Here is a 44,193-nt window from a genome sequence, read left to right on the forward strand (position 1 = left end):
GTACTGCATATAAATTTTTCTTGTCCTCAGCAATTTTTATAAAAGATGGATTAGGTAACACCGCAGCCAATTTTTTATTCATTAACTCACCAGTATTGGTGTCGAAAGTAAATTTGTAGATGCCTTCGCTATCTCCATCGGTATAGGTTCCAACAAATAAAGTGTGCATTGGCTTTTTTTCAGGTTGTTCAACACAGGTTATTGCCAGAGTGGCTAATAGAGCATAGAAAATATTTTTTTTCATGGACATAGGTGATTAAGCCTCTAAAATACAGAATCCTATCCTTAATATAAGGTCAATTGGATAGTTTAGTCCTTATTTCCTTTACCAAATAGGCCCCTGTTACTAGAGTGGCCAATACATCTGCGACAGGAAATGACAACCACACTCCCAACTCACCCATAAAATTTGGCAATACTAAAATCAGAGGGATAAAAAAGAATCCTTGCCTTGTCAACGTCAAAAGCAAGGCAGGAATTGCTTTTCCAACGGCCTGAAAATAAGCGGCACCTATCAGTTGCAAGGCAATAATGGGTGTCGCTGCGAATACCAAGCGCATGGCATTAGGTGCATGCTCCAAGACAAAGCTATTGGCGGCCAACTCCTCTGCTGGTAAGTTTGGTTTATCACTTAAAAACAAGGCGGTGAAGAAATCGGGAAAAACCATAAGCAAAACAAATACCAGGGTTGCTACAAATGCGGCATATTTTATTGCCGTGTAAATTGATTCCTTAACCCGACTGTATTTGGCCGCTCCGTAATTGAATCCGGCAATGGGCAAAAAACCTTGGGTGACCCCAAAAACTGGAAAAAAAGCGAACATCAACATTCTGCCAATAATCGCATAAACGGCTACCATGGCCTCTCCACCCAGATTGAACAATATATTGTTCATCAACAAATAGGTGATACTGGTCACGGCCTGTCGCGCAAGCGTCACAAAACCAAGTGCACCGATTTCCCTGAGAATAGGTGCGTTCAATCCAAAATGTGGAAGAGCAATTTTAAGTTCCGAGTTTTTGGACAAAAAGAAATAAAGAATATAACCGAAACATAACAAGTAACTTGCTGTGGTCGCCCAAGCTGCCCCGTGCATTCCCCAATCAAAAACGTAGATAAACAAATAATCCAAAAACAGGTTCCCAACCGAAGGGATTATCATGGCCACCATGGCAAATTTGGGTTTGCCCTCTGCACGAATCACTGTATTTCCCATCATACAAAGTGCCAGAAATGGCACTCCGTAAAGTATAATGGTGTAATAGATTTTAGCGGGATCAAAAATATTTCCTTTACCTCCAAAAGCAGGGATTAGGTTATCAACAAAGTAAAGCCCCAAGGCCACCATGGAAATGGTCACCAAAAGCGTCAAAGTTATTTGGTTTCCAAATGTTTTGAGTGCTTTTTCTTTATCTCCAGAACCTAATGCTCGCGAAATGATACTAGATCCACCGATGCCAATAGCCATCCCCAAAGCGGCTATAAAAAATGAAACGGGAAGTACGACATTGATAGCAGCAATGGCAATGGAACCTATCCAGTTTCCAACAAAAATGGAATCCACCAGTACGTTTAAGGACATCACTAGAATACCAATGGATGCTGGCACGGCTTGTTTGATCAGCAATTTGCCGATAGGTTCAATCCCTAATTGTTCTGAAGATACTTTTGCCATTTACACGGGCAAAATTTCCTTGGCTTGCCATTCATTTATCCATTTGGCCATCAAAGACACCCAAGCATCATTATCATTCAAACACGGAATATGGATGTAGTCCCCTCCTCCGGCTTCTTGGAATTGTTCTTTCCCTTCCATCGCGATTTCTTCCAAGGTCTCCAAACAGTCACTGACGAAAGCAGGGGTTATCACCACAAGTTTTTTTATGCCTTCTTTGGCAAGGCGTTCAAATTCAAAATCTGTAAAAGGCTGAAGCCATGGGTCACTGCCCAATCTGGATTGAAAAGACGAACTCACCTTGTCCTCAGAGAGATTCAAATACGCTTTCACCAATTCTGTGGTATCATAACATTGATGTCGATAGCAAGTGTGATGCGCGACGGAATTTGTTTTGCAGCAGTTTCCATCTATTTTACAATGGAATTTTGTTGGGTCGGATTTTCGAATATGCCTTTCAGGAATCCCGTGATATGAAAATAGAATATGGTCATATTCAAAACCTTTTAATCCTTCCGCAATGCTCTCGGAAAGCACTTTTATGTAATCCGCATTGCTGTAAAAAGCAGGCAGCGTAGTGAGTTTCATTTCAGGAAAATGAGCTTGTTGCTCTTCCATAGCCTTTACCACTACAGTTTCGTAGGAGGACATCGCATAATGAGGGTACAGAGGCACCAACAATACCTCATCTACACCTTTATCATTTAGCTCCTGCAACGCATTTTTAATACTCATGGAACCGTAACGCATCCCTAAAGCAATAGGTATGTCCGTATGTTCTTCGACTTTCTTGGTAAACCTTTCGGAAATAACAATCAAAGGGGAACCTTCATCCCACCATATTTTGGAATATGCTTCTGCCGATTTTTTGGGTCGAGTTTGCAAGATGATTCCTCTTACGATGATGTTTCGAAGCCATTTTGGAGTGTCGATAACGCGTTCGTCCATCAGAAATTCATCCAAATAGGGCTTCACATCTTTAGCTGTTGGACTGTCGGGAGAACCTAAATTGACCAATAAAACTCCTTTCATAGCGCTGAGGATAGTTTGTTGTTAGCAGCGGTAAAAATACTACTTGAAGCTGATTTAATGTTTGATTCCCTCAATTTGTTTCTTTATAATTCCATAGATAATCCTAATTTCGAAATACAAACCGACAGTTCGATGTTTTCAAGAATCCTATTTTATTTTTTTCTCGCTTTTTGTGCGGTTGGCAATGCACAAATTACATGCACTCCTTCGGATTCCTCTCTTTTTGTTGTTAAAATTACAGAGCTAAGTGCCGTACACGGTAAAAATTTAGGTGATAGTCTTGTTGCGGTAGGCAAATCTTTTTTGGATACGCCTTATGTTGAAAAGACACTGGAAATAGGAGATACTGAAACTTTGGTCATCAACTTAAGAGGGCTTGATTGTACCACATTTGTAGAGAATGCTTTGGCTTTTACCTGGATGCTAAAAGAGGAAGAAGCAGATTTTAAACACTTTACAAAAAAATTAAAAACCATTCGGTATAGGGATGGTTTGCTGAATGGGTATCCTTCTCGTTTACATTATTTTACAGAATGGATTCGAAACAATAAGAAGAAGGGTTTAGTAGAGGATGTTACAGCTAATATTGGAGGAATTGAGAACAAAAAGGCCATCAATTTCATGGGCACACATAGAGATTTGTATCCTTTTTTAAAACGGGATGAGAACTATAATGCCATTCTTGAAGCAGAGACTGAACTGGCCCAAGAAAGCCTTTGCATTTTGCCACAAAATCAAATAGAAGATAGCGAACATTTGATCCAATCCGGAGATATTATCGCATTGGCCACTTCCATAAAAGGGTTGGATGTAACGCATACAGGCATAGCCATTCGTCAGGAAGATGGAAGAATCCATTTACTTCATGCATCCAGTTTAGGTTCCGTTAGAATTACGCAAGAACCCCTCTTAGATTACCTTAAAAAAATAAAAAGCAATATTGGAATTATCGTGGCACGACCAACTTTACTTTCTCCGTAGGCACCATTCAATGGCCCCAAGTAAATGTTGTTTAAAATCGTCGTCGTCATAAGACGCTTCGGTATGTCCCAGACCCGTATAAAACGCCCTACCGCCATCAAATTCATGATACCAAGCTATAGGGTGATTGTTTCCATTGGTCCCTCCTTTGTAACTGGTTTCATCCAACCTCATCAGCACATGGGCATTCGGGTTTAGGTTTTTGAAGTTATACCACTCATCAAAATGCAACCATTCATTTTTTAAATGTGCAGTTGATGGATGAGATCCATCCACAACATCGATTTTAGCCTGTTGTTGTTCGGGATGACTTTCGAAATATGCTCCCACCAATTTTCCATACCAAGGCCATTCATACTCGGTATCAGCCGCCGCATGAATTCCCATAAAACTACCACCACGTTTAATGTAAAGTTCCATGACTCTTTGTTGTTGGGTGTTGAGAATATCCATAGTGGTGTTCAAAAAAATCACCAATTTGAAATTCCTTAGATTCTGAATATTAAAATCCTCTGCTGTTTCACTTTGGAGTGCAATAAAATCATTGGTTCTTCCCAGTTGTCGTAAGGCACGGGCGCCTTTTTCAATGGCTTTGTGCCTATACCCTTCTGTTTTTGTAAAGACCAAAACTAAATCGGGCATTTTAGCATTTGGAGCCACTTTAATGGCCTCTTGGGCATTAGCAAAAAATGCGAAGCAAAAAAGAATCAAGGAGAATTTTATGGAGCGCATGATGTGGTTTTAAGCGCTTGAAGTTAAATATTTTTTGGGTGTGGTTCCATATTTCTTTTTAAATGAGGCAATAAAATGGCTGGCCGTACTATACCCAACTTTTAAACCCACCTCATTTACATTGTGACTTCCAGTTTCCAACATTTTTCGTGCATATTCCATTTTATACTCGAATAGAAAGCCATAGACGGAGTCCCCATAAATCTGTTTAAATCCTTCCTTTAACTTCTTTAAACTCAGCCCAATTTCTTTGGAAAGTTCGGCAAGTGTGGGAGGTTCGGCCATTCGGGAAATCATAATTTCCTTGGCCATTCTTATACGTCTTACATTATCCTCATCTGCCAAAAAGGGACATTGTTCCAAATCGGCATCCGGAGTTTTATTGAAGTACAAAGAAATCAACTCGTAAATCTTTCCTTTTATATATAGTTCTTTTATGGAATGATGTAAGTTGTAGTTCATAATTTGACTCAACACTACGGCAATGGTGGGAGTCACTACTTCTTGGGAATAATACTTTTTTTCCTTGTTCTCATCACTCAAAAACGGGATATAGCTAGCTTCGGACGAAAAAAGGGAGTGGAATTTTCGAATGGTCATGATTACCGATAACAACCATGTATTGGGTGCAACGCTCAAGTTCATCGGCAAATCTTTTTGCGTATTATAAAGCAACAGAGAGTTTTCTTCCGATACTTCAAGCTGATAGTTTCCTTGATTAAAATGAAATTTGGAACCTCCTATTAAACAAAAGTGAAACTGGATAAAAGAGCTGTCTATTTCCCGTTCAACAACGGCAATTTCTTCACTATCATTCTGAATTTTAAGCACATAGAACCCATCTTCAATCAAAATTTCTTCATAAGAACCTTTGGCGACATTTTTCATACGAACTTTAGATTAAAGAATCAATAATTCTCTATTTATATTAATTCTAAATTAACTCCTTTAATATCAAAAATATCAATAAATGCAATGTTTTTGAAATTTTTCACACAAAATCACATCTAAAAGTATAGGAACTGACATTTATAGTTCCTCTAGCGTTATTTTTTATGTAATAGTGCTGTTATTTTTGTGACCGATTTTAAATCCCCTATGAGGAGTTATCATATTTCAAAACATAGTTCTTTTTATGCCATTGGGCTCAGCTACAAGAAAGCTGATGCCGAAGTTCGCGGAAAGTTCAGCTTGGATGTTCCAGCTATAGATAGAATTATGACCCAAGCCAAAGAGCAGGGTATTGATGGTCTTCTTGCGATTTCTACTTGTAACCGAACCGAATTGTACGGTTTTGCGCAACATCCCTTCCAGTTGATAAAAATGCTTTGTGATCAAACCCAGGGAAGTGTTGAGGAATTTCAAGAAGTTGCGTATGTCTATAAAAACCATGACGCCATTTCCCATATGTTTAAAGTGGGGACTGGACTTGATAGCCAAATTTTAGGTGATTTTGAAATCATCAGTCAGATAAAACAAGGTTTTTATCGCGCCAAAAAACACGAAATGGCGAATCCGTTTCTAGAACGTTTGTGCAATGCAGTAATTCAGGCAAGCAAGCGTATCAAAAATGAAACGGAACTGTCTTCAGGTGCAACTTCGGTTGCTTTTGCCTCAGTGAAATATATTTTGGACCACGTTCAGAATATTTCTGAAAAGAACATTTTGCTTTTTGGTACAGGAAAAATTGGGCGCAACACTTGTGAAAACCTCGTCAAACATTCCAACAATTCCCATATTACCTTAATCAATAGGACTCGAGAAAAGGCCGAGGTCATAGCTGGAAAATTCCATCTCACGGTCAAAAATTATGGAGATCTTCAAACTGAAATTAGAAAGGCCGACATTCTTGTGGTAGCTACAGGGGCACAATTGCCCACAGTTTCCAAAGCTTTGATTTACCCTAAAAAACCATTGTTGATTTTAGACCTTTCAGTTCCCAAAAACGTATCGGACGATGTGATGGAATTGGATAATGTTTCACTGGTACATCTAGATCAACTTTCTAGAATTACGGACGATACTTTGGCAAAAAGAAAGGAATTTGTTCCGAAGGCTGAAGCTATCATCGAGCAGGTTAAAAAAGATTTTCTAAAATGGTTGGAGACACGAAAATTTGCTCCGGTAATCAATGCGCTCAAAGAAAAGTTGAAGACCATGAAAGCCGAGGAAATTGATTTCCACTCAAAAAAACTATCCGATTTCAATCCAGACCAGGCGGAGATAATCTCAGAACGCATCATTCAAAAAATCACCAAGCAATTCGCAAACCACTTAAAGAGCTCAGAAGTCGATACAGAGGATAGTTTGGCACTTATCCAAAAAGTATTTCAATTAGAAATCGATTCCCAATGAGCAAAATCATAAGAATCGGCACTCGCGATAGTGAACTTGCTTTGTGGCAAGCGCACACAGTTCAGGACAAATTAGAAAAACTGGGCTATGATACCACTTTAGTGCCCATAAAATCTACTGGAGACCAGGTCTTGGACAAACCACTTTATGAGCTTGGAATTACAGGAATCTTTACCAAAACCTTGGATATAGCTTTACTGAAGGGTCAAATTGATATTGCCGTGCATTCTATGAAAGATGTGCCCACCCAATTACCTAAAGGTATTGTTCAAGTGGCAGTTTTGGAGCGTGCCATAACCCATGATATTCTTGTGCACAAAGGATTGGATTTTTTAGAATCTGATGAACCTTCAACAATTGCTACAGGAAGCTTGCGGCGTAAGGCGCAGTGGTTGAACAAATTTCCTCACCATAATGTGGTAGATTTAAGGGGAAACGTGAATACTCGCCTTCTAAAACTTATAGAAAACGACTGGAGTGGTGCCATTTTTGCCCAAGCAGGATTACAGCGGATAAAATTACTTCCAAAGGATGCCATGGTGCTCGATTGGATGGTTCCGGCACCGGCTCAAGGAGCAATGGTCGTAGTCGCGCAAGAAAACGATGACTTTTCAAAGGATGCATTGAAAAAATTGAATCATTCTGATTCAGAAATTGCTACAGGCATTGAGCGTGAATTTTTAAGAACGCTTGAGGGAGGTTGTACCGCACCCATTGGAGCTTTAGCGGAAATAAAAGACCAAGTGGTTTATTTCAAAGGAGTATTGTTTTCGCTTGATGGAACGGAAAAAATAGGTATTGAAAAGAACCTTCCACTTTCAAAAGCCAAAGACTTTGGACAAGCTTGTGCCAAAGAAGTTTTGGATAAAGGTGGAGATAAATTGATGGAGGCCCTACGAAATGAAAACAGTGCTCTCCATTAACATAAAGATTGATAGTCCCCTCTCCCCGGGGAGAGGGCTAGGGTGAGGGGAAATGAACAAGAAAATCCAAATAGCGAGGTTATTACGAAAAGAACAGACCAAAGCAGAAAAAAAGCTTTGGGGTTGTCTTCGAAACCGGAATTTTGAAAATCTGAAATTTAGGAGGCAACATCCTTTAAAGGAATATATCCTTGACTTTTTTTGTGAAGAATATGGAATTGTCATCGAATTGGATGGCGAATACCATAATCAACCAAATCAAAAGGAAAAAGATGAATTAAGGGATACTCATCTTAAAAACTTAGGCTATTTGGTATTGCGTTTTGAAAACAAAGTGGTTTTTGAAGAAATTGACACCTTACTACAAACCATAAAAAATGCCAAAGAAAAGCAGTATGGATTTTCAATGGTTAGGAAAAAACAACTGGAAGAAAGAAACAGCATTCGCAAAAAACACCTCACCCCGACCCTCTCCTCAAGGAGAGGGAGCAGTACAATACTCTCCACTAAAATACTAACCCCATCCCAAAAAGAATTATTGCTGAACTCGGGCTTAGGCTTCGTGGAATACAATGCTCTGGAGATTGAATTTTTGGATATTGAAATTCCAACAAACTATTCCAACTATATTTTCACCAGTAAAAATGCGGTTAAAGCTTTTCTTAGCCACTTTGATGACACCAATTTTTTGGAATATCGTGCTTTCTGTGTTGGCGAAAAGACAAAATCTATTTTAGAGGAAAATGGCCTTAATGTGGTTAAAATGGCTCAAAATGCATCGGAATTGGCTGATTTTATCACAAAAAACCACAAAATTAAGGAGTTTCTGTTTTTTAGCGGAAATCGAAGGAGAGATGAATTACCTGAAATTCTTTCAAAAAATAACGTTCAGTATAAAGAAATCCAAACCTATAAAACGCATTTAAAACCCAAAAAATTCAACCGGGCTTTTGACGGTGTTCTTTTCTTTAGCCCTAGTGGGATTCGAAGTTATTTAAAGGAAAACGCTGTTGGCCAAAGTTGGACTTTTTGTATTGGACCAACAACATCTGCTGAGGCTAAAAAACATACAGATCAAATTATAACCGCCAATAAACCCACCGTAGAAAACGTGTTGGTGCAAGCCATAAAATATTTTAAGCAACATGATTAAAAACGACCTATTTCTTAGAGCCTTAAAAGGCGAAACGGTAGACAGACCACCAGTATGGATGATGCGTCAAGCTGGACGCTACCTGCCCGAGTTCATGGCGCTAAGAGAAAAATATGACTTCTTTACCCGTTGTCAAACCCCAGAACTTGCTTCGGAAATTACGGTTCAACCTATTCGACGATATGGCATGGATGCTGCCATTTTGTTCAGTGATATTTTGGTAATCCCACAAGCCATGGATATTGAAGTGCAAATGAAACCAAACTTCGGTCCTTATCTACCTAATCCAATTCGTTCCGCAAAAGATTTGGAAAGCGTAGTTGTTCCTGATATCCAAGAATCGTTGGGCTATGTCATGGATGCCATTACCCAAACCAAAGAAAAATTGGAGGATGAAATTCCATTAATTGGTTTTGCTGGTTCCCCATGGACCATTTTGTGTTATTGTGTGGAAGGGCAAGGAAGTAAAAGTTTTGACAAAGCAAGGGGCTTTTGCTTTACCCAACCTGAGGCAGCCCACCAACTACTGCAAAAAATAACAGATACTACCATTGCTTATTTAAAGGCTAAGGTTAAAGCCGGTGTCAATGCAGTTCAAGTATTTGATTCATGGGGAGGAATGTTGTCTCCTACCGACTACCAAGAGTTTTCATGGAAATACATCCAACAAATTGTTGATGCACTGAAAGAGGAAGCGCCTGTGATTGTCTTCGGAAAGGGCTGTTGGTTTGCGTTAAGGGAAATGGCTCAATCCGGAGCTTCAGCTGTTGGCGTTGATTGGACATGCTCTGCCCAAAATGCACGTTATCTAACGGGGGGAAATATTACGCTTCAAGGAAATTTTGACCCAGCCCGACTATTATCTCCTCCTTCCGAAATCAAAAAAATGGTCACCCAAATGATTCGAGAATTTGGGAAAGACAAATATGTGGTGAATCTGGGGCATGGGATTTTACCCCATATCCCTTTAGAAAATGCCAAGGCATTTATCGATGCAGTAAAAGAATATTCTGAATAGATTTTAAAAATTTTGATGCAGGTCGAATTTGAAAACTACAGCATAAGCCCCATTCGAGAAAAAGATGCTTGGAGCATTTGCGACTTTGTGGTTTCCAACGAAGAACGACTTAAAGATTATTTCCCAAAAACAGTACAAGAAAACCTGAATCCCACATTGTCGCAGTACTTTGTTGTGAAAAAGGTCAAAGCGTTTTTAGCAGAGGAAGAATACCTTTTCACCATAAAAGAAAACAGAAATAGGGCCATTATCGGATTGGTTTATGTGAAAGAACTGGACAAATTGCAAAATCAAGCTGAGTTAGCGTATTGCATTGGCTATCAATATGAGGACAAGGGGATTATGACGGCCAGCATTAAGAATTTGATACTATGGTGTTTCAATGATAAGGGACTCAAAACCCTGCAAATCATTGTTCACAATAGCAACTTGGCGAGTAAAAAAATTGCAGAACGCAATGGATTTCAATGGAAGCAAACATTGTTGAAAGAACATACCACGGGCAACGGTAAGACCTTGGATATGGAATTATACGAACTCCAAAATCCTGGTCAGCAATGATAAAAGTGTTCAAAACATTGAAAAGGATTAGCCTAAGAAGCTTCTGGGTTTTGACAAAGCTATGCTTAAGATTTCCCTTCTTTGTTTTTCCCACGCTATCAGCTACCAAACAATGTATGTCGCTTTCAACGGAATTATACGGTCGATTACATTATAAAAATGGTCCTGCGAATGCTTTTAGACATGCATTTTGGAATTATTTGATTGCCAAAAAATGTTTCAGTTGGAAGAAAAAAGAGGATAGAGTGCTTATCTGGACAAAGAAAATTACGGATTGGCATGAAAATGCTTTTCCTAATTTCGAATTGGCAAAAAAGATGGACTTGCATAACAATGAGGTAGGACGCCTTATTTTCAAGGAGCACTTTTCAAAATTGGAAAATCACGTTGTAGATATTTTGAGAGAAATGACCTCAAAGGCAACTAAAATAGATGCTCAGACGGATTTTACTTTAGTAAAAAACCAATTGGTTTATATAATTGACAACGAATGAAGGACAAATTTTACGATTACATACAACAGCTTCAAGGTACCATAACAAGCAAACTGGAACAGGTCGATGGAACGGCAAAATTCCAGGAAGATTTATGGAAAAGACCCGAAGGTGGTGGAGGCCGAACCCGGGTAATTGAAAATGGTGCTGTTTTTGAAAAAGGCGGGGTGAATATCTCTGCTGTACATGGTGCTCTTCCCCAAAGTATGCAAAATTATTTCAATGTAAAAGATGCCGATTTCTTTGCTTGTGGATTAAGTTTAGTGATTCATCCAAAGAGTCCAATGGTTCCCACAGTGCATGCCAATTGGCGTTACTTTGAAATGTATGATAAAGAAGGGAATATTGTAGATCAATGGTTCGGAGGCGGCCAGGATTTGACACCCTATTATCTCTTTGAAGAAGATGTAAAGCACTTTCATTCAGTTTGCAAAAGGGCTTGTGATGCGAATAATCCGGAGTTTTATTCAAGCTACAAAAAAAGATGCGATGAATATTTCTGGAACTCCCATCGAAACGAAGCAAGAGGTGTAGGTGGACTTTTCTTTGATTATTGCAAAGGGACAGATTCAACTACAATGGAAGATTGGTACAACTTTGTAACCGAGGTAGGAGATAGTTTTCTGGAAGCTTATATACCAATCGTTTTAGAAAGAAAAGAGCTCTCTTACACCCAAAAACAAAGAGATTGGCAAGAAATTAGACGTGGAAGATATGTGGAATTCAATTTGATTCATGACAAAGGAACCCTTTTTGGATTGAAGACCAATGGACGCATTGAGAGTATTTTAATGAGTCTACCACCACATGTACAATGGAGGTATGATTATCACCCCGAAAAAGGAAGTGAAGAGGAAAGATTGATTCAAGTTTTAAGAGAGCCTAAAGATTGGGTATAATATTATATATTTAGCCAAACACCTATCACTATGCTAGACAGCTTATTGGAAGCGCTTCAATTTTCCCCAGACAACATCCCGTTAAAGTTTCAGATTGCCAAAATTTATATAGGCCAATCAAAATATTTGGAAGCTGAGAAACAACTTGTGGAAATTTTGGAAATCCAACCAAATCACTCAGAAGCCAAGTTCAATTTAGCGGGTTGCTTTTACCGTCAACAAAAAATAACCGCAGCTGAAGTTATTCTGGAAGAACTTATAAAAGAAGAATCCAAGATTTCTTATTTGGAGTTGTTGTGCCAGTGCCAAATTAAACAAGCGAATCTGTCTCTAGCACAAGAAACCTATGAGGAAATATTGGAAATCAACCCGCAATACCAAAATGAGGAGTTCGATGCTCAACTTAAAGTTCCAATGCAATCAACCACGGAGGAGTTTAGTGATTCAGATGCCATTTTTTTGAGTAAACCAAAGGTTTCCTTCAAAGATGTGGGGGGAATGGGACACGTCAAAAATGAAATCGACCTTAAAATCATAAAACCTTTGGAGCACAAAGAGCTTTATGAACAATATGGCAAGAAAATAGGAGGGGGAATTTTGCTTTATGGCCCTCCCGGGTGTGGAAAAACCCATATAGCCAGAGCAACTGCAGGTCAAATACAAGCCAACTTTATCAATGTCGGAATCAATGACATCCTTGATATTTGGTTGGGTAGTTCAGAGCGAAACTTACATGAGATCTTTGAAACAGCAAGGAGAAATAAACCTTGCGTCATTTTTATTGATGAAATTGATGCGCTTGGGGCCAATAGGAATGATATCAACCAAAAGGCTGGTAGAACCATAATCAATCAATTTTTGGCTGAACTTGATGGAATTGATTCGGACAATGATGGCATTTTGGTCATAGGAGCTACCAATGCTCCTTGGTATTTGGATCCGGCTTTTAGGAGACCGGGAAGATTTGACAGAATCATTTTTGTAACACCACCTGATTTAGAATCTAGAGAAGCCATTTTCGACGTTCAACTAAAGGGAAAACCTCTGGGGAATATCGACCTGTCCGTACTGGCTAAACGTACCCAAACTTTTTCGGGCGCTGACATCAATGCTGTAATTGATTTAGCGATTGAAGAAAAACTTCAATCCTCCTTCAAGGATGGAATCCCAAAACCCCTAGAAACCAAGGACCTTCTAAAGGCCATTAAAAAAACGAAACCAACTACCAAGGAATGGTTTGGGTCTGCTAAAAATTATGCCCTTTATTCCAACGATGGAGGCCTTTATGATGATATTTTGACCTACTTAAACATCAAAAAGTAATGGAATCCCAAAATCAACTTCGGGGAATGCAGCTTTATAAGTTGGGTCGATATACAGAAGCTACCACATACTTCAACCAAGCAATTGTATCAGATTCAAACGACATCACCAGCAAATATTACTTGATACTGAGTCAAATCAACCTTAAAGACTTTGATAAAGCTACCCAATTGCTCAATGGCCTTGAAAGGGATATTCCTAACGAGGCTGATGTATATTTTTTATGGGCTCAGCTTCTTTTCTCGCAGGAAAATTACACATTGGCCCTGCAAAAAATTTTCGAAGCCATAAACATAAACCCCGTAAATGATAATTTTTTTGGAGTAAAAGGGGCCATTTTACTAAACTTAAAAAAGTATGATGAGGCACTGATGGCCGTCGAGGAGGGATTAAGGATTGATGCAAAAAACAGTTATTGCCTTAATGTTCGAGCTCAAATATTAACCAAATTGGATAGAAAAGATGAAGCAAGATCTACAGTGGAAAACATTTTGCACGACAATCCTGAGGATGCATATTCATATACCAATGTTGGATGGGTAGAGCTGGAACAAGGAAATATAAAAAAAGCGCAAGATCACTTTAAAGAAGCGTTGAGGTTTGATCCAAATTTCGAATATGCAAGACATGGTATGACCACTGCCATTAAAGGAAAAAACCCCATTTATGCGGCATATTTAAAATATGCTTTCTGGATAGCGAAAAAATCCTCGAAAAATCAATGGGTATTTATCATCGGGATTTATCTTATATACCGTTTTGCTTTTAAAATATTGAGTGCTAGTGGATTGACCATTATTGCTATTCCGCTCATGCTTGCATACTTGGTTTTTGCCTTGGGGGCATGGATTATGGAACCCATGTCCAATACCATTCTTTTGTTTGACAAATATGGGAAGTACCTATTGGAAAAATCCCAAAAACTGAGCGGTTATTTTTTTGGAGGATTGTTGCTTTTCGGATTGGTTGCGTTAGCTTCATACTACATTACACAAATACCCTATACATTAATATTGGGTGTTACATTTATATGCTTGCTGATTCCATTACCAAGAGCCTTTATTGCGAATAGTTCTTCGGGCAAAACTTTGGGGATAGCCTATTCAGCTCTTATGGCCATAATTGGAATAGCGGGACCGTTGTTTTTGGAAGGTTGGACCCCAGGGGTTGTTGTATTTCTCATGATGGTAATTTATACTTGGATAGGGAACTTTTTTGATTGAAAGAATGAAACAGAAAATCTATCAAATAGACGCTTTTACGAACCATGTTTTTGGGGGCAACCCTGCAGCCGTATGTATTTTGGAAAATTGGTTGGATACAGACATAATGCAGAAAATTGCATTGGAAAATAATCTGGCAGAAACGGCTTTTACGGTAAAAACTGGAGCTGTTTTTGAGCTTCGTTGGTTTACTCCAGAGGTAGAGGTAGATTTATGTGGCCATGCAACCTTGGCAACCGCTTATGTGCTCTTCAATTACCATGGTGTTTCTGAAAATACAATTGAGTTTCATTCACCAAGAAGTGGCTCACTTAAGGTTGAAAAATCTTCTGATGGGATGTTGACTTTGGATTTCCCAGCGGATGAAACTGTCGCCATTCAAAACATCCCCGAAATGGATAGTGCCCTTGGATCAACCCCTATCAAAATCATAAAAGGAAAAACGGATTATCTGTTGATTTATAATTCACAACAGGAAATTGAAGCTTTAGACCCCAATTTTCATTTGTTGAGTCAATTGGATTGCAGAGGAGTAATTGTTTCGGCTCCTGGCAACAGGGTGGATTTTGTCTCTCGGTTTTTTGCACCACAATCAGGTATCCCAGAAGACCCGGTTACTGGTTCAGCACATACGACTTTGACTCCTTATTGGGCCAAAATTTTAGGTAAATCCAAAATGACGGCCAAGCAGCTTTCTCAACGTGGAGGAGATTTGAATTGTGAATTTCTTGGAGAAAGGGTCAAAATTTCAGGAAAAGCAGTTCCTTACCTTATTGGTGAGATTGAAATTTAAATCAACCCGAATAATGAAAAAGCTGAAATTGGAATATTCATCGCTGCTCCAAGGAGAATTTTCCCTTGGGAAACGCAATTTATTGTTTGCGTTCCAAGTGAATTGCCCGGGATGTTTTTTCTATGGCTTTCCTTCCGTAAATGATTTGCACAAAAAGTATGCGGACCAGATTAACATTTTGGGACTTTCCACCGCATTTGAAGATTTTGAGTTCAACAATCTGGAAAATACCAAACTGTTATTGACAGAAAAGAAAGTGGTCGGTGAAACCAAAAAAGCTTTTGAAACCTATCCCAATGAACTACAACTCCAGGATATTGAGTTTCCCATTGCCATGGATGTTTTAAGCGATAAATCTTTTATTACGGAGGAAAATATTTCATACATCGGCAATCATTTTCCGAACTATGGTCTAGCATCCGATAATGAACGACAGGAGTTTGACCTTAAAATCAAGGATTATTTGAACATGAATCCCATAATCCCTGTTACCTTTACATTGAACCAATTTAGGGGGACGCCCACTTTTGTGCTTTTTGATGAAGAATATACCGTCTTGAAGCATTGGTTCGGGCACAAAACCTATGAAGAAGTAGAATATATCATTACAAAACATCTTAATTAATGTTTCCACTGATACGAAATAGAAGACTACGCGCATCCGAATCCATTAGACGATTGGTTCGCGAAACTGTAATTACTCCGGACGACTTTTTAGTTCCCCTTTTTGTGGTTGAAGGAAAGGGTATCAAAGAAGAAATTCCATCCATGCCCAATTATTATAGAATGAGTTTGGACCATCTGGAAAAGGAGGTGAAAGAGCTTTGGCAAATGGGACTTTGTGCGGTTTTACTTTTTGTAAAAGTTCCAGATGAACTAAAAGATAACAAAGGTACTGAAGCATTGAATCCTGATGGACTGATGCAACGTGCCATTAAAACGGTAAAAAACACATGTCCAGAAATGCTGGTCATGACCGATGTTGCGCTTGATCCCTACTCCTCCTATGGACATGACGGTATCGTGGCCGAAGGTCAAATTTTAAATGATGAGACATCTGAAGTTTTGGCAGAAATGAGCATTTCGCATGCTGAGGCAGGTGCTGATTTTGTGGCACCCAGCGATATGATGGATGGGCGTATCTTGACTATTCGAGAGGCTTTGGAAGATGAAGGTTTCCAAAATACAGGGATTATGAGTTATTCCGCAAAGTATGCCAGTGCTTATTACGGTCCGTTCCGTGATGCATTGGATTCAGCTCCCGTGGACATTGCTAATATTCCAAAGGACAAGAAAACCTACCAAATGGATTTTGCCAATAGGTTTGAAGCTATTCGTGAAACCCAAATGGATATCGACGAAGGAGCTGATATTGTTATGGTAAAACCTGGTCTAGCCTATTTGGATATTGTTCGAGAAATTAAGAACGAAGTTGATGTCCCTCTCGCGGTCTACCAGGTTTCTGGTGAATATGCAATGCTTAAAGCCGCTGCTGAAAAAGGATGGCTGGACCATGATACTGTTATGATGGAACAACTAATTGCCATCAAAAGAGCTGGGGCAAATATCATTGCCAGTTACTTCGCCAAAGATGTGACAAAACTCTTAAATTAAGAGTCAGAAAAATGCAAAAATTACTTCTTGGTGTAAGATTTACTAAGTATTTCATACTAAGATACTTAGTAACCAAGAATTATAAAAAAACCAATTCGCGAAGTATTTTACTCCTATTATGCTTTTGCACTTCTTATCGTCACCCTAATATTCCAAGGTTGTAAAGGGGAAGATTTTATAGATGATTTCGTAGAGCCAGAACTGCGAATCGTCAATCCCATAACACAACTACAGATTCCATCAACCTATAATTATAGAGCTTCATATTTTAATAACATAGGTGTTTCTGAAGATGTAAATATCTCATGGTCAAGTTCAGATGAAAGTATCCTATCGGTTGACTCAAATGGAACAGTAACAGCACTTGCAGAAGGCGATGCCGTAATTACGGCAACAGTGACCATAGACAATAATACATTTAGTGATGTTGACTTTTTATCTGTAATTCCAGAAGATACCCAAAGTGGTGGTAATGATGAAAGTGATGGAGGTAACAATTCCGACGACACAAAATCAGGAACAATCGAAACAACCAGTGGCTATTTGCTCCAAGGGGATTTTACAATAGTAATTGATGGTGATGGTAATCTTTTTCTCGAGATGGATTCAAATTATAGGGCCGATACTGACCTTCCTGGATTATATCTTTACTTGACCAACAATCCAAATTCTGTCAACGGAGCCCATGAAGTTGGAGCTGTTGAAGTTTTCTCAGGGGAACATTTCTATACCATCGAAAATGTCGGACTTAACGAATTCAAGTACTTATTGTATTGGTGTAAGCCCTTTAGTGTAAAAGTCGGCGATGGAAAAATCAACTAACCATAGATCTTAAAAAAAATGAGAAAATATTATTTTCTATTACTGATAGGATGCTTTTTAATATTCAACAATAACTTATATAGCCAATGGACCAAGGAAAGCGGAAAAGGCTATTATAAATTATCGGCATGGTATCTTGAAGCTGATGAACACTATACTAGTTCTGGACAAATTGACCCAAATGCTACCCGTGGGCAGTTCAATATAAATTTATATGGAGAATATGGTCTTAACGACCGATGGGACTTGGTAGGTTATATCCCATTTTTTTCAAGAACCTATCAAAATGATATACTTTCCAGAACAACAAATGAAATCATTATTCCTGGGGAAGAAGTAAATTCCATTGGTGATATTGACCTTGGATTAACGTATGGTTTACTTCAAAAAGAGAATTTGGCCATTTCTGTAACCTTGATGCTAGGAATTCCTTCAGGAGATGATGCTGGAGGTAGTGATGGTAGTTATCAAACCGGCGATGGTGAATTCAACCAATTATTGAAGGTCGCTGCTGGTGTCCCATTTAAAATTACAAATACCCCTTTATATGTCAAAGCTTATGTTGGTTATAACAACCGTACCCAAAATTTTTCCGATGAACTCAGGGGAGGTGCTGAATTGGGGATACAATTGTTCAATTCCTTATGGCTGGCCAGCAAATTGAATATTGTGGAGTCATTACAAAATGGGTCTTTAAGTGCTCAAAACAATCAAGGTAGCATTTTTGCAAATAATGTGGAGTTCACCAATTTTGAAGTCGAAGCAGCGTATTACATCACTAAAAAGTTTGGTCTTTCAGTCAATTATGCCACAGCTCTTAGCGGACGCATCATTTATGCCGCGCCTTCATATTCAGGTGGAATTTTTATGGATATTCAATAAGCTTATTTGTACCATGATTTTTTGGTACTATAGACTACTTCATTTGAAAAATCAATATCCTAACCTCTCCCGTACCCGATTCAAGACCTCATCAGCTACCTTTTTGGCTTTTTCGGCGCCAATCGCCAACGCTTCGTCCACTTCCTCTAAGCGGTTCATGTAGTATTCAAACTTTTCACGGGGCTCAGCAAACTTCTCGAGAATGACCTCATAAAGTGCTTGCTTTGCATGACCATAGCCATACCCTCCAGCCAAATAGTTGGCACTCATTTCCTCAACCTGCTCAGGAGAGGCTAATATCTTGTACAAAGCAAAGACATTATCGTTTGATGGGTCCTTGGGGTCTTCCATAGGTGTGCTGTCCGTAACAATGCCCATAAGTTGTTTCCGCAATTTTTTATCGGGTTGGAACAAATTGATAATGTTTCCTTTGCTCTTGCTCATCTTCTGTCCGTCCGTTCCTGGAATGTACATGGTCTCTTCCTGTACTTTGGCTTCGGGCAACACAAAGGTTTCACCCAATTGGTTATGGAACCTAGAAGCTACATCACGTGTCATTTCCAAATGTTGCAACTGATCTTTCCCAACAGGAACAATATGGGCATCATACAATAAAATATCAGCGGCCATCAACATCGGATAGGTAAACAATCCCGAATTCACATCCTCCAATCTATCTGCTTTGTCTTTAAAAGAATGTGCAAGCGTAAGTCGTTGGTATGGAAAAAAGCAACTGAGGTACCAAGCGAGTTCAGTTACTTGGGGCACATCACTTTGGCGGTAAAAAACTGTCTTTTCAATATCCAAACCAAAAGCAAGCCATGTGGCTGCTGTGGCGTAAGTGTTACTTCTTAGCTCTTCACCATTTTTTATTTGGGTAAGCGAATGCATATCCGCAATAAAAAGGAAGGATTCGTTTTTTGGGTCTTGTGCCATTTGAATGGCAGGAATAATTGCTCCTAAAATGTTTCCCAAGTGGGGAGTACCTGTGCTCTGGATTCCTGTTAAAATTCGGGCCATACCAATATTTTGGCCGTAAAAGTAACAATCCGCAAGGGATAATAAAAGGAGTAGGGCGTCTTAAAAAGGATAAACTATTTTTTAAAGAGTCCTGCCACGAACAGCACGACAACTGCTCCTATAACACCGGTAATTAAATCCCCAACAATACCAGAGCTTATATGGATGCCCAGAACCCCGAAGAGCCAATTGCCTACTACACCACCAACAATACCCAATATAATATTGATAAGGGCCCCAAAACCGCCCCCTTTCATAATTTTACCGGCAAGCCATCCTGCAGCCGCCCCTATTAGCAATGCATATAATAATCCCATGATCAAGAATTTATGGTTAGTTCTCTAAAGATATTCAAAAATTCTACTTTTGGCGAATGTTTGTCTTTTTCAAGAACATGGGACATGTTTTATACCGGATTTGGTTCTACATCCTGGTTGCCCTTCCTATTATAGTGTTTTTCCCATTTTTATTGCTGACCACCTTATCTGAAAAAACCTATAAACAGTTTTTTTGGCTAGCGAGAAATTTTTGGGCAAGAACCATACTCTATGGCATGGGTTGCTTCCCACGTATAGTCCGGGAGCAAAAAATGGAAAAGGGGAAAAGCTACATGTTGGTCGCCAACCATACTAGCATGTTGGATATTATGTACATGTTGGTGGTCAGTAAAAATCCTTTTGTATTTGTGGGCAAGAAGGAGTTAGTGAAGATTCCTGTTTTTGGATTTTTCTATAAGCGGGTATGCATTATGGTAGATCGGGAAAACATTAAAAGTCGTACAGGGGTATATCGAAGGGCCCAACGTCGTTTGGATCAAGGATTGAGTGTCTGCATATTTCCAGAAGGAGGTGTTCCCGAAGAAGATGTGATTTTGGATCAATTTAAGGATGGGGCCTTTAAAATGGCCATCGCCCATAAAATCCCTGTGGTGCCAATCATATTTTACGACAACAAGAAACGGTTTTCCTTTACTTTTTTAAGTGGAGGTCCTGGAATCGTCCGTGCTAAAGTCCATCATTTTTTTGAGACCGGGATTTTGGCAGAAGAGGATAAGTCAACCTTGCGGGAAGAGGTTAGGGATGTTATTTTGAAAGAACTTGAGACGAGAACATCAAACCCCGATAACTCTTTTGCATAAAAAAACACCCTGCCGAAACAAGGTGCTTAATTGATTGCCTAAAGGGGCAACCTTCCTAACCAACATTTTTAATATTGTCAAAACTTGAAACGAACACCACTATAAACACCTACCGAAAACGGTCTGAACGAACCAGCAGTTTCAGAAAATGTATTGAGTTGATATTTGAAAACAGGCTCTAGGTTCAACTGAACTTTTGGAGAAAATTCATAATTGAGCCCCACCCCAATATTTGTGCTAAAATTGAGATCATTGGCGTTATTGGCTTCCCCAACTTCGGTAACCCTATCTTCAGATTCAAGTAATACGGAATTATCTACCAAGAACAGCGAACTGACACCTCCGATGATGTTTACCCCAAACTTCTTATCAATAAGGGCATAATCCAGCTCAACGGGAACTTCTATATAGCCCAATTGCTGAATCATTTTACCTTCAAAGGAGGGGTTTTCATTGGCTGCAAACTCCACCAAAGCATCGTTGGCAGATGGTTGGGGAATGTTCTCTTGGCTTTGGACCACAATAGTACGGGAGGCTTGGCGATAATCGATATTGTCTATTTTGCTACTGGTAGCCGCATCCAGCGAAGAGGAGAATATAACATTATTGGTGTCATAACCATAATCCACTTTATGAACACCTGAACGGACTTTAAGTTTTTTAGTGACATTATAAGCTACGGTAAGCCCATAACTTAGATTGACATTACCTGATTTTGAATTGGACGAAAAAATGGAATGAATCGGTGACCCATTACCTGAAGCGCTCGAGTAAACCGGTGCTACGGAAGGACCAACAGACCACTTTGAGGACGTGCCGTTTTTCGCTACAGCCTCTTCTTCCTGCTCCTCGATTACTTCAAAAATTGACTTTTTCTCTGGAGTATTTTCGCGTTCTTGGTTTTGTGCAACTACCTCTTCTTTGTCACGTTGAACATTCTCTGAGTTTTCGGCAATGGCATTTTTCTCTTGGGAGGAATCAAATAATTCCGGGTTTTGAGAAACGTTCTTATTTTGATCAGTACCAGTTGCCGGAGATTGTTCCGACACTTCATCATTAGAGACTACAACGGAAATAGTTTCATTGTTTATAGCATCAAGCCCTTCATTTTTCGCTTCCGTGACAGGTTGTTTTTCAGAGTTGGATGAGGCAATAGCTTGCTCTTCGGCGTTATTGTCTTTCCAAAGCTTGTCTTGAACTTTGTTCGCCTCGGCAACAGTATTATTTCCTCTTTCCTCATTTGCAGTTGAGGTCAATTGCTGATCAGGATAGGAATTTTGCTCCTGGATAGTGGATTCCTCAGTACCTTGAGCACGATTTTCGTTAGAGTCGCCCTCATCATCATTAGAGGAATTAACCAACTGCTCTGAATCTTCAATTTGTTTAATGGTTTCATTATCGGTCGCCGAATCGTTGTTATTTTGGCTTTCCGTTATGATAACATTATCGTTTTCCTTCGAACTATCGAAGGGATTTATGACCAAAAACAATAGGGTCAATACAGCGGCCGCCCCACCTAACTTCCACCAAATCGGAATAACCCTTTTCTTCTGTTCCTTTTTGTCCAAGGAAGCTTCAATAGCTTTCCAGACATTGTCGTCTGGAGTTTCCTTAAAGTCTTTAAAAACTTCTTTGAACAATTGCTCTAAACTCTTTTTCCCCATCTTTAGATTATTTAAGCAATGTTTATATTTTCTTTTTCTATTTTTTCCCTCAATATCATTTTGGCCCTGGCCAGATTTGATTTTGAAGTTCCTGCGGATGTACCTAACATCTCGCTGATTTCCTTATGACTGTAACCGTCCAAAACATATAGATTGAATGTCAATCGATATTTGTTCGGCAATTCTTGTATATACCCCAACAATGTGGATAAACTGATATCCACCCCTTCAGTATCCATGTCCAATTCTTCCCCAACGTTTTCGGACACCACATCTAAATGTTGTTGCTTTCTATATTTTTGAAGTACCGTATTTACCGTAATCCGTTTGATCCAACCTTCAAAAGAACCATTGAAATTATATTGATCGATCTTGTCGAAAATTGTCATAAAACTGTCGTGCAGACTATCTTCCGCCTCGGTTTTATTTCGGGAATATTTGAGGCACATACCGAAAAGAATACCGGAATATTTCCGGTATAGCTCTGCTTGTGCCTGTCTTTTGCCCTTTTTACAATTATGTATTAACTCTTCAAGATCCAAATGTTGGTCAGTTTTGGATTATTGATATCAGGTTTAGTTCACGGGAACTGTATATTCTATGTACACAGGATTGTCCGAACTATCGCTACCAGCATAAAATCTAAAATGGTACTCTCCCGTAAAAATCACGTTAAATTTAAGAATAGCGGTTACTTCCTCTATTGCCTGCGTACAGGCAGTATTTCCATCCACTAGTTCTGTACCTATCGCTACCACATCACGGTCGGTCTCTCCGGTTTTGGTTATATCGAAACCTTCAAAAAATATACATCCGTTTGGACGCTGATAGGTTACCTCAATGTCATATGTTTCGTTCAATTCAAAGAATTCGGGCATTTGGGCCTCAATAACTTTGAGTGTGGTAAACTGGAAATTTTGACCGTCATCTAAATCGCAAGAGCCTAAAGATGAGGTGATCACCAATAGAACAAACAACGCAATTACCTTTTTCATCATTAAAATACTTTAAACCCTAGATGTTCGGGAAAGGTAAGGGTTGCGTAATAAGGGCCTTAACTTAAAGCAAAAGTTGAAGCTTTTAAATGCTTAGCTATGCATGTACAGCAGCGATGGCCTCTTTGATTTTACCTTCCAACTCTTCCGCAAGTTCTGGATTGTCGGCCAAAAGTGCTTTAACGGCATCACGTCCTTGACCCAATTTCGTATCACCATAACTAAACCAAGAACCGCTTTTCTTTACGATTTCATAGGCAACGCCCAAATCTAAAATCTCACCGATTTTGGAGATTCCCTCACCGTACATAATGTCAAATTCGGCAGTTTTAAATGGTGGAGCCACTTTGTTCTTGACGACTTTTACACGGGTCTTGTTACCTTGTACTGTGCCGTCGGTATCTTTTATTTGGGTGGAACGTCTAATATCCAATCTGACCGAAGCATAAAATTTTAGTGCATTACCTCCCGTTGTGGTTTCAGGATTTCCAAACATTACCCCGATTTTTTCCCTCAATTGGTTGATAAAGATTACGGTACAATTGGTTTTGCTGATGGTGGAGGTTAGTTTTCGTAGAGCCTGCGACATCAAACGGGCATGAAGTCCCATTTTAGAGTCTCCCATTTCCCCTTCGATTTCACTTTTTGGGGTAAGGGCGGCCACCGAATCCACAATTACGATGTCAATAGCACCCGATCTAATCAGATTGTCCGCAATTTCCAATGCTTGCTCCCCATGATCTGGTTGGGAAATAATCAAGTTGTCTATATCAACCCCAAGTTTTTGGGCATAAAACCTATCGAAGGCATGTTCCGCATCAATAAAGGCCGCGATACCTCCGTTTTTTTGGGCTTCTGCAATCGCATGTAGTGTCAAAGTCGTTTTACCAGATGATTCAGGCCCATAGATTTCAATCACCCTACCTCGGGGATAACCACTAACACCTAAAGCAATATCAAGTCCTAAAGACCCCGAAGGAATAACTTCAACATCTTCAACTACACTATCCCCCAATTTCATAACAGCACCTTTTCCGTAGGTTTTGTCAAGTTTATCAAGAGTAAGTTTTAGGGCCTTAAGTTTTGCGTCTTTTTCGTTGCTCATGGTTCTCGTAATTAGGAAGGCTAAATTACCATTTCTTTCCACATGCCACAAAAGCGACGCAACCTTTTTAAAAGAATGTATCTAAAGGTCAACTAACACAAAAAACGACATACCGAATCGAGATTTCGATTCATCACCTCACTAAGCAAAGGGAAAACATTTGCGCTATGAAAAGAAATAAGGTGGTTGAAGGGCTTCATAATTATGAAGCCCTTCTTTTTTGAGGTAAAGAATCTTACCTTTGCCCCGTTTTACAACATTTCTATTCTTTTAACTTAACAATTGGTATAGCATGCAACTGTACAATACATTAAGTGCGAGAGAAAGGGAGAAACTCATAGAGGAAGCTGGCAAAGACCGGTTGACCATCTCTTTCTACAAATATGCACACATTGGAAATCCACAGATTTTAAGAAACCACCTTTTTATAAATTGGCACGAGATGGATGTTCTCGGTAGAATTTATGTGGCCTACGAAGGAGTAAATGCGCAATTGTCGGTTCCGGCAGATAACTTTTCGGCATTTAAAGAGCATCTTGACTCTATCTCATTTTTGGAAAATGTCCGTTTGAATATAGCTGTTGAACAAGACAATAAATCTTTTCTGAAACTGAAAGTAAAGATTAGGGGAAAAATTGTTGCAGATGGTCTAAGCGATGATACTTTTGATGTGACTAACAAAGGCGTTCATGTCGGAGCTGAAAAATTCAATGAACTTATTGAAGATCCCGATACAGTTCTTGTGGATATGCGAAACCACTATGAAAGTGAAATAGGACATTTTAAAAATGCCGTCACACCAGATGTGGATACTTTCCGGGATTCTCTCGACATTATCGAAAATGACCTAAAAGAGCATAAAGAAGATAAAAAGCTGGTCATGTATTGTACTGGAGGTATTCGTTGCGAAAAAGCAAGTGCCTATTACAAGCATAAAGGCTTTAAAAATGTATTTCAACTAGAGGGCGGAATCATTGAATACACCCGACAAGTGAAAGCTCAAAACTTGGAGAATAAATTTCTCGGCAAAAACTTTGTGTTTGACCACAGACGGAGTGAGCGCATCTCGGAAGATGTAATTTCCAACTGCCACCAATGTGGGAAACCTTGTGACACACATGTGAATTGTGCCAACGAAGCCTGTCATTTACTTTTTATTCAATGCGAAGAATGTGCAAAAGCAATGAATGAGTGTTGTTCTTTGGAATGCAAGGAAGTACATGCCTTACCATACGAAGAGCAAAAAAGGCTTCGGAAAGGCAAACATGCCAGCAACAAGATTTTCAAAAAAGGGCGTTCAGAGGTGCTCAAATACAAAAGGTAGCATTTCACTACTGCCGCAAATTATACTATATTTACCATTAGTAATTTTATGAACCCTTTTTAAGGAAACACATAAGCTTTCCTTAAATCAAGATAAAAAATATGGGATGTAGCAGTTGTTCAACCGGAAAGGATGGACAACCGCGGGGTTGCAAGAACAACGGTACTTGCGGCACAGATGGTTGTAATAAGCTAACAGTCTTTGATTGGCTTTCCAATATGTCGTTGCCCAACGGTCAAAAGCCTTTTGATTGTGTAGAGGTACGTTTCAAAAACAGTAGAAAAGAATTTTTTCGAAATGCGGATAATCTCCCTTTGGCCATTGGTGATGTTGTTGCCACGCAGGCCAAATCGGGTCATGACGTTGGCATCGTTACCTTAACAGGGGAATTGGTCAAGGTTCAAATGAAAAGAAAGAAAGTCGCAGTCGATGATGAAACACTTCCAAAAATCTATAGAAAAGCATCACAAAGAGACATCGACATTTGGCAAAAATGTCGAAATAAAGAAGCCGAGATTCAAAAGCGTTCCAGGGAAATAGCGATATCATTGAAACTGGAAATGAAGTTGAGTGATGTGGAGTTTCAGGGCGATGGATCCAAGGCTACCTTTTACTACACAGCAGAAGAACGTGTTGATTTTAGACAATTGATCAAGGACATGGCCAGAGCTTTCGGAATCCGTATAGAAATGCGCCAAATAGGATATCGCCAAGAAGCTCAACGCCTTGGAGGAATTGGATCTTGTGGTCGCGAATTATGTTGCTCCACATGGCTTACTGACTTTAGATCGGTAAGCACGGCATCGGCCAGATATCAACAGTTGGCCTTGAACCCACAAAAATTGGCAGGGCAGTGCGGCAAGTTAAAATGTTGTTTAAACTACGAGCTGGACATGTATTTGGAAGCCCTCAAGGATTTCCCATCCCAGGACAGCAAACTCATGACAGAAAAGGGAATCGCATTTTGCCAGAAAGCAGATATTTTTAAAGAAACGCTTTGGTTTTCCTATAAAGATGATCCGGCGTCGTGGCACGCGCTCGACAAGGAGCAAGTTCTCGAAATTTTGGAGCTGAACAAAAAGAAAAAGAAAATAGCCAGTCTTGAGGAATACGCCCAGGACAATATTAGTGACGAAAAAATGGCCTTTGAGAATGTAGTTGGTCAAGATAGTCTAACCAGATTTGATCGCCCCAAGAAGAAAAGGAACAAGAATAAAAAAAGAAGAAAAAATAGGCCCAAAACTTCGTCCAATGCGCAATAAATTTCTGCTCGCTCTAGTTCTTATATCTTGTATGACCGCCTGTAACGACAACTTGGTCTTTTCAAAATTTAAAACCTTGGAGAACGGAAAATGGGAAATGAATAAGCCGGTAACTTTCGAGTTTTCTTCTTTGGATTCAATCCAGGCGCACAATTTGTTTGTCAACATAAGAAATGACAACACTTTCCCTTTCAGCAACCTTTTTTTGATTACAGAATTGGAATACCCTAATGGGAAAACTTTGAAGGACACCTTGGAGTACAAGATGGCCGAACCTGATGGGAAATGGCTGGGCAAAGGATTGGGAAGTGTTAAAGAAAACAAACTTTGGCTTAAGGAAAAAATCGTTTTTCCTGATTCTGGCGTATATAAACTGAGCATTGCCCACGCTATGCGCAAAAATGGTGATGTGGACGGCCTCCATATTTTAGATGGGGTAACCGACGTTGGTTTGGAAATAGAAAAAAGTACCCACGAATAATGGCAAAAACTAAAAAGAAAGAACAGAAAAGTTTTTTTGTATTTATTAAATGGTTTTGGATTCTTTTCGGTGTTGGAATTCTATCTGCAGCTTTGATTTTTTTATTGGCTTCATGGGGCGCTTTTGGTAAAATGCCCACCTTTGAGCATTTGGAAAACCCAAGTACCAATTTAGCCACGGAAATTATCTCTTCTGATGGAAAAACATTGGGAAAATTTTACTTGGAAGATAACCGAACAGATGTCTCCTATAAAGAACTCCCCCAAAATTTAATCGATGCATTAATTGCAAGTGAGGATAATCGCTTTCACAACCATGCCGGAATTGATTGGTATGGTACCGCAAGAGCATTTTTCTTTTTGGGAAAACGAGGCGGGGCAAGTACCATTTCACAGCAGCTGGCAAGACAACTATTTGTTGGGGTGCGATCTAAGAATAAATGGGAAACTATAAAGCAAAAAGCCATGGAATGGGTCATCGCTACCCGTTTGGAGCGCAGTTACACCAAAGAAGAAATCATTAGCATGTATCTGAACATCTATGATTTTGGAAACAATGCGGATGGCATCCGGTCCGCCGCCAGAATTTATTTTGGGAAAGAACCCAAAGATTTAAAGTTGGAAGAATCAGCTATGCTGGTGGGAATGCTGCAAAATTCATCCCTTTTTAACCCACTGCGTCGCGAAGAACTGACCTGGAAAAAAAGAAATATGGTTTTCGGTCAGATGGCAAAGTTTGAATACATCACGGAGGCAAAGAAAGATTCCCTCCAAGCTTTGGAAATCAACCTGAACTATAACCCAGAATCGCATAGAGAAGGATTGGCCACCTACTTTAGAATGTACATGCAACGTAACTGGTTAAAAAAGTGGGTAAATAACAACCCTAAGCCAGATGGGGAGAAATATAATATTTACTTAGACGGATTAAGAATCTATACGACGATCGATTCAAGAATGCAAAAGAATGCTGAAGAGGCTGTGGAGGCACATATGAAAAATCTACAGACGGAGTTCTTTAACCAAAATACACCAAAGCGCAATCCTACGGCTCCATTTTTAGATTTGACCAAAGGCGCCATTGATACGATAATGCGCCAGGCCATGAAACAATCCGATCGGTGGAGGATTCTTAGAGATCAAGGAAAATCGGCAGAGGAAATTGAAAAGACATTCCACGAGAAGACAGAAATGACGGTTTTCGATTGGAACGGGGAATCCTATGAAAAGGACACTATAATGACCCCTTTAGATTCTATCCGTTATTACAAGACATTTTTAAGGACCGCTATGATGTCGATGGAGCCTCAAACAGGACATGTAAAAGCCTGGGTTGGCGGGGTGGATTATAAGCACTTCCAGTATGATAATGTTTATCAGGGTGCCAGACAAGCAGGGTCAACGTTTAAACCGTTCATTTATGCAGCGGCCATAGATCAGTTGCGTTATTCCCCCTGCGACTCATTACCTGATAATCAATATTGTATAGAGCCTCTGAAACATGGCAACATGGAAGCTTGGTGCCCTAAAAATTCAGATGGAAAGTATTCAGGTAAAAACTTGACGCTTAAACATGCTTTGGCCAAATCGATAAACACGGTTACTGCTCAATTGATTGATAAAGTGGGGCCAGGTTCGGTGGTAGATATTGCCAAAGGCATGGGATTGGGTGATGATATCCCAGAGGTTCCTTCCATTGCATTGGGCACCCACGATTTTGGTGTTTATGACATGGTCGGTGCTTACGGTACTTTTGCGAATCAAGGGGTGTATGTAAAACCCGTAATGGTGACCCGTATTGAAGATAGAAACGGGACTGTGCTTTATGAGTATGTTCCAGAAACCAAAGATGTGTTGAGCAAGGATGTGGCCTATGCAATGGTCAATTTGATGGAAGCTGTGACTGAAATAGGTGGGGGAGCTAGATTAAGACATTCTTTTGCTAAAGAGCAATCGGTTTACAAAAAAATCATTACTGGATATCCTTATGAATTAACTAACCCCATTGCTGGAAAAACGGGGACAACTCAAAATCAAAGTGATGGATGGTTCATGGGAATGGTGCCCAATTTGGTGACCGGAGTTTGGGTAGGTGGTGACAACAGATCAGTCCATTTTAATAGCCTTACGTACGGACAAGGCGCATCTATGGCATTGCCCATTTGGGGCTTGTACATGAAAAAGAATTACGAAAATGAAGAGTTGGGTATTTCCAAAGAAGCCTTTGAAGAACCAGAAGATCTATCCATCAACGTTGATTGTACTAAGGTAAGGGAGGAGCTCCAAGAAGAACTCGATACCGAGGACGATCTAGAAGATGTAGGATTCTAATTTCTACTACGATTAAAAACTTCGCCCCAAGGATAGTTATTCTTGGGGCTTTTTTATTTAAATCGTAATTTCAGGGCCAAATAAATGTGAATTCCATGATCAAAAAAACAGTGCCGAATGTCGAGAAAGCTCTGGACGGTGTAGCGGATAGCATGACCTTTATGCTGGGTGGATTTGGCCTATGCGGCATCCCTGAAAATGCCATAGCCCAATTGGTTAAACTGGGCATCAAAGACATTACTTGCATTTCCAACAATGCTGGAGTGGACGATTTTGGTTTGGGGCTTCTTTTGCAAAACCATCAGATTAAAAAAATGATTTCCTCTTATGTGGGTGAAAATGATGAATTTGAACGCCAAATGCTCAGTGGTGAATTGGAAGTTGAGCTGACCCCACAAGGGACACTTGCCGAAAAATGTAGAGCAGCCCAAGCTGGTTTTCCAGCATTTTATACCCCAGCTGGTTATGGAACCGAGGTTGCGGAAGGCAAAGAAACCAGAGAATTCGATGGAAAGATGTACGTGCTCGAACCAGCATATAAAGCCGACTTTTCTTTTGTAAAAGCGTGGAAGGGTGATGAAGCTGGAAATTTGATTTTTAAAGGAACCGCAAGAAACTTTAATCCTTGCATGTGCGGAGCGGCTAAAATTACGGTTGCAGAAGTTGAAGAACTGGTTCCTGCGGGAAGTTTGGATCCTAACCATATCCATATCCCAGGAATCTTTGTGCAACGCATTTTCCAAGGGGAGAAATACGAAAAAAGAATAGAGCAACGAACGGTAAGGCAAAAAGCGTAAGTATGTTGGATAAAAACGGAATTGCAAAGCGAATTGCAAAGGAAGTCAAAGACGGGTATTACGTAAACTTGGGTATTGGGATCCCTACTCTGGTGGCCAATTTTGTCCGTGAGGATATTAGTGTGGAATTCCAAAGTGAAAATGGGGTGCTTGGGATGGGACCCTTCCCATTTGAAGGAGAAGAGGATGCCGACATCATCAACGCAGGAAAACAAACCATTACAACCTTACCGGGAGCTTCATTTTTTGATTCGGCCACAAGCTTCGGAATGATTCGTGGCCAACATGTTGACCTTACTATTTTGGGAGCAATGGAAGTTGCTGAAAACGGAGATATTGCCAATTGGAAAATTCCTGGTAAGATGGTCAAGGGCATGGGAGGAGCCATGGATTTAGTCGCTTCGGCAGAGAATATCATCGTGGCCATGATGCACACCAATAAAGCAGGAAAGTCTAAATTGCTCAAAAAATGCACCCTACCTTTAACGGGTGTCGGTTGTGTAAAGAAAATTGTGACCAATCTCGCTGTTTTGGAAGTCACCGAAGATGGATTTAAACTTTTGGAAAGAGCACCCGGGGTTTCGGTCGAGGAAATTGTTCAAGCCACCGAAGGCAAACTTGAGGTCAACGGGGATATTCCGGAGATGGAAGTATAATTAAACTACCTCTCAAAGGGCAATAAGTATGTGAAAAACATAGGGTTTTTCAATAGAGCAAGCTATTCTATTATAGTGTTTAATACCGCCCAAACATTGTCCCGTACAATTTGATGCCCTTCAGAAGTGGGATGAATGCCATCTTCTAAATTCAGTTCAGGAATACCGGCAACACCCTCCAATAAAAAAGGGATCAAAGCAATTTGGTTTTCTTCCGCCAGTTCCGGAAAGATTTTACGAAATTCCGAGGTATACTCCGGGCCCATATTGGGAGGAATTTGCATGCCGGCTAGTATAATTTTGGCATCCTTGTTCTTCTCTTTGACCACGTTGATCATGGCTTGCAGGTTTTTCCGGGTTTCTATTAGTGGAATACCGCGAAGCCCATCGTTGGCACCCAATTCCAACACAAACACATCTACCTTTTGATTCAGCACCCAGTTCAGACGATTGCGCCCTCCAGCTGTGGTCTCTCCACTAAGTCCCGAATTGATTACCGTATACTTAAGACCCAATGAATCCAAATGCTCTTGAATGAGTGCTGGAAAAGCTTGTTCAAGTTCCAAACCATATCCAGCTGTCAAACTGTCCCCGAAGAACAAAATCACCTTATCAGAGGTTTCGTCTTCAACGACCTTTTCCGCATTGGTATTCCCATCAGATACTTCCGGGGTTGTTTTCGGAGCGTCACGACATGAAATCAGGAAACAAAAAATAAAAAAATAACGAAACTTTAAGAGGCAATGCATACGATAAAGGTCTTGAAATAAAATCATTTACCTAATTTTCTGGTTTAAGAAAAAAGGAAGCGTAAATACCATGTCAAAGATATTAAACGTCGAGCATCTAGGGAAAACCTATACAAGCGGCTCGAAACAATTAACAGTGTTAGATGATATCAATTTTAGCGTTGAAACAGGAGAGACCTTCGCTATTATTGGACCTTCCGGTAGTGGAAAAACCACTTTGTTGGGTCTCTGTGCCGGATTGGACTATCCTGATACTGGCACAGTAGAATTATCAGGTACGGATATAAGCAGTTTGAACGAAGATGAGCGTGCCCGACTGCGCAACGAAAATGTAGGCTTTATTTTTCAGAATTTTCAGTTGCTACCTACGCTTACAGCTATTGAAAATGTGGTTGTCCCATTGGAACTTCAAGGAGTAAATAATCCTATGAAAATTGGGAAGGAACTGTTGGGCAAGGTTGGACTGGGTGACCGTCTTCATCACTATCCATCACAACTTTCCGGTGGTGAGCAACAGCGTGTGGCCTTGGCCCGTGCTTTTTCAAATGGCCCTTCAATTTTGTTTGCCGATGAACCTACTGGAAACCTTGACCAAGACACTGGCGACCGGATAGTACAACTATTATTTGAGCTGAATCAGGAGGCGGGTACTACCTTGGTCATTGTCTCCCACGACTTGGAGCTGGCGCAAAAATGTAAACATCAATTGCGATTGCGAGGAGGAAAAGTGGTGTCGAACGAAATTTTGATTGAATCTTGATGCATTCCGTTGAAAAACAGTCCAGAGCTGGATGGAAATGGCTTTTGAAAATGGCTTGGCGGGATAGTAAGGCCAGTGGAGGTCGTTTATTGCTATTTACTGCCTCTATTATTTTAGGTATCGCTGCTGTGGTATCCATCCAATCCTTTAGTGATAATTTGGAAGAAAACATTGCCTTGCAATCCAAGACCTTGATGGGCGCGGATTTTGTTATTGACAGCAACCAACCACCTAATGAACGGGTAATGGCCATTATAGATTCGCTTGGGGGAGCTGATGGGCGCTCGGTGGGATTTCCGTCAATGGCCGCTTTTCCAAAAAGTGGGGATGCCAAATTGGTCGGGGTTCGCGGCATTGAAGGGGAATATCCGTTTTATGGGGAACTGGAAACCAAACCCGAAGCGGCAGCCCAAAACTATCAAAAGTCGGGCGGAGCACTGGTGGACGGAACCCTTATGTTGCAATACGGTTTGAAAGTAGGGGACTCGATTAAACTGGGAAATTCTGTATTTCCGATTCTGGGCACTTTGATTTCGTCCCCTGGGACTTCAGGAATAGGCGCTTCTATAGCTCCACCGGTAATAATTCCATACGATGAAGTCGAGGGCACTGGGTTAATTCAAATGGGCAGTCGTGTAGAATACGATTTTTATTTTGTGGCAGAACCTGAACAAGACTTGGAGGCGTTGGACGAAAAGGTGGACCCTCAACTCGATGTGGAAAACGCGGACCTAGATACGCATATCAGTACCGCCGAGCAACTCGGTCGAAGCTATGATAATTTCGGAAAGTTTTTAAACCTGATGGCATTTATTGCGCTCCTTTTGGGGTGTGTTGGAGTTGCCAGTTCGGTGCATATTCATATAAGGGAAAAATTACGCTCGGTAGCTGTATTAAAGTGTATTGGTGCCACCCGTAAACAGACTTTTTTGATTTATCTAATACAAGTGGCTGGCATGGGACTGGTTGGCGGTGTGCTCGGTATATTGGGTGGTTTGCTCTTGCAGCAATCCTTTCCGTTGCTGCTGCAAGGTTTTTTACCGTTTGATGTTCAAGTATCCCTTGTGCCCAACGCAATTTTTTCAGGGCTGATACTGGGGGTATTATTGGCCGTATTATTCGCCTTAATGCCATTGTTGAATACCTGGTTTGTTTCACCGCTTCAAGTGCTGCGGATTGAGGATAGCGGGAATCAAAAATCACGAAAATTACAATTATGGGTAGTGTTGGGGATTGTTCTGTTTGTTTTTTCGTTCTCTTTTTGGTTGTTGGAGAGTATTCGATACGCCCTGTATTTTGTGCTTGGCGTCTTGGTCGTTTTTGCTTTATTAGGAGGAGCTGCCACACTTTTCATGCGGGCCATCAAGAGATATTTTCCAACTTCTTGGGGCTTTACCTCAAGGCAAAGTCTTTTGAACCTGTACCGTCCCAATAATCAAACATCGGTACTGATATTGGCCATTGGTGTAGGCACCTTTTTAATCAGCACACTTTATTTTACTAAAGACATTCTTTTGGCTCAGGTTTCTTTGGAAGCTTCGGAGGATACCCCAAACCTAATTTTGATGGATGTCCAAACCGAAGAAAAACTTGCAGCTGCCCATAGCATTGAAGCGTCGGGGCTAGACGTTCTCAATAATATCCCCATTATAACCATGCGGGTGCATCAAATTAAAGACCGCCCTGTTCGGGAGCTTATTCTAGATTCCACAGCGACGCAAAATCGATGGGTTTTGTTTCATGAATTTCGAGTGACGTATCGAGATTCTTTAGTGGCATCAGAACGAACCATAGAGGGTACTTGGCCCCTTGAACGAAAAGAAAATGGAATCATTCCCATTTCAATATCGGAGAATGTGGCCGCCGATGCACAGGTGAAATTGGGAGACACCTTGGTGTTTAATGTACAAGGGGTGTTAATGGAAACCCAAGTGGCCCATCTTCGAGCTTTGGATTGGGCACGAATGCAAATCAACTTTAATATTCTTTTCCCTTCGGGAGTCTTGGAGGAGGCCCCGCAGTTTCATGTGTTGACGACTAAAGCACCCGATGCGATCAAATCAGCCTCGTTACAACGGGAGCTGGTTCGAAAATTCCCTACGGTATCCATTATCGATTTACGACAAATACTTACCGTTATTGAAGGTATTCTAAGCAAAATTGCATGGGTCATCAACTTTATGGCGTTTTTTAGTATCCTTACAGGAATCATTGTACTTATAGGCTCGGTCCGAACCAGCAAATATCAAAGGATAAAGGAAAATGTGCTGTTGCGTACTTTAGGGGCAAAAAGCAAACAGATTCTTCGCATTACGGCCCTTGAATATTTTTATTTGGGTCTTTTGGGAGGAGGAATCGGTATTGTGTTATCCCTATTGGGTAGTCTTTTATTGGCGCAGTTCGTTTTCGAGGTCAGTTTTGTGCCATCTACGATTCCCTTTTTGGTGGTCCTACCGAGCATTGTAATTCTTGTGCTTCTCATCGGGATGTTAAATAGTAAAAGTGTACTTCGGAACCCTCCTTTGGAGGTGCTTCGGAAAGAAGGGGGCTGATATTGCGAAACTGTGGGCGCCAATTTTTGATGTTCTGCCCAAAAACAGATTCATTTATTTTAGTAAAGCAAGGATGAAGAAGATAGATTTATAAAACTGAAGTCTTTTTGGGCTGAAATCGGTTTTAAAGAGAATTCCACCTTCTATCATAAAAGCTTGACCCTTATTGGTCCTGCGGTTTCTGAATGATTACTTTTAAGTAAACTTAATTTGAGGGTTTTTAAAAGATGGCCCATGGGTAAACCCTGCTGCTTTGATTGCTGGAGCCAAAACATCAGCTAGAAATTCTTTTTCTTCAGTATCTAGTTCAAACCACGGAAGTTCATCTACCATGTCAGATATCATAACTAGTTTAACATCACTTGATTCAGAAGATTCGTTGATTTCCTCCAGTTTTTGAAGAAAACCAATTGTGGAACTCCTTAGGATTTCTATTATTGATTTATCTGAAGGGTTTAAACCACGAGCTTCCCAGTTGGAATGATTTTCATAAACATCTGATTTCCTTATACTAGTTACTATTTCTTTAAAATCGCCTTCGGTCATCATTTTTATTGAACGTTAACATAAATTGAAACACCGACAATTATAACAATCATTAAGATAGCAAGTATTATTGCTAACCTAGTATTTCCCTTAATGAACTCTGTAATTAAATCAAGTATTTGCTCTATCATGGTCTACTTGAACTTTTACAAAAAAACCGTGAGCTGTTTTGCTAAAATTAAAACATCTCTTAAACTGTTAAATAGCAGGCAGTTGCGTCATTTTTTTGTATCTTTTATCAAAACGTGAAGTTACCAATTTAGGTGTTTTTTGCCTGCAGGTTAGATTTCATCCCAAAAGAACATTAGCGCTGCTGGATTTGGAAATAGTTAATCTTACTTTTAAACATATGATGATTAAGAAAGTTTTTCTGGCCTCTGTGCTGGTGATACTAAGCCTCTTCGTTTTATCCTGTGAGAGCGATGAAAGTGAAGAAGACGGGATAGATTTTTCCGACTGTTCACTTACGGGATCTAATTTTTCAATATCTGATATAGCCGGAAACTGGACAGCAACACAGGCCAACTTTGATATTCCTGGAACTTCAGAACAAATTGATGTGGTTGCAGACGGTGGAACGGTTACGCTCAATGTCCAGACTAATGGCGGATTTACTCTGGTAATTACTGAAAATGGATCCGCTAGCGAATCCACAACAGGAGATTTGGCTTTCTGCGAAGGACTATTCACTGTTCGATATGATGATGCCCTAAACGACCCCGAAACTATTCAGGGGTCACTAAATAATGGTATTTTCACAATCACAGGACCGGTTGAATATGATGTTGATGGAGACGGTAATGAAGATGAAGCTTTTGTAGTTTTGAGATTGCAAAGAAGCTAAATAACGACGCATCGCCGTAAAAATTTTCCAGACCGGAGCTTAATTTTTGTTTTCGAAAACCGAAAAGAAATTGAAGTGTTCGAATCTGTTCCAGCTCTTTGTATCCAATTTCAGTATACAGCTTTGGGTAGTTTAATTATATGCTAAAGTTGGGGTTTCCGCATTTCAAGTGCCAAAAGAAAGGAAAGACAGCTCAAAAGATGTAGTCATTCCCTAATAAATAGTATATTTCTGACCTCAATACTTTAATACAATGTCCTTGAAGTTAGGAAGAGTACTCATTTTAATTGTTTCTACCTTTTGCCTTACGACAGCAAGTTCCCAATCAAAAGACATAGTGTATCTTGATGAGGGTTATCAAAAAATATCAAAGTACGAGTTTGACAGAAAGAGCAATTCCAAACTTTATTATGCCCTTCAATATGATTTGGATACAATCATCTTTAAACGGGTATTTCTAAAGTACTATATGGGTCATTTAGACGCCACAGACAAAAACCAACTATTTGCCTTGTTAAAACACCGAAACGGTGTCGATACCTCTAAAACCATATTTGTACATTACAAAGACACCTTACCTTCAATAGATAGTTTTCCTGAAAAAGATTCCATAGTCTATTTTAAGAATGGGAAACATAGACATATTGTATCGCATAAGACTTTTGTTAATGGACACCGTAATTGCGAACAAAGTGGCTCTACAAAAAAAATTGGCATATACCATTTTTTCAATTTTAACGCAGGCCATCCTATACAAATCGACAAGGTAAAATGGCATCAGGACCATCACAGTCTTTTAAGAAAGCTGTTTTACAATAAAAGTGATAACAATCGCAATTGGACCTTGTTGATACATCCTAACGGAGATTTTGTAATCAACAACGGGGCATCATACAGCTCAAAAGTGTGGAGAGATTTAAAAAAGCACAAAAACTGGGATACCCATCTAAAAGATTTCACTAGAAGATTTCGTTCCTTAAACAGCTATTCAGGAAAGTAAAATGAATAGAAAGATTAGAAGATAGGTTTACATAATTATCGTTTTAATCAATTTTCGCACTCACTTGTTTAAGTCCTTTTCTTACAACAAAAAATAATAGTTACACAACAAACATTTTTTGGTGTAAATAGTTGTTTTTAGTTTTGATATTATTGAATTTTTTCCCAAATTAACACCATTAAAATCAACACCATGGCACCCAGATTAAACCGCGCTTCTATGGACGAAACAGTCCAAGTGTACAGAAACGACTTTTTTACAGGATTTATACTTTTGATCAAAAAGCTTTTTATGCTTTAAACCTATAAAACCTAACTTAAGAAAGAGCTGACGAAAGTTTGGCTCTTTTTTTTTTGCCTTGATTTTCTGTGGTTAAATTTGACCATGGAATTATACCTACAGCAATGTACCCTTTCCGACTTGGATTTGCTCGTCAAAATATCCTTGGAGACCTTTGCGGCAGCCTTTGAAAAACACAATGACCCCAGGGACTTTAGTGACTACGTAACCTCAGCGTTTAACAACCACAAACTGAGTGCTGAGATTCAAAACCCAAACTCTTGGTTCTATTTTGTGAAGCATAATGAGGAAACCATCGGGTACATAAAATTGAACAGGGGAGAAGCCCAATCCGATATTAAAGATGATAAATCCCTGGAATTGGAGCGTATATATGTTCTTCAACCCTATCAGGGAAAGGGAATCGGTCGTTGGATCCTTGAGCAAATAAGACAACTGGCCCTAAAACAGCGAGTAGACTTTATTTGGCTTGGGGTATGGGAAAAAAACGAAGCAGCCATTCGGTTTTATCAAAAACATGGCTTTACCAAATTTGGCGCACACCCTTACTACATAGGAAAAGACAAGCAGACCGACTGGTTAATGCGGTCTGATCTTTAGCAGGTTGTCCAAAAAAAGCGTGTCACCCTCGGCCTGGAGCCGAAAAGCAATAGAATTTTCATAAGCGGCATGAACCAAAAGTGAAATAGCTTGGGCATTGGTCTTGGTCAAGCTGTTGGTTCTGTAAACTACATCTCTAATGGTGGAAAAACTCACATTGCTCCGCAAAGCGATATTGGCATAATCGTCCTTGGTAACATTTCTACGTAAGATTTTAGATAGTTCTTCACTAATTGGTTTGCCATGTTCTTCTTTGGAAAACATGTTCTCACTGTTGACTACTAGACCGAAATTTTTGATTGACCCCATACTGAAGATTTTTTAGGTGTTCGTGAATTTATCTCTTGAGGTCGAATCCTATTTTCTATATTTGGTCTGTAACCCAATTACAGATATAAATAGTCTTGCTGCGCAAATCAAAAATACGAAAATAATTACATATATCTAAGAAAAGCATGCGAACGATTAAGCAGTTAAGAAAAAATATGGGTATCAGTCAGACGCTTTTGGCCGAAGCAGTGGGGGTTAGTCTACGTACCATTCAAAATTATGAACAGCAAGGCGCCAGCATTCCATCCAAAAATCTATCTAAAATTGCCTCTTACTTTGATTTAAGTGTGACTGAATTATATCTGCAAGAGGAAAATGAACCATATACGGAAAAGAAAACCTTTATAAGAAACGGTTGTACCTTCTACCCTTTGGATGATACCAAACATTTTGTTCGGGTGCCCTTGATCCTCATTGAGCGGCAAGAGAAATATATCGAAAGTTTAGCTGAAAGCCGATTGGGCAACAGTCCATTTAAGACAGCTTTTGTTATCGACTTTTTAGATGAAGACCCACATAAGGCATTTGAAGTTTCCGGAGACTCCATGAACGATGGGAGCATTGATGCCATTCCCAACAAAGCCATTGTATTGGGAATTAAAATAAAAAAGGAAAGCTTTACCAAAGAAAACAATGTGATGGTCGGTAAACCTTATGTTCTGGTTTGTACCGACAGGATTATTTGCAAAAAAATCATTGATTTTGATACCTTAAAAAAGACCCTTCGGTGCCAAAATTTAAATACCTCTCCTGAATATCAAGATTTCGATGTGGCTATGGAGGACGTGTTGGAGGTTTTTAGAATCGCCAAAAAACAATTTTAACCTTAGATTTTATTTAAAATCTCGGCAGCCCTGTCCAGCACATCATTGGTCTTTGCAAAACAAAAGCGAAGGAACTTTTGATTATAAGCTTCATTACAGAAAACGGAAACCGGAATGCTGGCCAGTTGATGTTCTTTGATCAATCGTTCTGCGAAAACCGTATCGTTTTCATCCGTGATATTGGAATATTCCAACAATTGAAAATACGTTCCCGATGAAGGGATCATTTGGAACCTGGAGTCCTTAATCGCATCCAAAAAGTAATCTCGTTTTTTTTGATAGAAGGCATTCAGCTCCAAGTAATGTTTGGGTTCCTTTAAGTATTGGGCCAAGGCCATTTGAAGGGCATGACTCACAGAAAATATATTGAACTGGTGTACCTTTCGGAATTCTTTCATTAAATGCTCTGGCCCGGCACAATATCCCATTTTCCAACCGGTGGCATGAAAGGTCTTGCCAAAGGAAGAGCAGATCATACTTCTTGAGGCCAAATCAGAATATTTCGCTACGCTCTCATGCCCTTTGCCATCAAAAACAATGTGCTCATATACTTCATCACTTAATAAAATAATATCTGTTCCTCTCAAGATTTCCTGAAGACGGAGCATATCATCTGCTGACCAAATCGTACCCGTTGGGTTATGTGGAGTGTTAATGACCACCATTCTGGTTTTTGATGAGATTGCGGCTTTAAAAACATCCCAATTCATTTTAAAATTATTTCCCTCAAGCTCTACGGGGATTACTTTTCCTCCGTAAAGCTCAATGGAAGGCTCATAACTGTCATAAGCTGGTTTTAGCACAATTACTTCATCACCCTTTTGCACAAAGGCTGAAACAGTGGTAAAAATGGCTTGGGTGGCCCCAGAAGTAATGATTATTTCTGATTCGGGATGGTAATGCGTCCCGTATAAGGTCTCAATCTTTTGCGAGATCATTTCCCTAAGGGAAAACACACCGGGCATAGGCGCATATTGGTTGTATCCTTCCTTGTAGGCCTCGCCCACCAGTTTTAAAAGGTCAGGGTTAGGGTCAAAATTAGGAAACCCCTGAGATAGATCTATAGCATCATGTTGCCTAGCCAATGCTCCAATAGTAGTAAATATGGTAGTGCCTACATTAGGCAACTTGGATTCAATTATATTCATCAACGGAATGCCTTTTTAATGATTCAAATACTTTTTGAAGGCAATCATCAAGATGCTCTTTTACCTCACTTTCCCAAAACCGGAATACCGTATAGCCCAATGCGTCCAATGCAGCATTGACTTCTTGATCGCGTTGGATATTTCGTTCAATTTTCGGAATCCAGAATTCGCGATTGGTCTTGATTCTTTGTTTGCGTTCTTCCCAATTATACCCATGCCAGAATTCACCATCAATAAAAATCACGGTTTTGTGTTTTTTTAGTACAATGTCTGGTTTACCAATGAGTTTTTTATAATCGATGCGATATCGATAGCCGGCAGCCCAAAGGGCTTTTCGAAATGCAAGTTCAGGTTTGGTGTTTTTCCCACGAATCTTACCCATAATCTTAGATCGCTCTGGGGTGGTATGAAATCCGGATTCTTCATTAAATCGGGGGACTTTGATTCGTTCTTCTGGGTATTTTTTTGGCATAGTTGAGGTTTTTTTTCGGGGCCTTTTTTATAATTTCTAGCTTATATCCGACCCCATGGATATTGATAATATTTATACGATTGTCATCCTTGAACTTTTTCCTAAGCTTTGAAATAAAAGTGTCCAAGCTTCGACCAACAAAAACGCCCTTATCTTCCCAAATTTCCTTCAAAAGAAAATCCCGTTTTACTACCTTGTTTTGATTGTTGCACAATATTTGGAGCAACTCTGATTCTTTGGAAGTAAGTTTAATACTCAGGTCATTTTTTACCAATTCATTTTGGTCTTTATAAAATTTATAATCCCCAATTGTCTCAAAAGATAGCGTACTAGGCATTTTGGTTTCTTGCTTCTTTTTGGTCCAATAAAGCAACGCTATCCCCATCATGCCCAAAAGAGTCAGTACATACCATGAGGTGCCCAAACTCAGTCCCATTAATGAGACGCTATTCTTAAAGGATACGGTTATAGTGTAACAATGTAAAGGTAGATTTCGCCCTAAGCACGGAACAATGTTTTTTTCCTCGTCATTGGACACGGAATAACTGTAAGACACTTCTTGGTTGTTGCAATTAATGACCTCAACAAGATAATCATTGGGAAGGTCCAAAGCGTTAAAGTTTTTGTCAATTGCCTTTACCAAGCTATCAGGAGCTATAGAAAGTTCAGTTTGAAAAGATAACTGGAAATTACTCTTCTCTATTTCGGTTACCGGCAACACCAAAGAGGTGGAATCTTTGCTTTGCAATAACAATGAATTTCCGGTATTTCTTAATGCAATTTTGACCAAACTTGAAAAAGTCTCTTTTTCCGTATTTGTTGAATAACCACTTATTATAAAGGAAAGCACCAACAAAAAAAGAGCACAAACTATATAAGTAACTGTTTTCATTCGTATAGAATTCAGAATCCGAAAAATTGCAATTTTTTGCACTTCATTTACATTTTATTCACGACTCGGAAGCAGCCTGAGTCTAGATTTGTCCAAAAACATAACAATGAAAAAAATCATCATCTTATTGGTAAGCATCAGCACTATTTCAATAGCGCAAGGACAAGGTAACATAAAAATTGACACATCAAGAAGTGTAATCAAGTGGAAGGGCTCCAACCTTTTTAAATTTAACCAACATTATGGAACCGTTAACTTTTTGAGTGGGGAAATTTCCATGAACGGGCCGGCCATATCTGGAGGAAAATTTGTTGTGGATATGAACAGCATCATGAATACTGATGGCAAATACAATGAAATGCTAGTCTCCCACCTTAAGAACAAAGATTTTTTTGATGTTGAAAAACATCCAGAGGCTAAATTGGAGATTCATCAAGTAAAACCAGATGACAATGGGCAGATGGAAATTGAAGCTTTGTTAACCATAAAAGGAATTTCCAGACCCATAAAATTTAGTTCTACCATGGAAAAAGGACCCAATGGGGCCTTGCTTAAATCAAAATTTATAATTGATAGAACGCGATGGGGCATCAGTTACGAATCCAAGGGAATCGTTGGAAGTGTCAAGGAGGGGATTATTTCTGATGCTATTGAACTTGAGGTAATTATCGTTTTTCGATCTCTATGTTGAGTACATGAAAAAGTACCTTTCTATCATTTTAGTCAGTATTTTGATTTCCTGTACTTCAGGTCAGGATGAGAATAAAAAAACGCTTTGGACCGTAGCTTGGAACCCTAATGGCAAGTACATTGCTACAGGAGGAAACCAAGATGAACTAAAGATTTTTGACACCAAGACCTTTGAACTCATAAACACCTTTCCGGTCAAAGACGTTCAATTGAGCAGGGTCAAATGGCATCCTACAAAGAACATTCTTGCGGTAATAACCCAAGGCAGAACCTTTAAGGCCAAACTATTGAACCTTGAAAAAAATGAGTGGATAGATCTACAGGATTTAGAGTCTAGTTTTCGAGCTTTGGATTGGAATCACACAGGGGAACTCCTTGCGGTATCTGAACTTGAAAAAGCGGTATCTGTTTATACTATGGATGGAGCTCGCGTTAGCAGATTTAAGGCCGATCCCAAGGGTGTTGCAGGATTGGATTGGCATCCGACCAAAAATATCATGGTCACAGTGGGGGACCAGATAGGAATCTATTCTCAGCATGGAGATACTATCAATTCGTTCAAATCCAGAACGGAAGAAACGCTATTGCTCTGTGTGGAATGGCATAAATCGGGTGATTTTTTTGCGATTGGAGACTATGGGGCACTCAAGAATAAAGTAAACGACAAGGACAAACTTATCCAGTTCTGGAACATAGAAGGGGGAAAACTTTTTGAAGCAGCACTTAGGAATGTCGAGTATCGGAACATTAGATGGAACCCAAATAGGGAAAAATTAGCAAGCGCCAGTGACGCTTTGCGCATATGGTCCAAAGAAGGAAAACTCATTGCAGAATCAAAATCAACCGAAGATTACCTATGGGGAGTGGATTGGAGTCCGGACGGTAAGTTTATAGTGACCTCAAGCAGTGAAGGTAAAATGGTTTTATGGGATGAAAATGCAATTTCGCTAAGAACCATTGAAGAATAAAAGCTATCCGTTTGATTACCAAATCTGTTCGGTCTATTTCAATAGCTTTTTTGAAAGCATTCTATATTTTTATGAGTACCCACTGTCACAAACCTTCCCTCCTTATCCGAAACCTTTCAGCCGTCATGTCCAAGCAATTTTGGCGAAGAAGGCCCATCCGTCAATCCAAACAGGGCATCCGTCAATTGGCAGGCCAAAACCATTGATCATTATCCTACTTTGGTGGCCGTTAACCGATTAAATCTTACCAAAATGAAAAAAATTG

At 39.7% G+C, this 44,193-nt stretch carries 47 protein-coding genes (1 of these 47 running past the window's edge); 30 read left to right on the forward strand and 17 right to left on the reverse strand.

Going from position 1 to position 44,193, the window contains the following annotated elements; all coding sequences use genetic code 11:
- The 3 genes in view from E4661_RS12800 to hemH are tightly spaced (at most 52 nt apart) and all read right to left on the reverse strand, a layout consistent with a single transcriptional unit that may run on beyond the window.
- A protein-coding gene (locus E4661_RS12800) for a lactonase family protein (RefSeq protein WP_136467842.1) crosses the window boundary here: on the reverse strand, positions 1-244 show its beginning. It extends 857 nt beyond the left edge of the window; the window shows 244 of its 1,101 coding nt (coding positions 1-244); it begins with the start codon at positions 242-244; its stop codon lies beyond the left edge, outside the window.
- Between the two features lie 52 nt (positions 245-296).
- On the reverse strand, positions 297-1,676 hold the full coding sequence (locus E4661_RS12805) for an MATE family efflux transporter (protein WP_136467843.1): 1,380 nt from the start codon (positions 1,674-1,676) through the stop codon (positions 297-299).
- Positions 1,677-2,708 carry a ferrochelatase gene (hemH, locus tag E4661_RS12810; RefSeq protein WP_136467844.1) on the reverse strand — a complete coding sequence of 344 codons (1,032 nt, stop codon included), beginning with the start codon at positions 2,706-2,708 and terminating at the stop codon, positions 1,677-1,679. It lies immediately after the preceding gene.
- Between the two features lie 132 nt (positions 2,709-2,840).
- Between hemH and E4661_RS12815 the strand changes: the two genes are divergently transcribed.
- Positions 2,841-3,689 carry an N-acetylmuramoyl-L-alanine amidase-like domain-containing protein gene (locus tag E4661_RS12815; protein ID WP_136467845.1) on the forward strand — a complete coding sequence of 283 codons (849 nt, stop codon included), beginning with the start codon at positions 2,841-2,843 and terminating at the stop codon, positions 3,687-3,689.
- On the opposite strand, the gene E4661_RS12820 is transcribed toward E4661_RS12815, so the two are convergent.
- Positions 3,675-4,421, reverse strand: a complete 747-nt coding sequence (locus E4661_RS12820) for a ThuA domain-containing protein (protein WP_136467846.1) — start codon at positions 4,419-4,421, stop codon at positions 3,675-3,677. The genes E4661_RS12815 and E4661_RS12820 overlap by 15 nt on opposite strands.
- A 9-nt stretch (positions 4,422-4,430) precedes the next feature.
- Positions 4,431-5,309, reverse strand: a complete 879-nt coding sequence (locus tag E4661_RS12825; protein ID WP_136467847.1) for a helix-turn-helix transcriptional regulator — start codon at positions 5,307-5,309, stop codon at positions 4,431-4,433.
- A 210-nt stretch (positions 5,310-5,519) separates the two neighbouring features.
- Between E4661_RS12825 and hemA the strand changes: the two genes are divergently transcribed.
- The 14 genes from hemA to E4661_RS12895 all read left to right on the forward strand — a co-directional run bounded on the left by hemA (position 5,520) and on the right by E4661_RS12895 (position 18,481).
- Positions 5,520-6,776 (forward strand): glutamyl-tRNA reductase, encoded by a 1,257-nt coding sequence (gene hemA, locus E4661_RS12830; RefSeq protein WP_136467848.1) that lies wholly within the window; start codon positions 5,520-5,522, stop codon positions 6,774-6,776.
- The gene (gene hemC / locus E4661_RS12835; protein ID WP_136467849.1) at positions 6,773-7,699 is read left to right on the forward strand and encodes a hydroxymethylbilane synthase; all 927 of its coding nucleotides are present in this window, start codon (positions 6,773-6,775) and stop codon (positions 7,697-7,699) included. Before hemA ends, hemC begins: the two co-directional genes overlap by 4 nt.
- A gap of 52 nt (positions 7,700-7,751) precedes the next feature.
- The gene (locus E4661_RS12840) at positions 7,752-8,852 is read left to right on the forward strand and encodes a DUF559 domain-containing protein (RefSeq protein WP_136467850.1); all 1,101 of its coding nucleotides are present in this window, start codon (positions 7,752-7,754) and stop codon (positions 8,850-8,852) included.
- Positions 8,845-9,870, forward strand: coding sequence for a uroporphyrinogen decarboxylase (gene hemE / locus E4661_RS12845; RefSeq protein ID WP_136467851.1), 1,026 nt, complete (start codon positions 8,845-8,847; stop codon positions 9,868-9,870). Before E4661_RS12840 ends, hemE begins: the two co-directional genes overlap by 8 nt.
- A gap of 15 nt (positions 9,871-9,885) precedes the next feature.
- The gene (locus tag E4661_RS12850; protein WP_136467852.1) at positions 9,886-10,431 is read left to right on the forward strand and encodes a GNAT family N-acetyltransferase; all 546 of its coding nucleotides are present in this window, start codon (positions 9,886-9,888) and stop codon (positions 10,429-10,431) included.
- Positions 10,428-10,925, forward strand: a complete 498-nt coding sequence (locus E4661_RS12855; protein WP_417936401.1) for a DUF6973 domain-containing protein — start codon at positions 10,428-10,430, stop codon at positions 10,923-10,925. The genes E4661_RS12850 and E4661_RS12855 overlap by 4 nt, the downstream gene beginning before the upstream one ends.
- A complete protein-coding gene (hemF, locus tag E4661_RS12860; protein WP_136467854.1) occupies positions 10,922-11,824 on the forward strand; it encodes an oxygen-dependent coproporphyrinogen oxidase in 903 nt (300 codons plus the stop codon). Before E4661_RS12855 ends, hemF begins: the two co-directional genes overlap by 4 nt.
- Positions 11,825-11,854: 30 nt before the next feature.
- On the forward strand, positions 11,855-13,147 hold the full coding sequence (locus E4661_RS12865; RefSeq protein ID WP_136467855.1) for an ATP-binding protein: 1,293 nt from the start codon (positions 11,855-11,857) through the stop codon (positions 13,145-13,147).
- On the forward strand, positions 13,147-14,370 hold the full coding sequence (locus E4661_RS12870; RefSeq protein ID WP_136467856.1) for a tetratricopeptide repeat protein: 1,224 nt from the start codon (positions 13,147-13,149) through the stop codon (positions 14,368-14,370). Before E4661_RS12865 ends, E4661_RS12870 begins: the two co-directional genes overlap by 1 nt.
- Before the next feature lie 4 nt (positions 14,371-14,374).
- Positions 14,375-15,163, forward strand: a complete 789-nt coding sequence (locus E4661_RS12875; protein ID WP_136467857.1) for a PhzF family phenazine biosynthesis protein — start codon at positions 14,375-14,377, stop codon at positions 15,161-15,163.
- Positions 15,164-15,176: 13 nt separating this feature from the next.
- Complete coding sequence (locus tag E4661_RS12880; protein ID WP_136467858.1) at positions 15,177-15,788, forward strand: hypothetical protein; 612 nt, start codon at positions 15,177-15,179, stop codon at positions 15,786-15,788.
- Positions 15,788-16,777 carry a porphobilinogen synthase gene (gene hemB / locus E4661_RS12885; protein WP_136467859.1) on the forward strand — a complete coding sequence of 330 codons (990 nt, stop codon included), beginning with the start codon at positions 15,788-15,790 and terminating at the stop codon, positions 16,775-16,777. The genes E4661_RS12880 and hemB overlap by 1 nt, the downstream gene beginning before the upstream one ends.
- 396 nt (positions 16,778-17,173) lie before the next feature.
- Entirely contained in the window at positions 17,174-17,599 is a 426-nt protein-coding gene (locus tag E4661_RS19440) for a DM13 domain-containing protein (protein ID WP_240751474.1), read from the forward strand.
- Between the two features lie 18 nt (positions 17,600-17,617).
- Positions 17,618-18,481: a hypothetical protein gene (locus E4661_RS12895; RefSeq protein WP_136467860.1), complete on the forward strand. Its 864-nt coding sequence runs from the start codon at positions 17,618-17,620 to the stop codon at positions 18,479-18,481.
- Positions 18,482-18,532: 51 nt separating this feature from the next.
- Here the strand turns inward: E4661_RS12895 and trpS are convergent, their stop codons facing one another.
- Together trpS and E4661_RS12905 are read right to left on the reverse strand one after the other, a co-directional pair.
- Positions 18,533-19,501, reverse strand: a complete 969-nt coding sequence (gene trpS, locus E4661_RS12900; RefSeq protein ID WP_136467861.1) for a tryptophan--tRNA ligase — start codon at positions 19,499-19,501, stop codon at positions 18,533-18,535.
- A gap of 74 nt (positions 19,502-19,575) precedes the next feature.
- A complete protein-coding gene (locus E4661_RS12905) occupies positions 19,576-19,818 on the reverse strand; it encodes a GlsB/YeaQ/YmgE family stress response membrane protein (RefSeq protein ID WP_136467862.1) in 243 nt (80 codons plus the stop codon).
- 56 nt (positions 19,819-19,874) lie between these two features.
- Between E4661_RS12905 and E4661_RS12910 the strand changes: the two genes are divergently transcribed.
- Positions 19,875-20,639: a lysophospholipid acyltransferase family protein gene (locus E4661_RS12910; RefSeq protein ID WP_136467863.1), complete on the forward strand. Its 765-nt coding sequence runs from the start codon at positions 19,875-19,877 to the stop codon at positions 20,637-20,639.
- A gap of 77 nt (positions 20,640-20,716) precedes the next feature.
- Here the strand turns inward: E4661_RS12910 and E4661_RS12915 are convergent, their stop codons facing one another.
- The 4 genes from E4661_RS12915 to recA all read right to left on the reverse strand — a co-directional run bounded on the left by E4661_RS12915 (position 20,717) and on the right by recA (position 24,403).
- Positions 20,717-22,303 carry an outer membrane beta-barrel protein gene (locus E4661_RS12915; RefSeq protein ID WP_136467864.1) on the reverse strand — a complete coding sequence of 529 codons (1,587 nt, stop codon included), beginning with the start codon at positions 22,301-22,303 and terminating at the stop codon, positions 20,717-20,719.
- An 11-nt stretch (positions 22,304-22,314) separates the two neighbouring features.
- On the reverse strand, positions 22,315-22,845 hold the full coding sequence (locus E4661_RS12920; protein ID WP_136467865.1) for an RNA polymerase sigma factor: 531 nt from the start codon (positions 22,843-22,845) through the stop codon (positions 22,315-22,317).
- A gap of 33 nt (positions 22,846-22,878) precedes the next feature.
- Positions 22,879-23,301: a hypothetical protein gene (locus tag E4661_RS12925; RefSeq protein WP_240751475.1), complete on the reverse strand. Its 423-nt coding sequence runs from the start codon at positions 23,299-23,301 to the stop codon at positions 22,879-22,881.
- Between the two features lie 94 nt (positions 23,302-23,395).
- A complete protein-coding gene (recA, locus tag E4661_RS12930; RefSeq protein WP_136467866.1) occupies positions 23,396-24,403 on the reverse strand; it encodes a recombinase RecA in 1,008 nt (335 codons plus the stop codon).
- Positions 24,404-24,695: 292 nt separating this feature from the next.
- Between recA and trhO the strand changes: the two genes are divergently transcribed.
- From trhO to E4661_RS12960, 6 genes are all read left to right on the forward strand, one after another.
- The gene (trhO, locus tag E4661_RS12935; protein ID WP_136467867.1) at positions 24,696-25,727 is read left to right on the forward strand and encodes an oxygen-dependent tRNA uridine(34) hydroxylase TrhO; all 1,032 of its coding nucleotides are present in this window, start codon (positions 24,696-24,698) and stop codon (positions 25,725-25,727) included.
- Between the two features lie 101 nt (positions 25,728-25,828).
- Positions 25,829-26,989 carry a PSP1 domain-containing protein gene (locus E4661_RS12940; protein WP_136467868.1) on the forward strand — a complete coding sequence of 387 codons (1,161 nt, stop codon included), beginning with the start codon at positions 25,829-25,831 and terminating at the stop codon, positions 26,987-26,989.
- Positions 26,979-27,470: a gliding motility lipoprotein GldH gene (locus E4661_RS12945; RefSeq protein ID WP_136467869.1), complete on the forward strand. Its 492-nt coding sequence runs from the start codon at positions 26,979-26,981 to the stop codon at positions 27,468-27,470. Before E4661_RS12940 ends, E4661_RS12945 begins: the two co-directional genes overlap by 11 nt.
- Entirely contained in the window at positions 27,470-29,800 is a 2,331-nt protein-coding gene (locus tag E4661_RS12950; RefSeq protein ID WP_136467870.1) for a penicillin-binding protein 1A, read from the forward strand. Before E4661_RS12945 ends, E4661_RS12950 begins: the two co-directional genes overlap by 1 nt.
- Before the next feature lie 95 nt (positions 29,801-29,895).
- Positions 29,896-30,597, forward strand: a complete 702-nt coding sequence (locus E4661_RS12955) for a CoA transferase subunit A (protein WP_136467871.1) — start codon at positions 29,896-29,898, stop codon at positions 30,595-30,597.
- A gap of 2 nt (positions 30,598-30,599) precedes the next feature.
- A complete protein-coding gene (locus E4661_RS12960) occupies positions 30,600-31,253 on the forward strand; it encodes a CoA transferase subunit B (RefSeq protein ID WP_136467872.1) in 654 nt (217 codons plus the stop codon).
- Between the two features lie 62 nt (positions 31,254-31,315).
- On the opposite strand, the gene E4661_RS12965 is transcribed toward E4661_RS12960, so the two are convergent.
- Positions 31,316-32,002 carry an arylesterase gene (locus E4661_RS12965; protein ID WP_136467896.1) on the reverse strand — a complete coding sequence of 229 codons (687 nt, stop codon included), beginning with the start codon at positions 32,000-32,002 and terminating at the stop codon, positions 31,316-31,318.
- A gap of 70 nt (positions 32,003-32,072) precedes the next feature.
- Between E4661_RS12965 and E4661_RS12970 the strand changes: the two genes are divergently transcribed.
- Both E4661_RS12970 and E4661_RS12975 read left to right on the forward strand, forming a co-directional pair.
- Positions 32,073-32,762 carry an ABC transporter ATP-binding protein gene (locus E4661_RS12970; RefSeq protein WP_136467873.1) on the forward strand — a complete coding sequence of 230 codons (690 nt, stop codon included), beginning with the start codon at positions 32,073-32,075 and terminating at the stop codon, positions 32,760-32,762.
- On the forward strand, positions 32,762-35,314 hold the full coding sequence (locus E4661_RS12975) for an ABC transporter permease (RefSeq protein WP_240751476.1): 2,553 nt from the start codon (positions 32,762-32,764) through the stop codon (positions 35,312-35,314). The genes E4661_RS12970 and E4661_RS12975 overlap by 1 nt, the downstream gene beginning before the upstream one ends.
- A gap of 195 nt (positions 35,315-35,509) precedes the next feature.
- Here the strand turns inward: E4661_RS12975 and E4661_RS12980 are convergent, their stop codons facing one another.
- Positions 35,510-35,863: a hypothetical protein gene (locus tag E4661_RS12980; RefSeq protein WP_136467874.1), complete on the reverse strand. Its 354-nt coding sequence runs from the start codon at positions 35,861-35,863 to the stop codon at positions 35,510-35,512.
- A gap of 346 nt (positions 35,864-36,209) precedes the next feature.
- Here E4661_RS12980 and E4661_RS12985 point away from each other — a divergent pair, with 346 nt between their 5' ends.
- The 3 genes from E4661_RS12985 to E4661_RS12995 all read left to right on the forward strand — a co-directional run bounded on the left by E4661_RS12985 (position 36,210) and on the right by E4661_RS12995 (position 38,604).
- Positions 36,210-36,704 (forward strand): hypothetical protein, encoded by a 495-nt coding sequence (locus E4661_RS12985; RefSeq protein WP_136467875.1) that lies wholly within the window; start codon positions 36,210-36,212, stop codon positions 36,702-36,704.
- A 253-nt stretch (positions 36,705-36,957) separates the two neighbouring features.
- Entirely contained in the window at positions 36,958-37,704 is a 747-nt protein-coding gene (locus E4661_RS12990) for a hypothetical protein (protein WP_136467876.1), read from the forward strand.
- Positions 37,705-38,088: 384 nt separating this feature from the next.
- Complete coding sequence (locus tag E4661_RS12995) at positions 38,089-38,604, forward strand: GNAT family N-acetyltransferase (protein ID WP_136467877.1); 516 nt, start codon at positions 38,089-38,091, stop codon at positions 38,602-38,604.
- On the opposite strand, the gene E4661_RS13000 is transcribed toward E4661_RS12995, so the two are convergent.
- Positions 38,584-38,913: a hypothetical protein gene (locus tag E4661_RS13000; RefSeq protein WP_136467878.1), complete on the reverse strand. Its 330-nt coding sequence runs from the start codon at positions 38,911-38,913 to the stop codon at positions 38,584-38,586. The two genes, E4661_RS12995 and E4661_RS13000, sit on opposite strands and share 21 nt — an antisense overlap.
- Before the next feature lie 146 nt (positions 38,914-39,059).
- Between E4661_RS13000 and E4661_RS13005 the strand changes: the two genes are divergently transcribed.
- Entirely contained in the window at positions 39,060-39,758 is a 699-nt protein-coding gene (locus E4661_RS13005) for an XRE family transcriptional regulator (RefSeq protein ID WP_136467879.1), read from the forward strand.
- Between the two features lie 2 nt (positions 39,759-39,760).
- Here E4661_RS13005 and E4661_RS13010 read toward each other — a convergent pair whose 3' ends face one another.
- Genes E4661_RS13010 through E4661_RS13020 form a run of 3 tightly spaced genes read right to left on the reverse strand, consistent with a single transcriptional unit; the run spans position 39,761 to position 42,270 of the window.
- Positions 39,761-40,906 (reverse strand): methionine aminotransferase, encoded by a 1,146-nt coding sequence (locus tag E4661_RS13010; protein WP_136467880.1) that lies wholly within the window; start codon positions 40,904-40,906, stop codon positions 39,761-39,763.
- A complete protein-coding gene (locus E4661_RS13015) occupies positions 40,893-41,378 on the reverse strand; it encodes a very short patch repair endonuclease (RefSeq protein ID WP_136467881.1) in 486 nt (161 codons plus the stop codon). Before E4661_RS13015 ends, E4661_RS13010 begins: the two co-directional genes overlap by 14 nt.
- The gene (locus E4661_RS13020) at positions 41,332-42,270 is read right to left on the reverse strand and encodes a winged helix-turn-helix domain-containing protein (protein WP_136467882.1); all 939 of its coding nucleotides are present in this window, start codon (positions 42,268-42,270) and stop codon (positions 41,332-41,334) included. Before E4661_RS13020 ends, E4661_RS13015 begins: the two co-directional genes overlap by 47 nt.
- 106 nt (positions 42,271-42,376) lie before the next feature.
- Between E4661_RS13020 and E4661_RS13025 the strand changes: the two genes are divergently transcribed.
- The gene (locus tag E4661_RS13025; RefSeq protein ID WP_136467883.1) at positions 42,377-42,961 is read left to right on the forward strand and encodes a YceI family protein; all 585 of its coding nucleotides are present in this window, start codon (positions 42,377-42,379) and stop codon (positions 42,959-42,961) included.
- A 4-nt stretch (positions 42,962-42,965) separates the two neighbouring features.
- Positions 42,966-43,928, forward strand: coding sequence for a WD40 repeat domain-containing protein (locus tag E4661_RS13030; RefSeq protein ID WP_136467884.1), 963 nt, complete (start codon positions 42,966-42,968; stop codon positions 43,926-43,928).
- The last annotated feature ends 265 nt before the right edge of the window (positions 43,929-44,193 follow it).

The sequence above is a fragment of the Flagellimonas onchidii genome (assembly GCF_004804315.1).
GTDB lineage: Bacteria > Bacteroidota > Bacteroidia > Flavobacteriales > Flavobacteriaceae > Flagellimonas > Flagellimonas onchidii.

Excerpts from the sequence above, each read along its gene's own strand:
- E4661_RS12805 (WP_136467843.1), bottom strand. The coding sequence starts at position 1,676 with ATGGCAAAAGTATCTTCAGAACAATTAGGGATTGAACCTATCGGCAAA.
- hemH (WP_136467844.1), bottom strand. The coding sequence starts at position 2,708 with ATGAAAGGAGTTTTATTGGTCAATTTAGGTTCTCCCGACAGTCCAACA.
- E4661_RS12815 (WP_136467845.1), top strand. The coding sequence starts at position 2,841 with ATGTTTTCAAGAATCCTATTTTATTTTTTTCTCGCTTTTTGTGCGGTT.
- E4661_RS12820 (WP_136467846.1), bottom strand. The coding sequence starts at position 4,421 with ATGCGCTCCATAAAATTCTCCTTGATTCTTTTTTGCTTCGCATTTTTT.
- E4661_RS12825 (WP_136467847.1), bottom strand. The coding sequence starts at position 5,309 with ATGAAAAATGTCGCCAAAGGTTCTTATGAAGAAATTTTGATTGAAGAT.
- hemA (WP_136467848.1), top strand. The coding sequence starts at position 5,520 with ATGAGGAGTTATCATATTTCAAAACATAGTTCTTTTTATGCCATTGGG.
- hemC (WP_136467849.1), top strand. The coding sequence starts at position 6,773 with ATGAGCAAAATCATAAGAATCGGCACTCGCGATAGTGAACTTGCTTTG.
- E4661_RS12840 (WP_136467850.1), top strand. The coding sequence starts at position 7,752 with ATGAACAAGAAAATCCAAATAGCGAGGTTATTACGAAAAGAACAGACC.
- hemE (WP_136467851.1), top strand. The coding sequence starts at position 8,845 with ATGATTAAAAACGACCTATTTCTTAGAGCCTTAAAAGGCGAAACGGTA.
- E4661_RS12850 (WP_136467852.1), top strand. The coding sequence starts at position 9,886 with ATGCAGGTCGAATTTGAAAACTACAGCATAAGCCCCATTCGAGAAAAA.
- E4661_RS12855 (WP_417936401.1), top strand. The coding sequence starts at position 10,428 with ATGATAAAAGTGTTCAAAACATTGAAAAGGATTAGCCTAAGAAGCTTC.
- hemF (WP_136467854.1), top strand. The coding sequence starts at position 10,922 with ATGAAGGACAAATTTTACGATTACATACAACAGCTTCAAGGTACCATA.
- E4661_RS12865 (WP_136467855.1), top strand. The coding sequence starts at position 11,855 with ATGCTAGACAGCTTATTGGAAGCGCTTCAATTTTCCCCAGACAACATC.
- E4661_RS12870 (WP_136467856.1), top strand. The coding sequence starts at position 13,147 with ATGGAATCCCAAAATCAACTTCGGGGAATGCAGCTTTATAAGTTGGGT.
- E4661_RS12875 (WP_136467857.1), top strand. The coding sequence starts at position 14,375 with ATGAAACAGAAAATCTATCAAATAGACGCTTTTACGAACCATGTTTTT.
- E4661_RS12880 (WP_136467858.1), top strand. The coding sequence starts at position 15,177 with ATGAAAAAGCTGAAATTGGAATATTCATCGCTGCTCCAAGGAGAATTT.
- hemB (WP_136467859.1), top strand. The coding sequence starts at position 15,788 with ATGTTTCCACTGATACGAAATAGAAGACTACGCGCATCCGAATCCATT.
- E4661_RS12895 (WP_136467860.1), top strand. The coding sequence starts at position 17,618 with ATGAGAAAATATTATTTTCTATTACTGATAGGATGCTTTTTAATATTC.
- trpS (WP_136467861.1), bottom strand. The coding sequence starts at position 19,501 with ATGGCCCGAATTTTAACAGGAATCCAGAGCACAGGTACTCCCCACTTG.
- E4661_RS12905 (WP_136467862.1), bottom strand. The coding sequence starts at position 19,818 with ATGGGATTATTATATGCATTGCTAATAGGGGCGGCTGCAGGATGGCTT.
- E4661_RS12910 (WP_136467863.1), top strand. The coding sequence starts at position 19,875 with ATGTTTGTCTTTTTCAAGAACATGGGACATGTTTTATACCGGATTTGG.
- E4661_RS12915 (WP_136467864.1), bottom strand. The coding sequence starts at position 22,303 with ATGGGGAAAAAGAGTTTAGAGCAATTGTTCAAAGAAGTTTTTAAAGAC.
- E4661_RS12925 (WP_240751475.1), bottom strand. The coding sequence starts at position 23,301 with ATGATGAAAAAGGTAATTGCGTTGTTTGTTCTATTGGTGATCACCTCA.
- recA (WP_136467866.1), bottom strand. The coding sequence starts at position 24,403 with ATGAGCAACGAAAAAGACGCAAAACTTAAGGCCCTAAAACTTACTCTT.
- trhO (WP_136467867.1), top strand. The coding sequence starts at position 24,696 with ATGCAACTGTACAATACATTAAGTGCGAGAGAAAGGGAGAAACTCATA.
- E4661_RS12940 (WP_136467868.1), top strand. The coding sequence starts at position 25,829 with ATGGGATGTAGCAGTTGTTCAACCGGAAAGGATGGACAACCGCGGGGT.
- E4661_RS12945 (WP_136467869.1), top strand. The coding sequence starts at position 26,979 with ATGCGCAATAAATTTCTGCTCGCTCTAGTTCTTATATCTTGTATGACC.
- E4661_RS12950 (WP_136467870.1), top strand. The coding sequence starts at position 27,470 with ATGGCAAAAACTAAAAAGAAAGAACAGAAAAGTTTTTTTGTATTTATT.
- E4661_RS12955 (WP_136467871.1), top strand. The coding sequence starts at position 29,896 with ATGATCAAAAAAACAGTGCCGAATGTCGAGAAAGCTCTGGACGGTGTA.
- E4661_RS12960 (WP_136467872.1), top strand. The coding sequence starts at position 30,600 with ATGTTGGATAAAAACGGAATTGCAAAGCGAATTGCAAAGGAAGTCAAA.
- E4661_RS12965 (WP_136467896.1), bottom strand. The coding sequence starts at position 32,002 with ATGCATTGCCTCTTAAAGTTTCGTTATTTTTTTATTTTTTGTTTCCTG.
- E4661_RS12970 (WP_136467873.1), top strand. The coding sequence starts at position 32,073 with ATGTCAAAGATATTAAACGTCGAGCATCTAGGGAAAACCTATACAAGC.
- E4661_RS12975 (WP_240751476.1), top strand. The coding sequence starts at position 32,762 with ATGCATTCCGTTGAAAAACAGTCCAGAGCTGGATGGAAATGGCTTTTG.
- E4661_RS12980 (WP_136467874.1), bottom strand. The coding sequence starts at position 35,863 with ATGATGACCGAAGGCGATTTTAAAGAAATAGTAACTAGTATAAGGAAA.
- E4661_RS12985 (WP_136467875.1), top strand. The coding sequence starts at position 36,210 with ATGATGATTAAGAAAGTTTTTCTGGCCTCTGTGCTGGTGATACTAAGC.
- E4661_RS12990 (WP_136467876.1), top strand. The coding sequence starts at position 36,958 with ATGTCCTTGAAGTTAGGAAGAGTACTCATTTTAATTGTTTCTACCTTT.
- E4661_RS12995 (WP_136467877.1), top strand. The coding sequence starts at position 38,089 with ATGGAATTATACCTACAGCAATGTACCCTTTCCGACTTGGATTTGCTC.
- E4661_RS13000 (WP_136467878.1), bottom strand. The coding sequence starts at position 38,913 with ATGGGGTCAATCAAAAATTTCGGTCTAGTAGTCAACAGTGAGAACATG.
- E4661_RS13005 (WP_136467879.1), top strand. The coding sequence starts at position 39,060 with ATGCGAACGATTAAGCAGTTAAGAAAAAATATGGGTATCAGTCAGACG.
- E4661_RS13010 (WP_136467880.1), bottom strand. The coding sequence starts at position 40,906 with ATGAATATAATTGAATCCAAGTTGCCTAATGTAGGCACTACCATATTT.
- E4661_RS13015 (WP_136467881.1), bottom strand. The coding sequence starts at position 41,378 with ATGCCAAAAAAATACCCAGAAGAACGAATCAAAGTCCCCCGATTTAAT.
- E4661_RS13020 (WP_136467882.1), bottom strand. The coding sequence starts at position 42,270 with ATGAAAACAGTTACTTATATAGTTTGTGCTCTTTTTTTGTTGGTGCTT.
- E4661_RS13025 (WP_136467883.1), top strand. The coding sequence starts at position 42,377 with ATGAAAAAAATCATCATCTTATTGGTAAGCATCAGCACTATTTCAATA.
- E4661_RS13030 (WP_136467884.1), top strand. The coding sequence starts at position 42,966 with ATGAAAAAGTACCTTTCTATCATTTTAGTCAGTATTTTGATTTCCTGT.